The sequence below is a fragment of the Microbacterium songi genome (genome assembly GCF_042747925.1).
In the GTDB taxonomy this organism is placed as follows: Bacteria; Actinomycetota; Actinomycetes; order Actinomycetales; family Microbacteriaceae; genus Microbacterium.
In genome coordinates this window covers 221062-277468 of sequence record NZ_JBHZIE010000001.1, presented here as the reverse complement: position 1 = coordinate 277468, position 56407 = coordinate 221062, and the positions used below count along the sequence as shown (strand labels likewise).

General features: G+C 68.5%; 53 protein-coding genes and 1 tRNA gene (1 of these 54 cut by a window edge). 18 read left to right on the top strand and 36 right to left on the bottom strand.

All coding sequences use genetic code 11. The annotated features are described in order from the left end of the window. Positions 1-496: 496 nt before the first annotated feature. From ACFM35_RS01460 to ACFM35_RS01450, 3 genes are read left to right on the top strand one after another with little or no spacing between them, the layout of a single operon-like run. A complete protein-coding gene (locus ACFM35_RS01460) occupies positions 497-1210 on the top strand; it encodes a thioredoxin-like domain-containing protein (RefSeq protein WP_378837448.1) in 714 nt (237 codons plus the stop codon). A gap of 55 nt (positions 1211-1265) precedes the next feature. Further along, a complete protein-coding gene (locus tag ACFM35_RS01455; protein WP_378837446.1) occupies positions 1266-1934 on the top strand; it encodes a DUF305 domain-containing protein in 669 nt (222 codons plus the stop codon). A gap of 57 nt (positions 1935-1991) precedes the next feature. Then, a complete protein-coding gene (locus ACFM35_RS01450; RefSeq protein WP_378837444.1) occupies positions 1992-2474 on the top strand; it encodes a hypothetical protein in 483 nt (160 codons plus the stop codon). On the opposite strand, the gene ACFM35_RS01445 is transcribed toward ACFM35_RS01450, so the two are convergent. The 4 genes from ACFM35_RS01445 to ACFM35_RS01430 all read right to left on the bottom strand — a co-directional run bounded on the left by ACFM35_RS01445 (position 2390) and on the right by ACFM35_RS01430 (position 8865). Beyond that, positions 2390-4966, bottom strand: a complete 2577-nt coding sequence (locus ACFM35_RS01445; RefSeq protein ID WP_378837441.1) for an HAD-IC family P-type ATPase — start codon at positions 4964-4966, stop codon at positions 2390-2392. The two genes, ACFM35_RS01450 and ACFM35_RS01445, sit on opposite strands and share 85 nt — an antisense overlap. A gap of 91 nt (positions 4967-5057) precedes the next feature. Next, a complete protein-coding gene (locus tag ACFM35_RS01440) occupies positions 5058-6035 on the bottom strand; it encodes a carbohydrate ABC transporter permease (RefSeq protein ID WP_378837438.1) in 978 nt (325 codons plus the stop codon). Next, positions 6032-7378: a carbohydrate ABC transporter permease gene (locus ACFM35_RS01435; RefSeq protein WP_378837435.1), complete on the bottom strand. Its 1347-nt coding sequence runs from the start codon at positions 7376-7378 to the stop codon at positions 6032-6034. Before ACFM35_RS01435 ends, ACFM35_RS01440 begins: the two co-directional genes overlap by 4 nt. Positions 7379-7527: 149 nt before the next feature. Beyond that, positions 7528-8865 (bottom strand): ABC transporter substrate-binding protein, encoded by a 1338-nt coding sequence (locus ACFM35_RS01430; protein WP_378838607.1) that lies wholly within the window; start codon positions 8863-8865, stop codon positions 7528-7530. A gap of 290 nt (positions 8866-9155) precedes the next feature. On the opposite strand from ACFM35_RS01430, the gene ACFM35_RS01425 reads away from it, so the two are divergent. Continuing rightward, positions 9156-10190 carry a LacI family DNA-binding transcriptional regulator gene (locus ACFM35_RS01425; RefSeq protein ID WP_378837433.1) on the top strand — a complete coding sequence of 345 codons (1035 nt, stop codon included), beginning with the start codon at positions 9156-9158 and terminating at the stop codon, positions 10188-10190. Between the two features lie 78 nt (positions 10191-10268). Here the strand turns inward: ACFM35_RS01425 and rplL are convergent, their stop codons facing one another. From rplL to ACFM35_RS01410, 3 genes are all read right to left on the bottom strand, one after another. Further along, complete coding sequence (gene rplL, locus ACFM35_RS01420) at positions 10269-10655, bottom strand: 50S ribosomal protein L7/L12 (RefSeq protein ID WP_378837431.1); 387 nt, start codon at positions 10653-10655, stop codon at positions 10269-10271. A gap of 50 nt (positions 10656-10705) precedes the next feature. Next, positions 10706-11221, bottom strand: coding sequence for a 50S ribosomal protein L10 (gene rplJ, locus ACFM35_RS01415; protein ID WP_378837428.1), 516 nt, complete (start codon positions 11219-11221; stop codon positions 10706-10708). A gap of 360 nt (positions 11222-11581) precedes the next feature. Further along, the gene (locus tag ACFM35_RS01410) at positions 11582-12907 is read right to left on the bottom strand and encodes a LuxR C-terminal-related transcriptional regulator (protein WP_378837426.1); all 1326 of its coding nucleotides are present in this window, start codon (positions 12905-12907) and stop codon (positions 11582-11584) included. A gap of 146 nt (positions 12908-13053) precedes the next feature. On the opposite strand from ACFM35_RS01410, the gene fdhA reads away from it, so the two are divergent. The 6 genes from fdhA to ACFM35_RS01380 all read left to right on the top strand — a co-directional run bounded on the left by fdhA (position 13054) and on the right by ACFM35_RS01380 (position 19169). Then, entirely contained in the window at positions 13054-14271 is a 1218-nt protein-coding gene (fdhA, locus tag ACFM35_RS01405) for a formaldehyde dehydrogenase, glutathione-independent (protein WP_378837424.1), read from the top strand. 104 nt (positions 14272-14375) lie between these two features. Next, positions 14376-14777, top strand: a complete 402-nt coding sequence (locus ACFM35_RS01400; protein WP_378837421.1) for a GlcG/HbpS family heme-binding protein — start codon at positions 14376-14378, stop codon at positions 14775-14777. Between the two features lie 78 nt (positions 14778-14855). Then, positions 14856-15569: a YqaJ viral recombinase family protein gene (locus ACFM35_RS01395; RefSeq protein WP_378837419.1), complete on the top strand. Its 714-nt coding sequence runs from the start codon at positions 14856-14858 to the stop codon at positions 15567-15569. 238 nt (positions 15570-15807) lie between these two features. Next, positions 15808-17511 (top strand): MDR family MFS transporter, encoded by a 1704-nt coding sequence (locus ACFM35_RS01390; protein ID WP_378837416.1) that lies wholly within the window; start codon positions 15808-15810, stop codon positions 17509-17511. 11 nt (positions 17512-17522) lie between these two features. Continuing rightward, positions 17523-17981, top strand: coding sequence for a MarR family winged helix-turn-helix transcriptional regulator (locus ACFM35_RS01385; RefSeq protein ID WP_378837414.1), 459 nt, complete (start codon positions 17523-17525; stop codon positions 17979-17981). 156 nt (positions 17982-18137) lie between these two features. Beyond that, positions 18138-19169 carry an NADP-dependent oxidoreductase gene (locus ACFM35_RS01380; protein WP_378837412.1) on the top strand — a complete coding sequence of 344 codons (1032 nt, stop codon included), beginning with the start codon at positions 18138-18140 and terminating at the stop codon, positions 19167-19169. 25 nt (positions 19170-19194) lie between these two features. Here the strand turns inward: ACFM35_RS01380 and ACFM35_RS01375 are convergent, their stop codons facing one another. Further along, positions 19195-20088 (bottom strand): LysR family transcriptional regulator ArgP, encoded by an 894-nt coding sequence (locus ACFM35_RS01375; RefSeq protein WP_378837409.1) that lies wholly within the window; start codon positions 20086-20088, stop codon positions 19195-19197. 71 nt (positions 20089-20159) lie between these two features. On the opposite strand from ACFM35_RS01375, the gene ACFM35_RS01370 reads away from it, so the two are divergent. Next, the gene (locus ACFM35_RS01370; protein ID WP_378837407.1) at positions 20160-20816 is read left to right on the top strand and encodes a LysE/ArgO family amino acid transporter; all 657 of its coding nucleotides are present in this window, start codon (positions 20160-20162) and stop codon (positions 20814-20816) included. Positions 20817-20871: 55 nt separating this feature from the next. Beyond that, complete coding sequence (locus ACFM35_RS01365; RefSeq protein WP_378837404.1) at positions 20872-21147, top strand: acylphosphatase; 276 nt, start codon at positions 20872-20874, stop codon at positions 21145-21147. Positions 21148-21153: 6 nt separating this feature from the next. Here ACFM35_RS01365 and ACFM35_RS01360 read toward each other — a convergent pair whose 3' ends face one another. The 14 genes from ACFM35_RS01360 to ACFM35_RS01295 all read right to left on the bottom strand — a co-directional run bounded on the left by ACFM35_RS01360 (position 21154) and on the right by ACFM35_RS01295 (position 33697). Beyond that, positions 21154-21972, bottom strand: a complete 819-nt coding sequence (locus tag ACFM35_RS01360) for an amino acid ABC transporter ATP-binding protein (protein WP_378837402.1) — start codon at positions 21970-21972, stop codon at positions 21154-21156. After that, on the bottom strand, positions 21959-22624 hold the full coding sequence (locus ACFM35_RS01355) for an amino acid ABC transporter permease (protein ID WP_378837399.1): 666 nt from the start codon (positions 22622-22624) through the stop codon (positions 21959-21961). The genes ACFM35_RS01360 and ACFM35_RS01355 overlap by 14 nt, the downstream gene beginning before the upstream one ends. Positions 22625-22701: 77 nt before the next feature. Continuing rightward, on the bottom strand, positions 22702-23505 hold the full coding sequence (locus ACFM35_RS01350) for an amino acid ABC transporter substrate-binding protein (protein ID WP_378837393.1): 804 nt from the start codon (positions 23503-23505) through the stop codon (positions 22702-22704). A 211-nt stretch (positions 23506-23716) separates the two neighbouring features. Next, entirely contained in the window at positions 23717-24406 is a 690-nt protein-coding gene (rplA, locus tag ACFM35_RS01345; protein WP_378837391.1) for a 50S ribosomal protein L1, read from the bottom strand. 13 nt (positions 24407-24419) lie between these two features. Beyond that, positions 24420-24851 (bottom strand): 50S ribosomal protein L11, encoded by a 432-nt coding sequence (gene rplK, locus ACFM35_RS01340; RefSeq protein WP_378837388.1) that lies wholly within the window; start codon positions 24849-24851, stop codon positions 24420-24422. 128 nt (positions 24852-24979) lie between these two features. Continuing rightward, on the bottom strand, positions 24980-26164 hold the full coding sequence (gene nusG, locus ACFM35_RS01335) for a transcription termination/antitermination protein NusG (RefSeq protein WP_378837385.1): 1185 nt from the start codon (positions 26162-26164) through the stop codon (positions 24980-24982). Between the two features lie 62 nt (positions 26165-26226). After that, positions 26227-26502, bottom strand: coding sequence for a preprotein translocase subunit SecE (gene secE, locus ACFM35_RS01330; protein ID WP_378837382.1), 276 nt, complete (start codon positions 26500-26502; stop codon positions 26227-26229). Between the two features lie 45 nt (positions 26503-26547). Next, positions 26548-26620, bottom strand: a tRNA-Trp gene (locus tag ACFM35_RS01325). A gap of 189 nt (positions 26621-26809) precedes the next feature. After that, positions 26810-27775 (bottom strand): sugar kinase, encoded by a 966-nt coding sequence (locus ACFM35_RS01320; RefSeq protein ID WP_378837379.1) that lies wholly within the window; start codon positions 27773-27775, stop codon positions 26810-26812. Next, on the bottom strand, positions 27772-28437 hold the full coding sequence (locus ACFM35_RS01315; protein ID WP_378837376.1) for a bifunctional 4-hydroxy-2-oxoglutarate aldolase/2-dehydro-3-deoxy-phosphogluconate aldolase: 666 nt from the start codon (positions 28435-28437) through the stop codon (positions 27772-27774). The genes ACFM35_RS01320 and ACFM35_RS01315 overlap by 4 nt, the downstream gene beginning before the upstream one ends. Then, a complete protein-coding gene (gene manD, locus ACFM35_RS01310; RefSeq protein WP_378837374.1) occupies positions 28427-29668 on the bottom strand; it encodes a D-mannonate dehydratase ManD in 1242 nt (413 codons plus the stop codon). The genes ACFM35_RS01315 and manD overlap by 11 nt, the downstream gene beginning before the upstream one ends. Before the next feature lie 73 nt (positions 29669-29741). Continuing rightward, the gene (locus tag ACFM35_RS01305) at positions 29742-31142 is read right to left on the bottom strand and encodes an MFS transporter (protein WP_378837372.1); all 1401 of its coding nucleotides are present in this window, start codon (positions 31140-31142) and stop codon (positions 29742-29744) included. A gap of 51 nt (positions 31143-31193) precedes the next feature. After that, positions 31194-32195, bottom strand: a complete 1002-nt coding sequence (locus ACFM35_RS01300; RefSeq protein ID WP_378837369.1) for a zinc-binding dehydrogenase — start codon at positions 32193-32195, stop codon at positions 31194-31196. Beyond that, positions 32192-33697: a mannitol dehydrogenase family protein gene (locus ACFM35_RS01295; RefSeq protein WP_378837367.1), complete on the bottom strand. Its 1506-nt coding sequence runs from the start codon at positions 33695-33697 to the stop codon at positions 32192-32194. Before ACFM35_RS01295 ends, ACFM35_RS01300 begins: the two co-directional genes overlap by 4 nt. A gap of 150 nt (positions 33698-33847) precedes the next feature. Between ACFM35_RS01295 and ACFM35_RS01290 the strand changes: the two genes are divergently transcribed. Beyond that, positions 33848-34627 (top strand): IclR family transcriptional regulator, encoded by a 780-nt coding sequence (locus tag ACFM35_RS01290; RefSeq protein ID WP_378837364.1) that lies wholly within the window; start codon positions 33848-33850, stop codon positions 34625-34627. A 77-nt stretch (positions 34628-34704) separates the two neighbouring features. Here ACFM35_RS01290 and ACFM35_RS01285 read toward each other — a convergent pair whose 3' ends face one another. The 5 genes from ACFM35_RS01285 to gabT form a co-directional block, all read right to left on the bottom strand. Continuing rightward, positions 34705-36072 carry an NAD-dependent succinate-semialdehyde dehydrogenase gene (locus tag ACFM35_RS01285; RefSeq protein ID WP_378837362.1) on the bottom strand — a complete coding sequence of 456 codons (1368 nt, stop codon included), beginning with the start codon at positions 36070-36072 and terminating at the stop codon, positions 34705-34707. Positions 36073-36115: 43 nt separating this feature from the next. Next, entirely contained in the window at positions 36116-37684 is a 1569-nt protein-coding gene (locus ACFM35_RS01280; protein ID WP_378837359.1) for an APC family permease, read from the bottom strand. Beyond that, positions 37681-38571: a universal stress protein gene (locus ACFM35_RS01275; RefSeq protein WP_378837357.1), complete on the bottom strand. Its 891-nt coding sequence runs from the start codon at positions 38569-38571 to the stop codon at positions 37681-37683. Before ACFM35_RS01275 ends, ACFM35_RS01280 begins: the two co-directional genes overlap by 4 nt. Then, on the bottom strand, positions 38568-39935 hold the full coding sequence (locus tag ACFM35_RS01270) for a flavin monoamine oxidase family protein (RefSeq protein ID WP_378837354.1): 1368 nt from the start codon (positions 39933-39935) through the stop codon (positions 38568-38570). The genes ACFM35_RS01275 and ACFM35_RS01270 overlap by 4 nt, the downstream gene beginning before the upstream one ends. Before the next feature lie 61 nt (positions 39936-39996). After that, entirely contained in the window at positions 39997-41355 is a 1359-nt protein-coding gene (gene gabT / locus ACFM35_RS01265; RefSeq protein ID WP_378837352.1) for a 4-aminobutyrate--2-oxoglutarate transaminase, read from the bottom strand. A 93-nt stretch (positions 41356-41448) separates the two neighbouring features. On the opposite strand from gabT, the gene ACFM35_RS01260 reads away from it, so the two are divergent. Further along, entirely contained in the window at positions 41449-42966 is a 1518-nt protein-coding gene (locus ACFM35_RS01260) for a PucR family transcriptional regulator (RefSeq protein WP_378837350.1), read from the top strand. A gap of 49 nt (positions 42967-43015) precedes the next feature. On the opposite strand, the gene ACFM35_RS01255 is transcribed toward ACFM35_RS01260, so the two are convergent. Continuing rightward, positions 43016-44494, bottom strand: coding sequence for a helix-turn-helix domain-containing protein (locus tag ACFM35_RS01255; protein ID WP_378837348.1), 1479 nt, complete (start codon positions 44492-44494; stop codon positions 43016-43018). 140 nt (positions 44495-44634) lie between these two features. On the opposite strand from ACFM35_RS01255, the gene aceA reads away from it, so the two are divergent. The 4 genes from aceA to ACFM35_RS01235 all read left to right on the top strand — a co-directional run bounded on the left by aceA (position 44635) and on the right by ACFM35_RS01235 (position 50555). After that, positions 44635-45951 (top strand): isocitrate lyase, encoded by a 1317-nt coding sequence (aceA, locus tag ACFM35_RS01250; RefSeq protein WP_378837345.1) that lies wholly within the window; start codon positions 44635-44637, stop codon positions 45949-45951. Between the two features lie 37 nt (positions 45952-45988). Next, positions 45989-47671 (top strand): malate synthase A, encoded by a 1683-nt coding sequence (gene aceB, locus ACFM35_RS01245; RefSeq protein WP_378837343.1) that lies wholly within the window; start codon positions 45989-45991, stop codon positions 47669-47671. Between the two features lie 149 nt (positions 47672-47820). Beyond that, positions 47821-49302 (top strand): dihydrolipoyl dehydrogenase family protein, encoded by a 1482-nt coding sequence (locus ACFM35_RS01240; RefSeq protein ID WP_378837341.1) that lies wholly within the window; start codon positions 47821-47823, stop codon positions 49300-49302. A 29-nt stretch (positions 49303-49331) separates the two neighbouring features. Then, entirely contained in the window at positions 49332-50555 is a 1224-nt protein-coding gene (locus ACFM35_RS01235; RefSeq protein ID WP_378837338.1) for a pyridoxal phosphate-dependent aminotransferase, read from the top strand. Positions 50556-50616: 61 nt separating this feature from the next. Here the strand turns inward: ACFM35_RS01235 and ACFM35_RS01230 are convergent, their stop codons facing one another. The 8 genes from ACFM35_RS01230 to ACFM35_RS01195 form a co-directional block, all read right to left on the bottom strand. Further along, positions 50617-51753 (bottom strand): UDP-N-acetylmuramate dehydrogenase, encoded by a 1137-nt coding sequence (locus ACFM35_RS01230; RefSeq protein ID WP_378837336.1) that lies wholly within the window; start codon positions 51751-51753, stop codon positions 50617-50619. Positions 51754-51764: 11 nt separating this feature from the next. Next, positions 51765-52169 (bottom strand): MaoC/PaaZ C-terminal domain-containing protein, encoded by a 405-nt coding sequence (locus ACFM35_RS01225; protein WP_378837334.1) that lies wholly within the window; start codon positions 52167-52169, stop codon positions 51765-51767. Then, on the bottom strand, positions 52166-52615 hold the full coding sequence (locus ACFM35_RS01220) for an FAS1-like dehydratase domain-containing protein (protein WP_378837331.1): 450 nt from the start codon (positions 52613-52615) through the stop codon (positions 52166-52168). The genes ACFM35_RS01225 and ACFM35_RS01220 overlap by 4 nt, the downstream gene beginning before the upstream one ends. 44 nt (positions 52616-52659) lie before the next feature. After that, positions 52660-53478 carry a sulfite exporter TauE/SafE family protein gene (locus ACFM35_RS01215; RefSeq protein ID WP_378837328.1) on the bottom strand — a complete coding sequence of 273 codons (819 nt, stop codon included), beginning with the start codon at positions 53476-53478 and terminating at the stop codon, positions 52660-52662. Positions 53479-53506: 28 nt separating this feature from the next. Continuing rightward, complete coding sequence (locus ACFM35_RS01210; protein WP_378837326.1) at positions 53507-54313, bottom strand: DUF2510 domain-containing protein; 807 nt, start codon at positions 54311-54313, stop codon at positions 53507-53509. An 82-nt stretch (positions 54314-54395) separates the two neighbouring features. Then, positions 54396-55199 carry a DUF1206 domain-containing protein gene (locus tag ACFM35_RS01205; protein ID WP_378837323.1) on the bottom strand — a complete coding sequence of 268 codons (804 nt, stop codon included), beginning with the start codon at positions 55197-55199 and terminating at the stop codon, positions 54396-54398. A 31-nt stretch (positions 55200-55230) separates the two neighbouring features. Next, complete coding sequence (locus ACFM35_RS01200) at positions 55231-55977, bottom strand: phosphatase PAP2 family protein (protein WP_378837320.1); 747 nt, start codon at positions 55975-55977, stop codon at positions 55231-55233. 108 nt (positions 55978-56085) lie between these two features. Further along, on the bottom strand, positions 56086-56407 hold the 3' portion of the coding sequence (locus ACFM35_RS01195; RefSeq protein ID WP_378837318.1) for a hypothetical protein. Its footprint extends 14 nt past the window's final position; 322 of the gene's 336 nt are visible here — the last part of the coding sequence; its start codon lies beyond the right edge, outside the window; the stop codon is at positions 56086-56088.

Here is a 56407-nt window from a genome sequence, read left to right as displayed (position 1 = left end):
TGCGGATGGCTCCGGTGGGCGACTGCGGGTTCGGCAGACGGACGCCTGCGGTGGCGGTGTTCGCAGCCTCGCGTCCCTTCGCGGGAGCAGCGGAGGTCGACGGGATGACGGGAACGGATGCGGTATCGAGCACAGGAGACTTCACTTCGGTATGGGCACGGGAACGGCGGGACGCGACCGCCTGCGACCTGAACGGCGGTCGACGCGAGTTGCGGAGTGAGCGCGGGAGCGGGGCCGATCAGCTCAGGCGACACACGATGGTGAGAATCGAAGGAAGGTGGTATCGAATCGATTCGAAATCCCATGATAGCGGACGGGATCGTCGCGTGCTCACGCATACCGTCGGGGTCGGCCGCGGGTGGAACGAATCTTCGCCGTCACGGCGCACACCCAGACGGTTCCCAGCGCACGGCCCCATTCACGCGCATAGGCTGGAGGAACGCGCTTCATGCACCGCGCGCCGCCGGCCCGCAGGCCCCCAGCCGAGATCACACACATGACCCCGACACAGCCGCCGTCCAAACGGACGAGTGGAAATCCCGCAACACAGGCCGACATCAACCTGACGGTCAAGCAGCAGCGTGAGCAGAAACGCGAGCAGAAGCTCGCGGAGTACCAGAAGCAGCTCGCGAAGCGCAGGCGCAGCAAGCTCGCCTGGTGGATCGGGGGCGGCATGGCCGCCATCATCGTGATCGCCGTGGTCGTGGCATCCTTCGCCTTCGCACCGAAGCCCGCCGTCACCTACGGTGCGCTCGACAGCACCGGCGTCGACATCGAGGGGGTCGAGACGTTCGAGAACACCAGCGAGCACGTCGAGGGTGCGGTCGACTACGAGCAGTCCCCTCCCACCGGCGGCCCGCACAACGCCGTCTGGCTCAACTGCGGCATCTACACGGAGCAGGTGCCGAACGAGAACGCCGTGCACGCGCTCGAGCACGGCGCGGTCTGGGTGACCTACGACGCGTCTGCCGTGAGCGACGCCGACCTCGCGACGCTGCGCGGCGAGTTGCCGTCGAGCTACGTGGTGCTCTCGCCGTACGAGGGCCTTCCCTCGCCCATCGTCCTGAGCGCCTGGAACCACCAGCTGCAGTTGGATTCGGTGTCCGACGCGCGCGTCGGCGAGTTCTTCGAGGAGTACTGGCGCAGTCAGGACGCCCCGGAGCCTAACGCGGTGTGCACCGGCGGCGTGGACGGTCCCGGACGCCAGTGACACGCAACGACCGCGATCGCCGGGCGATCCGGTGACGGTCCCGTCGCCGCCCGACGTGTCCGAGGGCCCGACGCGCGCTCCGGGGCGGCTTCTCGCGATCATCGTCGCGTGTGTTCTGATCGCAGCGTTGGCCTTCGCCATCGGGCGATTCACCGCGTTCGGCGCATCCTCCGCTGCACCCGTTCCGAATGCCGCGGACGCGGGGTTCGCCCGCGACATGCAGGTGCATCACGCGCAGGCCGTCGAGATGGCGATGATCGAATACGGCCGGACGACTGACGCTGACCTGCGTTCGCTCGCGTACGACATCGCCACGGGGCAGTCGGCCCAGAAGGGCGAGATGTACGACTGGCTCGTGCAGTGGGGACTCCCGCAGTCGGGAGAGGCGCTGATGTCGTGGATGGCGGACGCGGGCGGCATGGCGGGTCACGACGGACACGCGACCACCGGTGCCGGCAGCGTCGAGGAGCTCGAGGCTGCGATGGGGATGGCGACGGATGCCGAGCTGGCCGCTCTTCGCGACGCGCAGGGGATCGATGCCGACTGCACCTTCCTGTCGCTGATGATCCGCCATCACGAGGGCGCGATCGCGATGGTCGACCGTGTGCGCGAGCTCGGATCGGTACCGCGGGTGATCGACGTCGCCACGAGCATGGCCGAAACCCAGACGGCGGAGGTCGACGCGATGCGTTCGTTCCAGGCGCGCCTCGCCTGCTCGGGTTGACGCCCTCCGGGGTGCCCCTCCTGCGGCGCACCGGAGCGCGGACGCTACAGTGGTCGCGTGACTGACGAACCGACGGGTGAGACGGTGGGGCGTCGTCCGGTCCTGGTCACCGTCGCCATCGTTTTCGCCTACGTCAGCGGGTTCGGGAACATCGCACTGGGGGTGCTGATCATCCTCAGCCGCTACCAGCAGCCGAACGACGGCGAAGTCGTCTTCGTGTCGTTGCTCGGAGCCGGTCTGACCCTGATCGGGCTGCTCACGATCGCGCTGGCGTCGGGGCTCGCGCGAGGAAGCAGGCTGGCGCGCACGGCCATCACCGTCTACTTCGGCATCCAACTCGTCCTGCACGCGCTCACGATCGTCGACGACGCCGCGCTCACGTGGTCGGCGGCGGCGCAGTTCCTCGCGGAGGTGTTCATCATCGCGGTGATCTGGACCCCGCCCGGGTCGCGCTTCTACCGCCTCGGCGCTTCCACCGACACCGCCGGGTCGACCGCCGTGGCGGCGGTCTCCCCGCTCGTGCCCCCGCGCGCGGACTGACGACGGCCGCCGCCAGAGGCGGTCATGGCCGCCGCCATCATCCTGCGGACGTATCGCCGGTGCACGAACCGGACCGCCTCGATCGCCCCGATCGTCAGCACCGTGACGACGACGACCAGCTGCGCGGCCTCCTCCCCCGGATCGACGAGCTGGAAGAACGTCGTTGCCGGCGGGATCGTGTAGACCGCGACGAGCGCGATGAACATCGCGCCGATGACCATGCCCTTGAATCGCGTGATCGGACGCGAGAGCACGGTCAGCACCCAGATGCCGACGATTGCGAGGATCATCGTCGCGCCTGTGCGCAGCTGGGGCTCCTCGACGCCGATCGACAGCGCTGCGCGCGTGTACAGGGTGAGGGCGATCGCGATGATGATCCCGGCGGGGATGGCGAAGCTCAGCGAACGCCGGAGGAAGCCGGGAACGTACCGTTGCGTGTTCGGCAGAAGCGCCAGGAAGAAGGCGGGGATGCCGATGGTCAGACCATCGGTGATGGAGAGCTGACGGGGCAGGAACGGGAACTCCATCACGAGCACGCCGAACAGGATCGCGAGTCCCGTGGCGTACGCCGTCTTGGTGAGGAAGAGCATCGAGACGCGCTCGATGTTGGCGATCACCTGCCGGCCCTCGGCGACGACGTCGGGAAGGTGCGAGAACTGGCCGTCCAGCAGCACCAGTCGCGCCACCGCCTTGGTGGCCGCGGCGCCGGAGTTCATCGCGATCCCCATGTCGGCGGTCTTGATCGCCAGCGCGTCGTTGACACCGTCGCCGGTCATCGCCACCACGTGCCCGCGGGCCTGCAGGGCCAGCACCATGGACTTCTTCTGGTCGGGTGTGACGCGGCCGAAGACGGTCTGCGTGTCGAGGATCTCGCCGAGCGCGGCCTGGTCGGCAGGAAGCCTGCGGGCGTCGTACCCCTCCTCGACATCCAGTCCCACCTCCCGGGCGATCGCCGCGACCGTGCGCGGATTGTCACCGGAGATGATGCGGATGCCGACTCCCTGCTGGCGGAAGTAGCTCAGCGTCTGCGCCGCGTCCGGCCTGACCTGCTCGCGGAAGGTGAGCACGGCGACGGGCTCGACCGCGGCGGGCAGTCTCTCGGCGTCGACATCGTCGACCGTGAGAGCGGAGGCGGAACGGCCGAGGACGAGGGTGCGTCGACCGGTCGAGGCGAGCCGCGTGACGACCGAGCCGAGGGGTGACGCCGTATCGGTCGCATCGTCGCCGAACACCATCTCGGGCGCCCCGAGCACCCACGTGCCGGCGGGGGCGGCGGAAGCCGCATCCTGCGAAGCATCGAAGGAGACCGCGCTCCACTTCCGCGCCGAGGAGAACGGCACGTACTCGGCCACCGCGAGGGCGCGCGCGACGGGGAACGGCTCGCGCAGACACTTCGCCGTCGCGTTGGCGTCCGGCGCGGAGCCGTACCAGGCGAGCACCTGCTCCCAGCCCCCGGCCGGGTGGGAGAGCGGATGCGACGCGTCGAAGGCGAGGTCGCCCGCGGTGAGCGTACCGGTCTTGTCGAGGCAGATCACGTCCACCCGGGCGAGACCCTCCACTGCGGGGAGCTCGTTCACGAGCACCTGTTTACTCGCGAGCTTCGCCGCTCCGACGGCGAAGGCGATCGAGGTCATGAGCACGAGGCCGAGCGGGATCATGGCCGTCAGCGACGCGATCGTGTTCACCACTGCCTGTGACCAGCTGCCGCTCTCCCACGCGGTCACGTAACCGCCGGCCACCATGATCTGCGCGTTGAACACGAGGAGGCCGATCGGACCGATTCCCCAGCCCACCCAGCTCAGCACCCGGTTGATCGACGTCCGCAGCTCGGAGTTGACCATAGAGAAGCGCTTGGCCTCGTTCGCGAACTTGTTTGCGTAGGAGTCCGCGCCCACCCGCACCACCTGGGCGTCACCCTCGCCCGCGACGACCACCGACCCCGACAACGCTTCGTCGTCGACCCGCTTGTCGACGGCGTCGGACTCACCCGTCAGCATGGACTCGTCGATCTGCAGGGCACGGGTCCGCACGATCCGGGCATCGGCCGGCACCTGATCGCCGGCCCGAAGGACGAGGATGTCGTCCTGCACCACCTCGCTCGGCAGGATGTCGGACTCCGACCCGGCACGGCGGACGCGCGCCTGAGGGGCGTTCAGGAGCGCGAGCCGATCGAGCGCACGCTTCGCCTGGAACTCCTGCACGCAGCCGATGATCGAATTCGCGAACGCCGCGAGCCCGAAGATGGCGTCCTGCCACCGCCCCAGCACGAGAAGGACGAAGAAGCACGCGAACACGATGCCGTTGAAGAGCGTGAACACGTTTGCGCGGACGATCGTCCAGACGCTGCGGCTCGAGTCGGCCTCGAACGCGTTCGTCCTGCCTGCCGAGACCCGCTCGGCGACGTCCGCCGCGGTCAGTCCCGTGTCGGGGTCGACGGGCGGGGCCTGCGGGGGAGACCCTGCCGTGGACCCGGGCGCTGTCGAGGCATCCATCCGTTCACCATAGCCAGACCCGCGGAAGCGACGACGGGCGCGTCGCATTTCTCGAGGAAATGCGACGCGCCCTTCGTCGATGGATGCCCGATCAGCCCTTCGTGGCCCCGGCGAGCAGACCCCGCACGAAGAAGCGCTGCAGCGCGAAGAACACGATCAGCGGCACGAGGATCGAGATGAAGGTACCCGCCGCCTGAAGGAACCACTGGTCTCCCCACGTGCCCGAGAGGGAGTTCAGCGATTGTGTCAACGGGAGAGATGTGGATGGCGCGAATATCGTCGCCACCAGCAGGTCGTTCCACACCCAGATGAACTCCAGCACGGCGAACGACGCGAGCGCCGGCGCCGCCAGCGGCAGGATCAGCCGGAAGAAGATCTGCCCGTGACCGGCCCCGTCCACCCGCGCCGCTTCGATGACCTCGTGAGGGATCTCCGCGATGAAGTTGTGCAGGAGGAAGATCGCCAGCGGCATTGCGAAGATCGTGTGCGCGATCCACACCGTGGCGAACGAGTGCTCGATGCCCCGCAGGTCGAAGCCGGGGAAGATCGTCACCTCGTTGATCGTCAGGCCCCGCGAGAACAGACTGAGCAACGGCACGAGGGCCATCTGCAACGGCACGATCTGCAGAGCGAACACGAAGACGAAGAAGAAGTTGCGTCCCTTGAAGTCGATCCACGCGAAGGCGTACGCGATGAGCGACGCGATCGCCAGCGCGAACATGACCACCGGGATCGTGATCGCCAGCGAGTTGAGGAACGACGCACCGAGCGTCAGCGCGGTTCCGCCCGACGTCAGCGCCAGCGAGTAGTTCTCCAGCGTGAAGTTCGGGTCGGTGAACACCGTCCACCAGCCGGTCGACTGCGTGTCGGCACCCGGGCGGAACGACGTCACGAACAGGCCGAACGTCGGGATCGTCCAGAAGAACGCGATCGCCACAGCGGCGATCGTCGCTCCTTTGGAAGTGAGGCGACGACGTGCCATCGCCTCGTGCTTGCGCGTCTCGCGTTCGACCTGACGGGCCGATCGCGGGTCGAGGTTGGGCTCGATCACCACGGTTCCGATGGTCATCGGATCTCCCTCTGCTTGCGGATCTGGTTGACGTTGAAGATGATCAACGGCAACACGAAGATGAACAGCACCACGGCCAGTGCGGCGGAGTGACCGTAGCTCTGGAATCGCTGCTGCTGGTTGACCATCTCGAAGGCGAGCACCGTGGTGTTCGCGCGACCGCCGGTCATGACGGCGACGACGTCGTAGACCTTCAGTGCACCGATGGCGATCGTGGTGACGACCACGATGAGGGACGAGCGGATGCCGGGGACGGTGACGTTGATGAACCGCTCCCACGCGTTCGTCCCGTCGAGCTGCGCCGCCTCCATCTGCTCCGCGGGCACCGCCTTGATGGCTGCCGACAGGATGACCATCGCGAGGCCCGTCTGGCTCCAGATGAACACCACCAGAAGGAGGAACGTGTTGATGAGGGGCTGCGCGTCGAGCCACGACACCGGCTGGCCGCCGAAGAACGTGACGATCGCGTTCAGGACGCCGACCTGGTCGCCCTGCCGGAAGTCGTAGACGAACTTCCAGATGATGCCGGCACCCACGAACGAGATCGCGAACGGCATGAAGATGAGCACTTTGAGGTACTTCTCGCCGCGCGCCTTGTCGATGAACACCGCGTACGCGAGGCCGACGACCGTCGCGATCGTGGGGGCCAGCAGCACCCAGATGATGGTGTTGATGACCGACCAGAAGCCTTCGGGGTTCGTGAAGGTCCAGATGTAGTTCTCGAGTCCGACGAACGTCTCTCCCGTCTTGTCGAAGAACGACTGCCAGACGGTGGAGATCGCGGGGTAGATCAGGCCGACCAGCAGCAGGATCGCCGCGGGGGCCGTGAAGAGCACCAGCTGGAACAGGTAGCCGGCGCCTTGGCGGGACCGGTAGTCGGCGTAGAAGAGGATCGCGCCGAGGAGGAGTGCGATGCCGATGACCCAGATGACGGCGTTCTGGTACGGCCGCAGCAGCATGAACGCGAGCGTCGGGATCGCGAAGCACGCGATCAGTCGGAGCCAGAAATACCCCTTGCCCGAACGGGGCGCGTACTCGATCAGCAGCAGGATGAGACCCACCACCGCACCGAAGACCACCAGGATGAGCGGGATCTGGATGATGGGATTCAGGCCGCCCAGCCAGATGAAGAAGCTGTTCAGCGAGAAGCCGAGCGTCGTCGGCCTGGTCTCGACCGGCGCGCGGGTGACCATGAACAGGAACAGGGCCACCACGAGGATGAGGCCGACGGCCACGACCAGCAGCGTGGTCCTGTTCCGGGGAGAGGGGGACTCTCCCGAGTGCGTATCTCCCGCGGGAGCGGGGATCGCCCCCGTCGTGGGGGCTTCTTTGGTGCCGGACATGTGGACCCTTCCGAGTACGGCGGTGGACTTGGATGCGGTGCAGACGTTGCGGCCGGAATCGGCCGGAGAAGAGGGAGAGCCTTCGGCGGGACCGCTCGCGATGCGAACGGTCCCGCCGAGGCTCAGGGGTGGCTAGGCGGCCGCGAAGGTCAGTTCGCGTACCCGGCCTGGATGTCGCTCAGCACCTGGTCGGTGGGCTTGCCGTCGATCCAGTTGACCATGCCCTTCCAGAACGATCCCGAACCGACCGTGGCCGGCATGAGGTCGGACGCGTCGAAGCGGAGCGTGGTGTTCGGGTCCTGCACGACCTTCATGGCCTCGACCAGGAACTCGCTCGAAGCAAGCGTCGGGTCGGCGCCCTTGTTGGCCGAGATGGAGCCGCCGAGCTTCACACGGGCGTCTGCCCACTCGGGCGTCGACATGTACTCGGCGACCTTCTGCACTGCCTCGGAGTCGGAGAACGTGGCGACGAACTCGCCGCCGCCCTCGACCGCGAGCTCGCCTTCCTTGATGCCCGGGAGGATGAACGCGTACACGTCACCGTCGGGGGCGATCGTCGGGGTCTCGCCCGCGGCGTTCTTCACCGTGAGGAAGTTGGCCGAGAGGAACGAGGCCTGGTGCGTCAGCGCGCACGTGCCGTCGGCGACCTTGGCCGCGACGTCCGCGAAGGCGGTCGAGTTGATGCTCTTGACGTCACCGAAGCCCGCGTTGACGTAGCTCGGGTTGAGGAGGATCTCCCCGACGGCGTCGAACGCGTCCTTGATGGGCGCGTCGGTGAACTTCACGTCACCGGCGACCCACTGGTCGTAGACGTCGGCGCCCGACTGACGCAGGACGAGGTCCTCGATCCAGTCGGTGCCCGGCCAGCCCGACGCGGCGTCGGACGAGAATCCGGCACACCACGGGGCGGTTCCCGTCGTCTCCTGGATCGTCTTGGTCAGAGCGAGCAGCTCGTCGTACGTCTTGGGGACCTCGACGCCCCACTCGGCGAACTGCGCCGGCGAGTACCAGACGTAGCCCTTGAGGTTCGCGAGCATCGGCGCCGCGTAGAACGTGTCGTCGAACGTGCCGTACGACTTCCACCCGGAGTCCCAGTACTCGTCGACGTTGGCGCTGACGGCGTCGGACCCGGGCTGAACCTCGCCGGTCTCGACGAGGGTCTTGAGCAGACCCGGCTGCGGGACGATCGCGATGTCGGGGGCGTCGCCACCGGTCACCTTCGTGACGATGTTGCCCTCGAAGCTCTTGTCACCGGTGTAGGCGACCTTGATGCCCGTGTCGGCCGTGAACTTCTCGAAGCTCTGGTTGAGGGCATCGGCCTCCGTGCCCGTGATACCGCCCGAGATGCGGACGGTCTCGCCCGCTCCACCGGATGCGGAGCCGGAGCCGCCGCTGTCGCCGCCCTCGGCGCAGCCTGCCAGCGTGAGCGTGGCGACGGTGGCGACACCGATCCCCCACACCAGACGTCGACGGCTGCTCGATCGCATTCCGTTCATATTGCTCCTCCTTGAGTCCTCGGCGCGAGTTGCGCGCGGAACCGTTCCCGACCCACCGGGAACCGATTCCACAGACACGTTAGGCGATGTATCCCAGGGAATGCAAGGCAACTTCATCACGACTCGATAACCCCCATGGGATCGCTCCCACGGGCATTACGGCTTCATATCGGTACGTGAAACCGGTTCCAGAAACGGAACAGGAGTCGCTATGTTCTGATATTGGTCACGCGCACCCCACCGCCGGCAGTGCGTCGCCGCCCCAAAGGAGGGAGCAGCCCATGAGCGGGATCACGGACGTCGCACGCTTGGCGGGCGTCTCGAAGGCCACCGCCAGCCGCGCGCTCACCGGCCGCGGATACGTCTCCGCCTCGACGCGATCCCGCGTCGAGGCCGCGGCCCAGTCGCTCAACTACGTCGCCTCCAGCAACGCGGCGAGCCTGGTCACCGGACGCACGCAGAACATCGGCGTGATCATGCCCTACCTGAACCGATGGTTCTTCGCTGAAGTGCTCGAGGGCATCCAGGATGCTCTGCTCGACGCGCGCCTCGATCTCACCCTGTACGACGCGAAGCCGGGGAGCTCAGGTCGCGCGTCGATCTTCGACGATTTCCTCGCCCGCAAGAGATTCGACGGTCTGATCGCCGTGGGCCTCGAGCCGGGCGATCGCGAGATCGAGCGGCTGCTGACGATCGGCCGGCCCATCGTCAGTGTGGTCGGCGACGGCGGGGCGACCAGCGCCATCTCGATCGACGACGACAACGCCGTCTCGCGCGCGACGGATCACCTCATCGCCCTCGGCCATCGCGACATCGCCTTCGTCGGAGGGGACGCCGACGGGCACTGGGCCAACGTCGACCGCCGTCGTTACGGCGGATACGTCTCGACGATGACGGCCGCCGGACTCGCGGATTCGATGGTGCACGCGCGCTCCCCCATCACGCTGCAGGGTGGGTACGCGGCATCCGTCGACCTGCTGAGCGACCCGCGGTCGCGCCCCACAGCTGTCCTGGCCGTCTGCGACGAGGTGGCGATCGGCACGATCATCGCGGCGCGGCGTCTGGCGATCCAGGTGCCCAGCGACCTCAGCGTCATCGGCATCGACGACCACGAATACGCGGACATGTTCGCGCTGACCACCCTGCAGCAACGGCCCCGTGAGCAGGGTGCGGCCGCTGTGCGACTGCTGCTGCAGACCCTCGCCGAACCCACCGCCGACCCGGTCGAGATCAAGATCGAGCCCCGACTGATCGTCCGCAACTCCACCGCCCCCCTCCGACCCCGCGTGACGGTGGCCACCTCGGGGAGCGAGTGAGCCTCGGTCGGAGGCGCCGAGAACGCACGAAGGCCCCGGATGCAGCATCCGGGGCCTTCGTTGACTCTTGCGAGTGGACTACTTGACCGTGACGGTCGCGCCGGCAGCCTCGAGTGCTTCCTTGCCCTTGTCGGCCGCCTCCTTGGAGACACCCTCCAGGACGGCCTTGGGTGCACCGTCGACGACGGCCTTGGCCTCGCCGAGGCCGAGCGAGGTGAGCTCGCGGACGACCTTGATGACCTGGATCTTCTTCTCGCCTGCGGCCTCGAGCACGACGTCGAACGCCGTCTGCTCCTCGACCTCTTCGGCGGGGGCGCCACCAGCGGCAGCGGGGCCGGCAACGGCGACCGGAGCAGCAGCGGTGACCTCGAAGGTCTCCTCGAACTTCTTCACGAACTCGCTGAGCTCGATGAGCGTGAGCTCCTTGAAGGCGTCGAGAAGCTCGTCAGTGGTGAGCTTTGCCATGATGTTTCTCCTTGTTGGTATTTCGAATCAACCGCAGTCGGGGCCGAGGCCTAGGCTGCGGACTCCTGCTTCTCACGCAGCGCCTCGACCGTGCGAACGGTCTTGGACAGCGGTGCGGTGAACAGATATGCGGCGCCGAACAGCGAGGCCTTCATCGCGCCGGCGAGCTTCGCCAGCAGGACTTCACGGCTTTCGAGGTCGGCGAGCTTGTTGACCTCATCCGCGGTCAGGGGGGCACCGTCGAAGTACCCGCCCTTGATCACGAGGTGAGGATTCGCCTTGGCGAAGGTACGCAGACCCTTCGCGACGGCGACAGGGTCACCGTGCACGAAAGCGATGGCCGAGGGGCCCGTGAGCTCCTCGTCCAGCGACGAGATCCCCGCGTTGTTCGCGGCGATCTTCGTCAGCGTGTTCTTCACCACGGCGTATTCCGCATCCTGACGAATGCTGTTGCGCAGCTCCTTGAGCTGAGCAACCGTCAGACCGCGGTACTCGGTCAGCAGAACGGCGGTCGAGTCCTCGAAGTTCTTCGTGAGCTCGGCGACCGATGCATCCTTCTGCGCCATGGCCACTCCTTGTGTGTAAGAGACGCTCCGCAATGACGGGGCGTCGGCCGCAGCATCCGCTCATCCGGTCCGAAGCGGGCAACAAAAAAGCTCCGGCGCAAGCGCACGGAGCTGGAACCCTGGAGTTCGTTCGTACACCTGCGCGGGCCCCTGCGATGCAGTGCTTCGATCCCGTGCGCTTGCGCGCACGTCGATGACCGGCGGTCTTTGGCTTCTCCCAGAGTACGGGATGCCGGTGCCCGAGCCAAATCGACGGGCACCCGCCTCTCCCTCCCCCGACGTGCGCGGCGCCTCCGGCGCCTTCGCCGAGAGCGCGACGTGGCGTCGGGTGCACGGACGGAGCGCGGCCGGCGCGCGAGCTCAGCGGCGCGACATGCCCGGTCGGTGGGCCAGCACGAAGGCGGTCGCCTCGGCGCGCGAGCGCACGCCCAGCTTGCGGAAGATCTTCGCCACGTGGAACTTCACCGTGTTCTCGCTGATGCCCAGCTGCGTGGCGATCTCGCGGTTGCGCTGCCCGGCGATCAGCAGCTCGAGCACCTCGGCCTCCCGCGGGCCGAGCTCCCAGGCAGGCGACTCCGCGGCGAGCGCGGTCGGCGGATCCAACGGCATCACGACCGACATCTCCGTCCCCCACCCGGGGGTCGCCTCGAAGGACAGCCGGCCGTTGAGCGCGACGACCCGCTGGCGTACGAGCAGCAGCTGCACGCTCTCCCCGGTGAGATCGCCCGGTCCGTCATCGCGCACGTTGATGAGCAGATTGGTGCCGTCGCAGTCCCACTGCACCCGCACCCGACTCACATCGTGCCGGTCGACCAGCGCGAGGATCGACCCCCGCACGACCGCCCGCGCACCGTGGGCGATCTCGCTGGGCAGGGCCCTGCCGTTCACCGGCGGCTCGACGAACTGCACGTCGATGTCGCGGTAGCGCACGAGCGGGCGGAGGTCGTCGCGCAGCCTCTCGAACGCGGTGGCCACGGGCTCCTCCGTGAAGGTGCGCACCCGGTCGCTCGCCGTCCGCAGATGCACGAGTCCCTCCGCCGCGATCCCGGTCGCGGTCCGGCGGGCCCCGCGGTCGTCCAGGCTCGTCGAACGGAGCGCCGCCAGAACGGTCTCCAAGGTCGTGGAGTACTCGTCGGCGAGCTCGGTCAACGCCTCCATCCGCACCCCCGAACTGGCCCGTGCCTGCTGCAGGTAGTCGGGGGATGCCGCGTCCGCCGTCTCCTGCAGGTGGAGCGCCACGACGTTCCACAGCGCGAGCACGACGTCGTCCGGTCCGTCATCGTGCGGGCGGGACAGCAGGAGCAGCACGCCGTTGGCCGACACGACCTGCAGCGACGGGACGGACCCCTCCCCCACCTCCACGGGAGCACGGCGAACCGACCCCGGCGCGAGTTCGCGGCGCAGCCGATCGAGCTCGATGAACGAGACGCCGTGCGCGAAGGTCGCGTCGCCGGCGCCCTGGCGCTGCCCGCCACCGGTGTCAGCGGCCAGCACGATCACTGCGGAGTGCGCGACGAGCGGCGCGACGAGGCTCGAGAACCTGCGGGCCGTCGATGTCGCGGGCCCGCCCATCACGTCCACGAGGCCGCGAAGCAGGGCGATCGGATCGACCGGCGCTGACGTGAGGGGGATGGATGCCGCGGCATCCGCGATCCGTTCGCCCGGAGCGATCCGCACTGATCCCATGCGATGAATGTACCGCGGCCCACCCGTTCGGGTGGGCCGAACGCCCCGGAGGGACGATGGCACCACTCGAAAGAATCGGTGAGGCTGGAGCGAGCGGATCACCCCGCGCGCGCTGGGCCCCCGCGGCCCACGCAGAGAGGACACTGATGTCTGGCAACAGAGCCGTGGCGTACAAGGGACCCGGCGTGGTCGAGGTCGTCGACACCCCCTATCCGGAGTTCGAGCTCAAGGACGGCCCGGGAGTCAACCCGGCGAACGTGGGTCGCAAAGTGCCGCACGGAGCGATCCTCCGGACCGTCAGCACGAACATCTGCGGATCGGATCAGCACATGGTGCGTGGCCGCACCACCGCTCCCGCCGGGCTCGTGCTCGGACACGAGATCACCGGTGAGGTCATCGAGGTGGGGCCCGACGTCGAGTTCGTCAAGGTCGGCGACATCGTGTCGGTGCCTTTCAACATCGCCTGCGGACGCTGTCGCAACTGCAAGGAGGGCAAGACCGGCATCTGCCTGAACGTCAACCCCGACCGCCCCGGCAGCGCCTACGGCTACGTCGACATGGGCGGCTGGGTCGGCGGTCAGGCCGAGTACGTGCTCGTGCCCTACGCGGACTGGAACCTGCTCGTCTTCCCCGACCGCGACCAGGCTCTCGAGAAGATCCTCGACCTGACGATGCTGTCCGACATCTTCCCCACGGGGTTCCACGGCGCCTACACCGCGGGTGTCGGTCCGGGCTCCACCGTGTACGTCGCCGGGGCCGGACCGGTCGGCCTCGCCGCGGCCGTCGGCGCGCAGCTGCTCGGCGCCGCCGTCGTCATCGTGGGCGACCTGAATGAGGACCGACTCGCGCAGGCCCGCTCGTTCGGGTGCGAGACGGTCGACGTCTCGCGGGGAGACCCGGCTGCGCAGATCGAACAGATCCTGGGCGTGCCCGAGGTCGACTGCGGCGTGGATGCCGTCGGCTTCGAAGCGCGCGGACACGGCGATGACGCGGGTCGCGAGGCTCCCGCCGCCGTCCTCAATTCGCTCATGTCGATCACGGCCGCGGGGGGCGCGCTCGGCATCCCCGGCCTGTACGTCACGGGTGACCCCGGCGGAATCGACGATGCGGCGAAGGTCGGCGCCCTCTCGATCAGCCTCGGCACGGGGTGGGCGAAGTCCCTCTCGTTCACCACCGGCCAGTGCCCGGTCATGAAGTACAACCGGCAGCTGATGATGGCGATCCTGCACGACAAGGTGCAGATCGCGAAGGCCGTGAACGCGACCCCCATCGGCCTGGACGATGCCCCGCAGGGCTACGCGGAATTCGACCAGGGAGCCGCCAAGAAGTACGTGCTGGATCCGAACGGCTACATCGCCGCCTGACGCGAATCTCACGCTCGACCAGATCTTCCATGAAGACACCGGGACCGGATGCCTCGACCCGAGGCATCCGTCCCGGAACACCCGCCCGATCGAAAGGAATACCCATGTCCACTGTCACTCTCGCCGATGCCCGTCGGGTCATCGACGCCGCCGAGAAGAAGGCCGTCGAGATCGGCCAGCCGATGAACATCGCCGTCGTCGACTCGGGCGGCAACCTCGTCGCCCACGTCCGTCAGGACGGGGCGTGGATCGGCAGCGTCAACATCTCGATCAACAAGGCGTGGACGTCGAAGGCCTTCGACATCTCGACGAAGGACCTCGGCGACAACTCGCAGCCGAACCAGCAGTTCTTCGGCATCCAGAACACCAACGGCGGCAAGGTCGCCATCTTCGCCGGCGGCATCCCCCTCTCCCGCGACGGCGTCGTCGTCGGCGCAGTGGGCGTCAGCGGAGGCTCGGGCGAGCAGGACCACTCCGTCGCCGAGGCCGGCGCCGCCGCCTTCTAGCCAGCGCGCCGGGTGCCGGTGCGTGCGTCCCGGGTGTCGCGGGCGTCACGCGTCGGCACCCGGGGTTAGCCTCGAACGGTGACCCCTGAACTCGCCGCACGCATCGTCGCGGATTCCCGCGATCGTGTCGCCTGGATCAGGGCCCGTTCGCGCGGGATCACGGCCACCGACGTCGCGTCGCTCACCTCGGAGCGCGCGATCGCCCGTGCCGCCGATGCGAAGCTCCTCGGCTCGGGATTCTCGGGCAACGCCTACACCGATCACGGTCGCCGTCGCGAGCCCGAGATCGCCGCGTGGGTGGCCGCGACCCACGGCATCTCCCCGTCATCCGCCCTGTTCCACGCGGTCGTAGAGAAGCGCCACCTCGCCACCCCCGACGGCGTCGCCGTCGACCCGTCGGGCCGCGTCATGCTGTGCGAGATCAAGACGACGAAGAAGGCGTGGCGGAGCATCCCGCGCGGCTACCTGCGCCAGATCTGGTGGCAGCAGCACGTGCTGGGCGCCGAACGCACACTCGTGGTGTGGGAGGAGCACGACGCCTTCGTGCCCGTCGGCGACGAGCCGCGCTGCGCCTGGGTCGACCGCGACGAACGCGAGATCAGCACGCTCGTAGGCCTCGCGACGTCTCTCATCGACGAGCTCTACCGGCGCACCACCGAACGGCGCTCGGCGCTGACGCCGACCGGTGATGGCATCGATGGGGTCGAGCGGATGCCGCGCACGACGCCCTCAGCGAGACCGACGGCAGCGCCCTCGCGCGAGATGTTCCGCTCGCTCGCTCTCGCCGACTGAGCCTCTTCCGCACGAGCTCCGATCGTCGCGCCGACATTCCGACTCGCTTCGCGCGTAGAGCGACCGGGAGTGAGTCACGCCGGCGTTCGGACGCGGTCCGCCTCCGCACCTGGAACGCCCGGCGAGGGAATAGTTGACACGGGTCAACGATTATCTATATAGTTGATGTCAGTCAACTACTGCGCCGTCGCTGCCGCATGCACCCGCACATACAGATTTCCAGAAAGCCGCCCACACCATGTCCTCCACTCCCGCCGTGGATGTCGTCGAGAAGCCAAAGATGACGCACCGCCAGGTGCTCGAAGCGCTCTCCGGCCTCCTGCTGGGCCTGTTCGTCTCGATGCTCGCATCGACCGTCGTGTCCACCTCGCTCCCCGTGATCATCCACGACCTCGAGGGCACCCAGACCGCCTACACGTGGGTGGTCACCGCCACGCTGCTGACCACCGCGATCTCGACGCCCGTCTGGGGCAAGCTCGCCGACCTCTTCAATCGCAAGCTGCTCATCCAGATAGCGATCGCGATCTTCGTACTCGCGACCGCCGCCGCCGGTTTCTCCACCAGCCCCGACATGCTCATCGGCTTCCGCGCCGTGCAGGGTATCGGCGCCGGCGGTCTGGCCGCTCTCAGCCAGGTGATCATGGCCGACATCATCAGCCCGCGGGAACGCGGTCGGTACATGGGTCTGTTCGGGGCCGTCATGGCCGTCGCCACGATCGGCGGGCCTCTGCTGGGCGGCGTCATCACCGACTCGCTCGGATGGCGATGGAACTTCTTCGTCGCGCTCCCGTTCGCCGTGCTCGCTCTGATCATCCTGCAGAAGACGCTGCACACCGTGCCGCGCACCCGGAGCAAGACGAGCATCGACTATCTCGGCATCGTGCTGCTCTCGGCCGCCGTCTCGAGCCTCCTCATCTGGGTCTCGCTCGCCGGCGACAGCTTCGAGTGGTGGAGCATGCAGACCGTCCTGATGGTGGGCGGCGCGATCCTCGGCCTCGTGCTGTTCGTGATCGTGGAGCTGCGCTCGAAGGAGCCGCTGATCCCCCTCACCATGTTCCGCAACCCGACCTTCACGCTGTCGGTCATCGCGTCCATCGCCACCGGTATCGCGATGTTCGGCGCCTCCGTCTTCCTCAGCCAGTACATGCAGCTGGCGCGGGGCGCCACCCCCACCGAGGCCGGCCTCATGACGATCCCGATGATCGGCGGGCTGCTGATCGCGTCGATCGGCGTCGGCGCCATGATCACGCGCTTCGGGAAGTGGAAGCCGTTCCTGGTCGTCGGCGGGGTCTTCCTGATCGCCGGATCGTTCCTGCTGTCGACCATCCACTACGACACCAACTTCGCGCTCGTCTCGCTCTACATGTTCCTTCTGGGGGCGGGAGTCGGGATGACGATGCAGAACCTCGTGCTGATCGTGCAGAACACGACGGAGCCCACGCAGATCGGGGTCGCGAGCTCGGGAGTCACGTTCTTCCGCAGCCTCGGCGGAACGATCGGCGTCTCCGTGATGGGAGCCGCCCTCGCGTCGCAGGTGACCTCGCTGGTCGCCGAGCGCAAGGACGAGCTGGGTGCCGCCATCGCGGCTCTCGGCGAGAAGGGTGCGGCCATCGCGCAACAGCTGCAGGCCGGGACGGTGCCCCAGGTGTCGACCATGCCCGAAGCCGTCCGAGTGATCTTCGAGGACATCTACGCCCAGGGCATCTCCCACTCGTTCCTCATCGCGGTGCCGTTCGCGATCATCAGCCTGATCGCGATCGTGTTCCTCCCGAACAAGCCGCTCACGACCATGACGACCAGCGAGCGTATGGCGGCCGGCGAAGCCGACCTCGCCACCGTGTCGGTCCCCGAGGGCATGCAGGTGCTGACGGCTACGGGCAGTGTGCAGACGACCGGCGCCGACGGACGTGGCCCCGGCGGAGCATCCGCTCGCCGCGGTTAGAATCGGCCACGATGATCGACAACGACACTCGAGAGGCGCGCACCGAAGCGGTGCGCGCCCTCGAGGCCGAGTTCAGCGAGCTCATCAATCGCTTCCGACGCGTCATCACCGAGAATGCGAATCGCGTCAGTCCGGGCATGCTCCCCGGCGCGTACAAGGTCTTCACGACGATCGTGCGTCAGGAGAGCGTGACGCAGTCATCGCTCGCGGACCTGCTCACCGCCGACAAGGGCCAGATCTCACGGACCGTCCGCGAACTCGAGCACCTCGGTCTGATCAGCCGGACTGCGGATCCGGCGGACGGCCGCTCCAGCCTGCTCTCTCCCACTCCCCTCGGCCTCGAGCGTCTCGAAGCGGCTCGCAAGCCCCAGGAGAACACCCTGCTGACCGCGCTCGCGGACTGGCCGGTCGACGACATCCACAACCTCGCACGCCTGTTGCACGCCCTCACGGCCGGCGTCACCCCCTGATGTCGCAGGGAAGCTCCGACCGGCGCCGCGGTGCCGACCCGCAGGCTTAGTGACCCGTTAGCACCCGCGTAACACGGTCGAGACAATGACCGGGTTGACTGAGCCTTCCAAGGCGCCGGCGCTGCCGACGACGACAGGACGTGGAGGGAGCGACCGATGAGATTCCGGCCGCTGCGACCAGCTTCCGCCATCACGGCGGATCCGATCGAGGTTCCCGAACCTCCCGAGAGAATGCGCGCAGCGGTCATCGACGCCCCGGGCGGTCCGGACGCCCTCCACCTGGGTGAGCTCCCTGTCCCGACGCCGGTGCTGAGCGAGCTTCTCGTCAGGGTGGTGGCGGCAGGTATCAATCAGATCGATGCCAAGACGAGAGCGGGCGCGGGGTTGTCCGGTTCGCTGAAGGACTTCCCCGTCGCGCTCGGGTTCGATTTCAGCGGAATCGTCGTGAAGGCGCCGTATGAGTCGCACCCGCTGCAGCCGGGCAGCGAGGTGTTCGGCATGGTTCCGTTCCCACGCTCGGGCGGCAGCTACGCCGAGTACGCCGTCGTTCCATCGCTGTCCGTGGCCAGGAAGCCGTCGACGCTCTCGCACGTCGAAGCGGCGGGCGTGCCGTTGGCCGCCCTCACCGCGTGGGGGCTCGTGGTCGAGACGGCACGCGCGCACGAAGGGCAGCGGATGCTGATCCACGCCGGCAGCGGAGGCGTCGGGCATTTCGCCGTGCAGATCGCCGACTACTTCGGCGCGCACGTGACGGCGACCACGTCGTCGCACAACACCGCGTGGATGCGCGAGCTCGGAGCATCCACGGTCATCGACTACGCCACCACCCGGTTCGAGGACGTCGTGTCGCAGATGGATGTCGTCATCGATCTCGTCGGCAACGCCCACGAGCAGACGAGCACGCGCTCGCTCTCTGTCCTGCGTCCGGGCGGGCTCCACATCGTGGTGCCGACCGGCGCCTCCCCCGGCTACGCCGAGGCGGCCGAAGCCGCCGGGGTGCGCGCGACCGGCTACAAGGTGGTCCCCGACGGCAGCGCGCTCGCGACCATCGGGCGCCTGCTGGATTCCGGGTCAGTACAGGTGTACGTCGACAAGGTCTTCGACCTCGCCGACGCCGCTGCCGCACATGCCGAGCTCGAACTCGGACACGCGCGCGGGAAGATCGTGCTGCGCCTCAGCGACGACTGACGCGTGACGGCGTCTGCTCGTCGCGTCACAGCGGATCGAGGACGCGCCGTCCTTCGTCGATGATGGTGTCGGCCACCGCCTGAAGGAGGGGCGAGCGCAGGTTCCACTGCTGCCAGTGCAGAGGAACCTCGATACCCGCCCCGTCGAGCCGGACCAGCGTGCCGGTGGCGAGCCCCTCATCGGCGTGCAAGCGAGGCAGAAGCCCCCACCCAAGTCCCAGCCCGACCGCCGTCGCGAAGTCGTGCGAGGCCGGGACGTAGTGCCGCGGCGCCCTCGCTCCATCCACTCCCCGTTCGCGCAGCCAGCGCGTCTGCAGGTCGTCGCGTCGGTCGTAATCGACCACGGGCGCGCTGGTGAGCGCGTCGACGGTCGCACCCCCGGCGAACCATTCGGCCGCGAACGACGGTGTGGCGACCGGTTCGTATGCCATGACACCGAGCACGCTCACCCGGCACCCGGCGACCGGGGTGGCCCGCGAGGTGACCGCGCCCATCACGGTTCCGCCCTCCAGCAGCGCCGCCGTGAAGTCCTGATCGTCTCGATGAAGATCGAACACGACCGGCATCTCGAGCGAGAGACGCGCGAGGGGCGGGAGGAACCACGTGGCCAGCGAGTCGGCGTTCACCGCGAGCGGCACCGTCATCCTGACCGTCGTGTCGTCCGTGTCGCCGAGTGCGGCGAGCGCGTCGTGCTCCAGAAGGGCCGCCTCCCGGGCGAGGCGGACGACGGCGACGCCGGCGTCGGTGGCGCGCGCGGGCTTGGCCCTCACCAGCAGCACTCGGCCGAGCGACTCCTCGAGCGTCTTGATCCGCTGGCTGACCGCGGACGGCGTCACGTGCAATCGCCGGGCCGCGGCATCCAGCGAACCCTCGTCGATGACGGCGGCAAGGGTTTCCGCGAGGTCCAGAGCAATGCGCACCTAAGCAATGCTAATGCTCCTGAAGAATGATGAGCTGGACTGAAGAAGCTGGTCGTTCTACCGTCGACGTCATGATGACCAGCGCGATCGCCGGATTCGGCCTCGGCCTTTCGCTCATCGTCGCGATCGGCGCTCAGAACCTCTTCGTGCTGCGGCAGGGCATCCGGCGGCAGCACGTCCTCGCCGTGGCGGTGATCTGCGCGGCGTCCGACGCGGCACTCATCATGCTGGGAGTCTCGGGAATCGGCCTCGTCCTGCAGTCCGTTCCCTGGCTCATCGATGTCGTGCGGTGGGCGGGGGCGCTGTTCCTCGCGACGTACGCGGTTCTGGCTGCCCGGCGCGCCCTGCGACCCTCGGGCGCTGCACTCCACGCCGGCTCCGGCGCGGAAGAAGGCGTTGCCACGACACGCGCTGGCCCGACCACTGCCGGCACCCGCGTCGCACTCGCACCGGTCGTCCTGACGTGCCTGGCCCTGACCTGGCTGAATCCGCACGTCTACCTCGACACGGTCTTCCTGCTCGGGTCGATCGCCAGTACGCACGGTGAGACCCGCTGGCTGTTCGCCGCGGGGGCGATGCTCGCCAGCTTCTGCTGGTTCTTCGGTCTCGCCTACGGCGCCCGCCATCTCGGCCGCTGGCTGTCGACCCCGACCGCGTGGCGCGTGCTCGACGGCGCGATCGCCGTCGTCATGCTCGTGATCGCGATCTCGCTCGTGCTCCCCCACTGAGCGTGGGGCCCGGCACCGGCTCGACCTCTGGCCGTCGGCGGGGCACGATGGAACCATGAGACGCGTGCATGTGATCGTTCGGGGCGATGTGCAGGGCGTCGGCTACCGTTACACCGCACGCATGATCGCCGAGGGTATCCCGGTCACCGGTTGGGTGCGCAATCTGCGTGACGGCACGGTCGAGGCCGAAATCGAGGGAAGCGCATCCCAGGTCGATGACATGCTCGCCTGGATGGCGCAGGGGCCACCCGGCTCTCGTGTGGACGACGCACGGGTGACGGATGCCGCGCCCACCGGCGACCGCGGTTTCGACGTGCGCGCCGACGCCTGAGAAGCCTCAGCCCTCGAACGGCCGCAGGATGCGGTCGAGGAACCGCCGCGTGCGCTCGTGCGTCGGATTGCCCAGCAGCGTCTTCGGCGCGCCGCGCTCCAGGATGACGCCCTCGTCGAAGAAGAGCACCTCGTCGGCGACCTCGCGGGCGAAGGCGAGCTCGTGGGTGACGATGACCATCGTCCACCCCTCATCGGCCAACTCCTTCAGGACGACCAGCACTTCGCCCACGAGCTCGGGGTCCAGCGCGCTCGTCGGCTCGTCGAAGAGCAGCAGGTCGGGCTCGAGGGCCAGCGCTCGAACGATGCCCACGCGCTGCTGCTGACCGCCGGAGAGCTCGAACGGGTACGCGTCGCTCTTCTCGCTCAGACCCACGCGTGCGAGCAGATCCTCCGCCCGCGCGACGGCGACCGCCTTCGGCACGCCGTGCGACCGGACAGGTCCTTCGATCACGTTCTGGATCACGGTGAGGTGGGGGAAGAGGTTGTTGTGCTGGAACACCATCGCCGAGCGATCGCGCAACGCGAACCTCTGCGCCTTCGTCGGCGGCGTCGAGAAAACGATCGGCGGGGCATCCGCGAACTCGATGACCCCGTCGTCGGGGGTCTCCAGCCCGTTCAACGTGCGCAGCACCGTCGTCTTGCCTGATCCACTCGGACCGATGAGGCAGACGACCTGGCCGGACTGCACATCGAAGTCGACCCCGTTCAGCACGCGGTTGGCGCCGAAGCTCTTGGTGAGTCCGCGCACCCTCAGGAGGGGGCCGGAGGTGGTCTTCGTAGGTGGGACGAGGGCATCGTCGTCGACGGGGTCAATGGGCGACATAGCGATCCAGCCTTCTCTCGAGGGCGCTCTGGGCGAAGGAGAGCACGAGGCAGAACAACCAGTAGATGAGAGCCGCTTCGAGGTAGATGATCATGAACTCGTACGTGAACGCGGCGATGACCTGCGCCTGGCGGAAGAGTTCGGTGACCAGGATGAGAGAAGCGAGCGACGTGTCCTTGACGAGCGAGATGAACGTGTTCGACAGCGGCGGCACCGAGACCCGAGCGGCCTGCGGAAGGATGATGCGGGTCAGCGCCCGGGTGTGCGAATGGCCCACCGTGTACGCGGCTTCCCACTGTCCCTTCGGCACAGAGAGGATCGCCGCACGGATGACCTCCGCCGCGTACCCGCCGACGTTCAGCGAGAAGGCGAAGATCGCCGCCGGCCAGGGGTCGACGACGATGCCGAGCGAGGGCAGCCCGTAGAAGATGACGAAGAGCTGCACCAGCAACGGGGTGCCGCGGATGACGGAGATGTAGAAGCGCGCCACCGCCGACACCAGCCGATTGGCGGAGATGCGCATGAGTGCCACGGCGAGCGCGAGCACCAGCCCGATCGCGAAAGACGCCAGCGCCAGCGGAATCGTTCCGCGGAGCCCGGCCCACAGCAGCGGCCAGAAGGAGTCGACGATCAGAGTCCAGGTCTCGTTCACGTCACTCCCCCCCGCCTGCCGCTCTCATGTCCGCCACTGTGCTGATCGTGCCCGTCTCTGATCGTGCCCGTGGTGATCTACGAGGTGACGTCGGCGCCGAAGTACTTGTCGCTGATCTCGGCGAGCGTGCCGTCGGCGCGCAACTCATCGAGGGCTCCGTCCACCGCGTCGACGAGGGCCTGCTTGTCCTTCGTGAACGCGAAGGCGCTGTTGGCCGGGTCGTCGGTCTCGGCCGCGATCTTCAGACCTGTCGGGCCGTCCGTCTTCTCGTAATCGAGGAACGTCAGCTTGTCGTTGACGGTGGCATCCACCCGACCCTGCTTCAGCAGCGCAACCGCCTGAGCCCAGCCTTCGACGGGCTCGACGGTGGCCCCGCTGGCCTGCGCGAGCTCGTACCAGTTGCTGGTCAGCGACTGCGCGGTCGTCTTGCCTGCGAGGTCGGCGAAGCTCGAGACGGAGTCGTCGTCGTCGGTGACCACGATCACGCCCGGTGAGACGGTGTACGGCGTGCTGAAGAGGTACTTCTCCTCGCGCTCCGCGTTGATCGAGACCTGGTTGCCGATCACGTCGAAGCGGCCCGCCTCCAGGCCGGCGAAGATCGCGTCCCACTGGGTCTCCTGGAAGGAGACTTCGAGTCCGAGCTTGTCGGCCACGGCTTCGGCGATCTCGACATCGAAGCCGACGAGCTCGCCGCTCGCGTCGTGGAAGCTGAACGGTCGGTACGTGCCTTCGGTCGCCACGGTGAGAGTGCCCGCCGTGGTGAGGCCGAACTCGTCGCCGGCGGCAGACGATTCCGGGGACGGGCCCGCGCTGCAGGCAGACAGCGCGAGGGCGGTCGTGGCTGCGAGGACGACGGCGGAGAGGACGGTGCGGCGTGACATTTGGCTGTGATGCTCCAGTGATTGGGCCCGGTTGTGCGGCCGGGCATGACGAACAAGTACAACACGTGCGGCGGTGCGAACCATTTCTGATGACGGCGTATTGCCAGGTGCAGACCCGAATGGTAGACGCCCGGATCACGTCCTTCGAGACACATCTGCGCATGCAAAAGGGGCCCCGCCGATCGGCGGAGCCCCTTCGTGTGGTTCAGGCTCAGAGCGCGTTGACGTCCAGCGGGATGCCGGGGCCGAACGTGGTCGACACCGCACCCTTCTGGATGTAGCGGCCCTTGGCGCTGGACGGCTTCAGACGCACGATCTCTTCGAGCGCGGCGGCGAAGTTCTCGTCGAGCTGCTCGGCCGAGAACGACGCCTTGCCCACGACGAAGTGCACGTTGGCGTGCTTGTCGACGCGGAACTCGATCTTTCCGCCCTTGATCTCCTCGACGGCCTTGGCCGGGTTGGGGGTGACGGTGCCCGTCTTCGGGTTCGGCATCAGGCCGCGGGGACCCAGCACCTTTCCGAGACGACCGACCTGGCCCATGAGCTCCGGGGTCGAGACGGCGGCGTCGAACGACGTGTAGCCCTCGGCGACCTTCTGGATGAGCTCGGCGCCACCGACCTCGTCGGCGCCTGCGGCGATCGCGGCCTCAGCGGCCGGACCCGTCGCGAAGACGATGACGCGGGCGGTCTTGCCGGTGCCGTGGGGCAGCATGACGGTGCCGCGCACCATCTGGTCTGCCTTGCGGGGGTCGACGGCGAGTTTCAGCGCGACCTCGACGGTCGAGTCGAACTTCGCCGAGCCCGTCTCGCGTGCGAGCGCGACGGCCTCGGTGGGCGAGTAGAACTTGTCAGCCGCGATCTTCGCGGCGGCGGCCTGGTAGGCCTTGGACTTGGTAGCCATTTTTCCTATCCCCTCAGTCCTCGACCGTGATGCCCATGGAGCGGGCGGTGCCGGCGATGATCTTCGAGGCGGCCTCGATGTCGTTCGCGTTCAGGTCGGGCTGCTTCGTCTCGGCGATCTCGCGCACCTGAGCCTTGGTCAGCTTCGCGACCTTGGTGGTGTGCGGCGTCGGCGAGCCCTTGGCCACGCCTGCGGCCTTCTTGATGAGCTCAGCGGCCGGCGGCGTCTTCAGGATGAACGTGAAGCTGCGGTCCTCGTAGACGGTGATCTCGACGGGGATGACGTTGCCGCGCTGGGCCTCGGTCGCCGCGTTGTACGCCTTGCAGAACTCCATGATGTTCACGCCGTGCTGACCGAGCGCGGGCCCGATCGGCGGTGCCGGGTTTGCGGCGCCTGCCTTGATCTGTAGTTTGATCAGGCCGGTCACCCTTTTCTTCGGTGCCATTTCCTTTTCCTTTCATCGAGCGGCACTTGCGCAGCCTCGATGATCGAGGTGCGAAGCATCCGTCTCTCCCGCGCGTCCGGCATCTCCGGGCCGCGGTTCTTCCGGAGCATCGCTCCGGGAAGTCTCTGTTACTGCTTGTTCACCTGGTCGAACGAGAGCTCGACCGGGGTCTCGCGCTCGAAGAGCGAGACGAGCACGGTGAGCTTGCCGCTCTCCGGCTTGATCTCGCTGATCGTACCGGGCAGGCCCGCGAACGAGCCCTCCTTGATCGTGATGGTCTCGCCGACCTCGAAGTCCACCTCGGTGATGACGCTGCGCGCCACAGCCTGGCCGCCCTTGCCGGAGCCTGCCTTGGTCGGCGCAGCCTCTTTGATCTCGACGAGCGACTTCAACATGTTGAAGGCCTCCTCGAAACGGAGCGGCGTCGGGTTGTGGGCGTTGCCCACGAAGCCCGTGACACCGGGGGTGTGACGCACGACCGACCAGGTGTCTTCGTTGAGCTCCATGCGCACGAGCACGTAGCCGGGGATCCGGACGCGCGTGACCATCTTGCGCTGACCGTTCTTGATCTCGACGACGTCCTCCATCGGGACCTCGATCTGGTAGATGTCTTCCTCGACCTCGAGCGTCGACTTGCGCTGCTCGATGTTGGCCTTCACCTTGCGCTCGAAGCCGGCGTAGGAGTGGATGACGTACCACTTGCCGGGAAGTGAACGCAGTTCGGTGCGGAATGTCTCGTAGGGGTCGGCGTCCTCGTCGACCGCGTCCTCGTCGGCGGTGCCGTCCGCGATCGCGTCGTCCGCCTCAGCGAGCTCGGGGCTCTCGAGGTCGACGGGGGCCGGAGCGGCGTCCGCGGGGTCGACGGACGCCTCGACGTCGTCGACGACGGATGCCGCGGCATCCACCTCCGCGACGAACTCGGAGTCGAGCACGGGAGCGTCTTCGTCGCCGTTCACGTCCGGGCCGTCGTACGGCGTGATGTCGTCGGCGTGTGCGGCGACGTACTCCGCCTCTTCCTCTGCGAGCGAGTCGGTGAGGACCTCGGCAGCGGCTTCGACCTCTGCGGCCTCGTCGATGTTCAGGGCGTCGTTCACGATCGCGTCGGCCTCCGGGTCGTCGATGTCGATGTCGTCCAGGTCGGAGTCATCCACTTCGTCACCGTCCTCGTCCACGACGTGGAGGGCCAGATGCTCGGCGGGCTCGACGGAGTGCTCCTCGGCGGCGAGGACGTTGCCCTCCTGGGCCTCGTCGTCCTCCGAGGACTGCTCTGCGGCGGTCGCCCAGTCGGCGTCGTCCGTATATCTTTCAGACACTTGATCTCTTCCGTTTCGAAGGCGCGGGATGGCTCGTGCCGAGCCGGTCGTCCACGCCGGGGTCAGGAGGTGGCGCCTGCCGGCGTCCCGAATACGACGGTCGTGAGCCAGACGAAGAGCACGTCCAGTCCGTACACGATCGCCATCATCACGATGACGAACCCGAGCACCACGGCCGTGAACTTCAGCAGCTCCTGCCGCGTCGGCGTGACGACTTTGCGGAGCTCCGCGAAGACCTGACGGATGAACAGGGCGATGCGCGCGAAGATGTTGAGCTTCTTCTCGCGCGGGGCGTCACTCTTGGAGACGACCTCGCCGTTCGGTTCGTCCTGAACCATCGAACCCACCTGACTACCTTCCATGTGTCAGCTTCCGCTGACGCGCAGGGCGGACAGGAATCGAACCTGCAACCTGCGGTGTTGGAGACCGCTGCTCTGCCAATTGAGCTACCGCCCTAGAGGTCGGTTGACCCCGGACACCCGCACACTTCCGCCTCGACCTTGGTGTTCGAGACCCGCCCGAAAGGCGGGCACGGCGAAAGAATGCAGACTTCTACTGCACGTTCCAGTGTACGGCATGGGCTCTGCGGTGGCGAACTGCGGGCGGGCCTCACGGCCGCCCGCAGTCTGCGGCACGGGTCGTCCCTCAGCGCGACACCGGATCGAGCGCGGGGTTGCAGAACCGCTCGACCTCCGCCGATCGCGGACTGGATTCCCAGTCTCCAGGACTCATGCACAGTAGCGCGCCGCAGGCGTTGGCTCGACGCAGACGCTCCGCGATGGACAGCCCCTGCAGGTGCCCGCTGAGGTATCCGGCCACGAAGGCATCGCCTGCACCCACCGTGTCCACGACGTCGACGATGAAGCCGGCGGCCTCGGTGACGCCATCTGGAGTGAAGACGGCGGCCCCGTCAGCCCCCCTCTTGAGGATGACCTCGCGACGGCCACCGCGCACCAGGTGCTGAGCGGCATCCGCCGGATCGAGGCCGGGGACGATGAGATTGAGCTCCTCAGGCCCGCCGAAGACAAGGTCCGCACGCTCGGCGAAAGAGCGGAGGATCGGGCCGGCGACCTCGCACGGCGCGAGCGCCGAGCGGTAGTTGATGTCGAAGCTCACGAGCACCCCCGCGGAGTGCGCGCGCTCGATCGCTTCCGAGATGCACTCCCGCGCATCCTCTGAGACGAGGGCGGAGATGCCCGAGACGTGCAGCACGTCTGCTTCCTCCACCCAGCCCGGCGGCAGGTCCCCGGGCGCAAGCCGCGAACCGGCGGAGCCGGCGCGGTAGTAGTAGACCGCCGTCGATGCGCTCGTCGGACGCTCTTTGATCATGAGACCCGTGGGCGCGGTGGAGTCCACCACCACGCGCACGTCGAGACCCTCCGCGCGCAGTTCGCGCACGACCCGCTCGCCGAGCGGGTCGTCGCCGACACGGCCCAGCCACGAGGCGTCGATCCCCAGTCGTTGCAGCCCGATGGCGACGTTGCTCTCCGCGCCCCCGATGCCGAGAGTGAGGTCGTGGGCGTGGCGAAGCGAGCCGATCTCCCGTGTGCGCATCAGGGCCATCGTCTCGCCGACCGCGACCACGCGCGGGGGGCCCAAGATCGGCCTCATGCCCGTCCCACGTTCGCACAGACCTCGACGAATCGTGCCGCCCTGTCGCGCAGCGCGCGAAGGTCTCCCCCGCGGAAAGCATCGCCCAGCAGGGGTCCGCCGACGCTCACCGCGGCGGCGCCGGCGGCGAGCCAATCGGCCGCGCCCTCGAGATCCACGCCTCCCGAGGGGATCACCTCGATGCCGGGGAACGGTCCGCGGAGGTCTTTGAGGTAACTCGCCCCGACCTGTCCCGCGGGAAAGATCTTCACGGCGGAGGCGCCGGCGCGCCAGGAGGCGAACAGCTCCGTGGGCGTGAGGCCACCCGGCACGATCGGCACGCCGGCCTCGGCGGAGCGCTGGACGAGGGCGGCACAGGTGATGGGCGTCACGAGGTAGTCGGCACCGGCGTCGATCGCCGCGTCCAATTCAGCCGCGCTCGTCACCGTCCCGACCCCGAGATCGGCGTCGTCACCGAACGTCGACCGCAGGGCGGGGAGCCGTTCGATGGTTCCGGGGGTGGTGAGGGTGAGCTCCAGGCTGCGGACGCCGGCGTCGACGAGCGTCTCGAGGACGCGGTCGTATGCGTCGGCGTTCTCCGCACGGACCACCACGATCAGCCTCGCCTCGGCTGTGCGGGCGGAGAGGGGACGCCGCCCGACGGCGATCTGCTCACCAGTCATGGACGGTTCCATCCTGCAGTCGGTTCACGGGAAGGTACGCCTTCGTGTATTCGAACGCCGATGCCGCGTCCTCGTCGAGCTCGACCCCCAGGCCCGGAGTCTCACCGGGGTGCAGGAAGCCGCGGTCGAAGCGGAAGGAGGTCTGGAACACGTCGAGGGTGGTCGTGTTGTGAGGCATGTACTCCTGGATCCCGAAGTTGTGGATCGCCAGGTCGAGGTGGAGAGCTGCGGCCATGCCGACGGGAGAGATGTCGGTCGGTCCGTGGATGCCCGACTTGATGCCGTACACGGCGGCGAAGTCGAGCAGCTTCTTCATTGCGGTGATGCCTCCGGTGTGCGTGACCGCGGAGCGCACGTAGTCGATGAGTCGCTCCGTGATCAGCGTCTGATAGTCGTACACCGAGTTGAACACCTCACCGATCGCGAGCGGCGTCGTGGAGTGCTGACGGACCAGTCGCAGGGCGGTCTGATCCTCGCCCGGGGTGCAGTCCTCGAGCCAGAAGAGGTCGTACGGCTCGATGTCCTTCGCGAAACGGGCGGCCTCGATGGGTGACATGCGGTGGTGTCCGTCGTGCAGCAGGCGCACGTCGGTGCCGAAATCCTCGCGGATCTGGGAGAAGACTCCCGGCATGTGCGACAGATAGGCGCGGGTGTCCCAGACCTCCTCCACGGGCGCCGTGGCGGAGCTGCCGTCCGCCGCGCGATGAGCGGGCTCATAGTCGTAGCGGACTCCGGGCTTGCTGGTCGCGACGCCGTAGATCTGCCCGAGTCCCGGCACGCCCGTCTGTACACGGACAGCGGTGAACCCCGCCTCGATGTAGGACGCGATCGCGTCCTTCAGCGCGGGATAGTCGGGGCCGGACGCGTGACCGTACACGCGGACGCCGTCGCGACTGGCACCTCCCAGCAGCTGGTAGAGCGGCATCCCCGCCTTCTTGGCCTTGATGTCCCACAGCGCCATGTCGACCGCGGCGATGGCGGCCATGGTCACCGGCCCGCGCCGCCAGTAGGGTCCGCGATACAGGTACTGCCAGGTGTCCTCGATGCGATCCTCATCACGACCGATGAGCGTCGAAGCGACGTGGTCGGCGAGGTACGAGGCGACAGCCAGCTCCCTGCCGTTGAGAGTGGCGTCGCCCCAGCCGACGATGCCATCGGAGGTCGTGATCTTGAGGGTCACGAAGTTGCGACCCGGGCTGGTGATGATGACGTCGGCGCGTTCGATGGTCATGTCGTCTCCTCGTTCTCGGGTGCGGCCGCATTCCGTGCGACCGCACCCCGATGGTGTCTGCGGCGGGTACGGCTCACATGGCGGCGCGCGGATCGGTGAGATCGCGCCCCGTCCACTCGGGTGCCCAGATGGCGGCGATCAGAGCCGAGACGGTGAAGATCCCCATCAGCACCATGACCGGAACGATGCTCCCGGTGGTGGCGGCGACCCATGCGGCGACGACGACCGGGCCGATGCCCGTCGCGATGATGGCGGCGATCTCCCTGACCATGGCGGTGAGCGTGTAGCGGTTGCGCGCGCCGAAGATCTCGGGGATCGAGATGTTCTCCATCGACGCCAGGCCCAGAACGGAGATGTTGTGGATGAGCGCGTAGCCGACGAAGACCCAGACGACCTCAGCGGTGTTGATCATGAGGAGCGTGGGGATGATCAGCAGGAGCGACAAGGACGTCATCACGATGTACATGCGGCGACGGCCGAACCTGTCACCGAGGAATCCCACGAGCGGGATCGTCAGGAAGCCGATGAGCGAGGAGACGATGACGACCTCGGGTCCGACCTGCTTCGACATCGCGAGCGTGATGGTGATGAACGAGATGAGATAGGTCTGCACCATGCCGGAGTTTCCGGCCTGGCCGAAGCGGAGGAAGAACGCGACGATGACGGCCTTGATCGGCTTGCGCTGCAACGACTCGAGCGTGCGGATGTCGTTGGTCTTGGTGGCGAGGTCCTTCACCTCGTCGCGGGAGAGTGCTCGGCCGTCGACGACGTCGGTGCGCTCCTCGAAGACCGGGCTCTCCTTGAGGTTGAACCGCACCCACAGGGCGAACAGCATGATCACGGCGCTGCCGATGAACGGAATGCGCCAGCCCCACGCGATGACGTCGCTCTCGAGCATCACGGCGAGCAGGATCGCCCAGATGGCCGACGCGAACAGCGTGCCGCAGTTCGTGCCGAGGGCGACGAGGGAGGCGATGATGCCACGACGGTTGGTCGGCGCGTATTCGGACAGCATGACGCCGGCGCCCGAGATCTCCGCACCCGCACCGAAACCCTGCGCCAGACGAAGAATGACCAGAAGGATGGGCGCCAGGATGCCGACCTGCTCGTAGGTCGGCAAGAACCCGATGAGGGTGGTCGCCGCGCCCATCAGCAGGATCGTGTAGAAGAGGACCTTGCGCCGCCCCACCTTGTCACCGATGCGTGCGAAGACGAACGCGCCCACCGGGCGCGCCACGTAGCCGACGCCGTAGGTCGCCATCGCCAGGACGACCGCCATGGCCGGGTCCCCGCCGCCGAAGAACAACTGGCTGAACACGAGGGCGGCAGCCAGGGAGTACAGCTGGAAGTCCATGAATTCGAGAGCGGTGCCGAGCCAGCCGGAGACGGCGGCTCGGACGAGATCTCCCGTCGTGCGCGTGGCAACGGGCGGGGGTGCAGCTGCGTCCACGCCGGGGACGTTGGATGTGCTCATTCGGATACTCCTTTGTAGAGGGATGAGGGTCGTGCAAGAACGTTCTGGGTGTCAGAAGCTGAGGAGGACCTTCGCGGAGGCGGAGGAATCGCGGGCGAGGGTGAAAGCCCGAACGGCGTCGGCCGCGGGGATCACGTGCGAGATGACCGCATCGAGGGCGTCGGATTCGGCGAGCATCGCGATGGCGTCGTCGATCTCCGTGGAGAAGCGGAAGGCGCCGCGGAGGGTCAGTTCCTTCGCCAGCACGGGCGCGAGGTTCACGGCCAGATCCGCGTTCGGGAGCATGCCGACCTGGACGACGGTGCCGGCGCGCCGTGCGGCTCGCACGGCCTGAGTCAGCGACACCGGCACCCCCGAGCATTCGAAGATGACGTCGTAGGACTCGTCGGCGACGGCATCGCGCCCGACGAGGACGAGCTCGGAAGCGCCCAGACCCTGTGCACGTCGGAGCGGCTCCTCACGCACGTCGCTCGCCGCGACCGTCGCCGCGCCGGCTCGCATCGCGGCGGCGACGACCAGCAGGCCGATGGGCCCTGCCCCGATGACCAGGACGCGCTTGCCGCGGACATCCGTCAATCCGACAGCGTGGAGCGCAACCGCGAGAGGCTCCGCGAGCGCCGCGCGCTCGAGGGGGAGGCTGTCGGGCAGCAGCCGGACCATGCCGTCATCGACGAGGAGGTACTCCGCCGCCCCGCCTTGGCGATGCGGGTCGGCCGCGGCGCTCCCCAGGTAGTCGCCCCCGGGGCGAAGATGGGGACGGTCCTCCAGCCCTTCGACCGCGGCACCGTAGCGGGCCGGATGCACCGTGACCCGCGTGCCGGCGGCCAGCCGCCCCGACGGATCGAGGTCCACGATGGCCGAGAGCTCATGCCCCGGCGTCAACGGCTCGCGGATCGTGTACTCGCCGTTCGCTCCGTGGAAGTAGTAGTGCAGGTCGGAACCACAGATCCCGACGTGCGTCACACGCAGCCGCACCTCGCCGCTCGACGGTTCCGGTACCGCTGTGTCTTCCCAGCGGATGTCTTCCTTCGCGTGTATCGCAAGCGTCTTCATCGGACTTCCTCTCGGACGGTCGAACCGGATGTGCTCGACCGCAGCGCATCGGACGCCGCGGCGCGGACGCCGTGACGGACGATGACGTCGACGAGTTCGGCGACGCGATCGACGAACGCGGCGTGCGCGGTCAAAGAGTCCGGCAGGAAGCCGGCGTTCAGAACAGCGATGGCGTGGGCGCGGGGCCCTTGTGCTCCCCGGGTCGCCTCGACCATCCGATGGCGGGCGGCGTCCTGCATCTCGTCGGCGATGGGCCCGGGCGTGAACCCTGCGGGCGGCGCGATGGCGCAGATCCACGCGGCGGTCGTGAGCGCGAGCTGGTGGGGTACGCGGCCTGACCTCAGCGCATGTTCCGCCGGTGCGGGGATCCGCTGGAGGAGTTTCGTCGATCCGTCCGAGCCGACGCGCGCGGTGCGATCGCCGAGCGCGGAGTTGGCCCAGCGGTGAGTGAGCGACTCCACGTAGGCGTCCACATCGAGACCCTGCGGCAGCGCGATGCTGGGCAGATAGTCCGTGCGGATGCCCGCCAGGACGGCGTCACGGATGAACGGCTGTCTCCAGGCATCCGGGATCGTCGATTGGCCATCCAGTCCACCGAGGTAGGCGATCAGTGAATGAGACCCATTGAGGAGCCGGAGCTTCACGACCTCGTAGCGTTCGACCTCGTCGCTCATGATCGCGCCGGCACGGTCCCATGCCGGGCGTCCTCCGGCGAATTCGTCTTCGAGGACCCACATCGAGAAGTCCTCGGCGCGGACGGGACACGCATCGATCACACCCAGGAGGGCGGCGACCTCGTCCGTCGTCGCCGGGGTGGTGGCAGGCACGATCCGGTCGACCATGGCGTTGGGGAACGCGACGCGGCTCTCGACGTAGGAGAGGACGTCCGCATCTGCACCGCTGGCCTCGAGGAATTCGGTGACGACGGCGCGGGTCGCGTGCCCGGCCGACTGGAGGTTGTCGCACGACAGGACCGTGAAGGGCTCCCCGTGTTCTGCGCGCCGGGCGAGACCGAGTGCCATGAGCCCCACCGCCGAGACAGGATGCTGCGGATCGGCGAGATCGGCGGTGATCGCGGGCTCGTCGAGATCGAGACGTCCGGTTCGTGACGAGCGCGAGTAACCGGTCTCGGAGATCGTGAGCGTCAGGATGCGGTGCTGGGGTCGCACGAGTGCCGCGATGAATGCGGACCGATCGTCGGCCAGCACTGCAGCGCTCCGATGCACGTCCACGACACCTGCCTGCGCGCCGTTCTCCGACAGTTGCAGGATCGAGTACCGGTGGTCCTGGGCCGTGAGCGGGTCGACGACCCGCCGCGAGGCGTTCGCGAACCCCGCGATGCCCCAGTCTCCGAACTCGGCGGCCAGTGCCTGAGCGGTGTAGACCGCCGCGTGCGCACGATGGAAGTTGCCGAGACCGAGGTGGACGATTCCCGTTTCGAGGGGAGCCGACGCACCGATGAGGGCTGCCGGAGGCGTGGTCTCCCGGGTGAGTGGTCGCATCGTTGCGCTCCGATTCGAAGGTTTCGTGGCCGGCGTTCCGTATTACGAACCGGCTGTCTTGTAATACGGACCAAGGTAGCAGAGGGTGGAGAAGCTGTAAAGGCGAGCGGGGCACTCCCCCGCCGTACACTGAAATCGATCGGAGGGTTCATGGACGAGACACGTGGCGCCGCGTCACCCGTGGGCAGCGTCGACAAAGCCCTGACCTTGATCGAGGTGCTGGCGGACGCCGGGCCGGACGGTGCGGCTCTGCGCGACCTCGTCGCGGCGACCGGCTTGAACAAGGCGTCCGTCCACCGCCTGCTGCAGGCGCTCATGCACCGCGGGTTCGCCGAACAGGACGTCGCCCAGCGATACCGCCTCGGCAACCGACCGGCCTTGCTGGTCGATCGTTTCCTCAGCGAGGAGAACCTTCCTGCGTTGTTCCGCCCGATCCTCCTGAGCGTCTCGCATCGGGTGCAGGAACTCGTCCACCTCGGCACACTCGAAACGCCGAATGTGCTCTATCTCGACAAGGTCGAACCCGATCGCACGATCCGTGTGTGGTCCCGCATCGGTCGGCAGTCTCCTGCTCTGACGACGGCCCTCGGTCGGGCCATGATTGCCGCGGAGGGGACGCCGGACGATTCGCTGAACGTGTATGAAGCCGCCGCCGACCCTGCGGTGGGTCGACGCTTCCGGCTCGCCGTCGAAGCCGCCCGCGAGAACGGCTACGCGATGGAGCAGGAGGAGAACGAGCCGGGCATCAGCTGTGTCGCTGTCGCCCTCGTGCGACCTGCGGGACGCCCGGTCGCCGTGAGCATCACCGGCCCGACATCGCGGATGTCACCCGATCGTCTCGCCGAGCTCGGGGCGCTCCTACGCGACGAACTGACCGCGGGCGCCCCGCACGGCCTGACCGTCGCACGGCACCGCACCGCCCTCGTGTGACGGCCCGGAGGCCACCCTTCTCCTCGCTCCGTTCCCCCGACGGCCGGCGTCAGCCACCGGCCGGCGAGAGCGCTTCGTCACGGACCGACGCGGACGAGCTTCTTGTTGACGAACTCGTCGGCGGCCAGCAGACCCATCTCGCGACCCGTGCCGCTGCGCTTGACTCCACCGAACGGCAGCTCGGGCGAGTCGGCCAGCACCAGATTGACGTAGACCATCCCGGCGTCGATCTTGTCGGCGACGCGCTCGGCCTGCGCCTCGTCGGTCGTGAACACATACGAACCGAGACCGAACGGGGTGTCGTTGGCCACGGCCACCGCCTCGTCCTCGTCCGCTACGCGGTAGACCACACCGACCGGGCCGAAGAACTCCTCGCGGTAGGCGTCCATCTCGGGGGTGACGTCGGTGAGAACGGTCCCGGGGTAGTACGCGCCGTCGCGGGTTCCGCCGGCGGCGAGCGTCGCGCCCTGCGCGACCGCCCTGTCCACCTGGTCGGCCAGCCGTTCCGCGGCGACGAGGGAGGAGAGCGGGCCCAGCACGGTGTCCTCCGCCAGGGGATCCCCCACCTTGGCTCCCGACATGGCCGCGACGAACTTCTCGAGGAAGGGCTCGTAGAGCGCGTCGGCGACGATGAAGCGCTTCGCGGCGTTGCACGACTGTCCGGTGTTGTCCAGCCGCGCTTCGACGGCCGCGGCCACCGCACCATCGAGGTCGTCGGTGGAGAGGAGGATGAAGGGGTCCGAACCGCCCAGCTCCAGCACGACCTTCTTGAGGTTGCGACCGGCGATCTCGGCGACCGCGGCACCGGCGCGCTCGGATCCCGTCACGGACACGCCGTGCACGCGGGGGTCGGCGATGACCTCGGCGGCCTGATCGTTCGTGATGTAGAGGTTCGTGTACGCGCCCTCGGGGAAACCCGCGTCCCGGTAGATCTTCTCGATCGCAGCGGAGGACTCGGGGCACTGCGGGGCGTGCTTGAGCAGGATGGGGTTGCCGATCAGCAGGTTCGGTGCCGCGAAGCGGGCGACCTGGTAGTACGGGAAGTTCCACGGCATGATGCCCAGCAGCGTCCCCAGGGCCGAGCGACGGATGACCGCGGTGCCCTCACCCAGGATGTCGATGGGCTGATCCGACATGATCCTCTCGGCGTTGTCGGCGTAGAACTCCGTGATGTCGGCGGCGAAGTCGACTTCGCCGAGCGCGGCGGCCAGCGGCTTCCCCATCTCGCGGACGATGGTTCCGGCCAGTTCGTCACGGCGTTCGCGATGCAGTTCGGCCGCGCGCCGGATGAGAGCGGCGCGCTCGGTGACGCTCGACGACCGAGCCCAGCCTCGAGCCGCAGCATCCGCCGTCGCCAGCGCTTCCTCGAGCTGCTCGGCCGTCGCCGTGGGATAGGTGGCCAGGGTCTCGCCCGTCGCCGGGTTGATGACCGCGTAGTCGGACATGTGCCGAACCTTTCGTTTTGTGCTGTCTCGGAGGTGGGGGTGGTCAGCGTCGGCGTGCGCGGCTCGAACGGCGCAGGCTCTCGGGAGCATCGACGGACAGCGTCTGGCCGCGGAAGAACGCGGGGCGCTTGATCGACTGCCAGATCATGATGCCGATGCCGACGACGATGATCGTGACGCCGAGGATGAACACCAGTCCCACGCCGCCGATCTCGGATCCGCTGCCGTACTCGGGGTTCATGCTGTCGATGAGCGTGGTGACGAACAGCACGCCCAGGATGACACCCCCGACGAGCGGGAACAGGAACGTGAAGAACACATTGCGCACGGAATCGAACCACTGGTGGCGGAAGTACCACACGCAGGCGAAGGCGGTGAGGCCGTAGTAGAAGCAGATCATGATGCCGAGCGTGAGGATCGTGTCCGACAGGACATTGGTGCTCACGACGCGCATGATCGCGTAGAAGCCCGCCGCGACGACGGCGGAGACGATCGTGGCGAAGCCGGGGGTGAAGTACTTCGGGCTCACCTTGGCGAACCGCTCGGGGAGCGCGCCGTAGTGCCCCATGGCGAGCAGGGTGCGCGCCGGCCCCACGAAGGTCGACTGCAGCGACGATGCTGAACTGGTGAGCACCGCGAGCGAGACGAGCGCGGCCAGGGGGCCGAGGATCGGACCGGCGAGAGCGAAGAACGCGTTGTCCTGGATGTCGGGGTTGCCCAGGCCGTACTCGCCGTCTCCGATTCCCGCGAACATGATCATCGAGACGGCCAGCAGCAGGTAGAGCGCGACGATCGTGATGACGGTGATGGTCGCGGCGCGGCCGGGCGTCTTCTCGGGGTCCTTCGTCTCCTCGTTCATCGTGAGGGTGACGTCCCATCCCCAGAAGATGAAGATCGAGAGGGAGAGCCCCGCGGCGAAGGCGCTGAAGGACGACACCTCGAACGGGTTGAACCACGACCAGTCGAAGGGTGTCGCGTCGAAGGCGTTGCCGTTGTTCACCTGCACGATGGCGACGATGGCGAACAGCAGGAGCACGACCACCTGGAAGCTGACCAGGAAGTACTGCAGCTTCTGCGTCGTCTGCATGTCGCGGTACGAGACCACGGTGGCGCCGAGCACGAACAGCAGACAGACGGCGATGTTGATCCAGATCACCGACGCGAGATCGGCGATGCCGGCGTTGCCGGTGAGCTGCGAGATCAGGAGGAAGAGGAAGTCGACGGCGATGCCGGCGAGGTTGGACAGCACGATCACGGTCGCCGCGATCAGCCCCCACCCGGCCATCCACCCGATCCACGGACCGAAGGCACGGGCAGCCCATGTGAAGGAGGTGCCGGAGTCCGGCATCCGGTTGTTGAGCTCCCGATAGCCGAAGGCGACGAGCAGCATCGGGATGAAGCCGACGAGGATGATCGCGGGCACCTGTACGCCCACGGCCCCCACGGTGGGTCCGATCGCGGCGGTGAACGTATACGCCGGGGCGATGCAGGAGATGCCGATGACGACCGCGCCGATGAGGCCGACGGTGCCCGCCGACAGGCCCTTGCTGCTGATGCCCCCGGTCTCTGCGGTGGTGGTCGTCGCTGTGGCGTCAGCGTCGGGTGCGCTCATCGCACGGCTCCTTCGTCGGTGGTGCGCGTGCGGGGGACGACGATCATCGGGACGGGCAGTTCGTGCAGCATCTTCGCCGCGGTCGAGCCGAGGAACAGGCGTCGAGGCTGGGCGAGACGGCTCGAGCCGACGACGGCGATCTCGCCCGGCTCCCAGCTCAGATGGGCGACGGCATCCTCGATGCTGTCGCCGCGGGCGACGACCGCCTCGGCGTCGAGGCCGTGGGGCAGCTCGGCGCGTGCCTGGGTGACGACCGCGTCGGCGTGGGCCTCACCGGCGATGCGGATCACTCCGGTGTCGACGGTCGCCGGCAGATCGACCGTGACGAGCGAGAGCAGGCGCAGTTCGGCCGATGCCGCGGTCGCGAGCGAGATCGCCTCACTGAGCAGCGCGTCGGCCCCGGGGCGGGTTCCCACGGCCGCCGTGATGCGGGTGACTCCGGACGAAGGATCGATCCGTCGCGTGCCTTCCGGCGCGAGCACGACGGGCACGTCGGAGGAGTGCAGCAGTTCCGTCGCGACCGTTCCGAGACGGTGCCGTCCGCGCAGCCCACCGTTGGCTGCTCCGATGACGATGTGCGTCGCGTCGTGCTCGTCGGCGATCACGAGCAGGCCCTCGGCGAACGAGTCCGCGTAGCGGACATGCTCCTCGTGCCGGACCGACTCCGGAAGCGAGGCCGCGGCCTCTTCGAGCCAGGTGCCCGCCTGGGCACGCAGGTAGCGGTCGTAACTCGCGTCGGGTGGCGTGATCACGCTGCGCTCGTCGCCCGGGAGGACGACGACGATGTCGAGCGAGGCACCGGATGCCGCGGCCAGGCGCGCACCGAGCGCCACGGCATCCGCCCCCGTGTCCGTCGCGGTGTAGCCCACGACGATGCGGTGACTCACGCGCGATCCTCGGCCAGGATGTTCGCCGCCGCCAGACGGCCCATGCGGATCGCACCGTCGACGTGCTGGTAGCCGGCACCCGCCAGATCACTGCACGCGAACTGGATCGGTCCGACCGGCGTGCGGAGGTCGTTTCCGTAGCGCGACAGCCCGCCGAGGTCGAAGCTCGCGGCGTAGGCCCCACGAGTCCACTCCTCGGTGCCCCAGTCGCTCTCGTAGTAGACGATCGGGTCGAGCGCCTCGGGACCGTAGTAGTGCGAGAGCGACTCGAGGATGCGCTGCTTTCGCTCGTCGGGTGAGAGGAGGAAGACGTCGTCGGCGTGCTGGTCGGAGACGAAACCCACCAGGGTGCCGTGCGGGTCGTCGTGGTTGGTGTTGTCGTAGGCCTCGTGCGACAGCTCGTACGGGCTGAACGCGGTGCCGGACAGGCCCTTGTCGCGCCAGAAGGGTGTCTCGTACACCGCATGCACCTTGATCACGAAGCCCATGGACAGGTGCTGATGCAGCTGATGCTGCCGGCGCGGCAGGGGCGGGACGAACGAGATGCGGTTGTACAGCACGGGCGCGACGGCGAGGATCGCATAGCGGGCGCGCACCGTGATGCCGTCGGCGATCGCGGTGACTCCCCCTCCGGCGGCGTCGCCGTACTCGAGGGTGCGCACCGGCTGGCCGAGGAACACGTCCTCTCCGAGTCGCTCGGCCAGCAGCAGCGGAACCTGCTGGAGACCGCCGACGACGCGCTTGTCGAGGATGAAGTCGGCGTCGACGAGATTGCTGAAGCTGCCGGCGCTCGCCGACATCAGCAGCGCCTGCAGGGTGGAGAACGCGTGCGGGGGTTTGGTGAGCATGGCGCCGGCGATGAACAGCGCGAGGTTGTCGACGGCCTCCTTGTCGTCGGTCTGGTCGTACAGCCATCGCTCGAACGAGATCTTGTCGAGCGCCTCGGCGTCGGGGTGCTCCCACGGGCGGTCGGGGTCCATCTGCGCGACCATCGCATCGAGCTTCTCGATGAGGTCGACCATGACCTTCTCCGTGGCCGGCGGCACCGGGAAGATCTCGCCGGTGAAGCGCGTCAGCTCGCCCTGCGCATTGATGTAGACGCTGTCGCCTTCGCGGTAGCGGGAGTACGTCTCCAGCCCCAGGTCGGCGACCGTCTCGATGAGTGCCTCCTGGTCGGGCGAGACCCACTGCCCGCCGAGCTCGAGCATCGCGCCGTCGATCTCATCGGTCCAGAGTCGCCCGCCGACGCGGTCGCGGGCCTCGAGCACCGCGACGGAGAGCCCGGCCTTCTTCAACTCGTTCGCCGCGGTGAGGCCGGCGGCACCCGCTCCGATGATGACGACGTCTCGGGTGATCTCGGTCATGCTGACTTCCTTGTCTTTCGGGTGCAGGAGGGAGTGCGGACCGGTGTGGCCGGGCGCAGGGTCATCGAGAGGCGAGCACGGATGCCACGATATCGAGTCCCTCGTGCAGCAGCGCATCGGAGATGGACAGCGGCGGCAGGAACCGGATCACGTTGCCGTACGTGCCGCACGTCAGGACGATCACACCCTCGGCGATGCATGCCTTCGCGATCGCGCCGGTGAGCGCGGCATCCGGTTCGTTCGTCTCCGGATCGACGAACTCGGCGGCGATCATCGCCCCCCGGCCGCGGATGTCGCCGATGCGCGGGTCGGACGACTGCAGCGCGCGGAGGCGATCGAGGAGCAGTGTCTCGAGCTCGGCGGCGCGCTCGATCAGACCATCGTTCTCGAAGGCGTCGATCGCGGCGACGGCCGCGGCGCAGGCGATCGGGTTTCCGCCGTACGTGCCGCCGAGGCCACCGCCGTGGGTGGCGTCCATCATCTCGGCGCGACCGGTGACCGCGGCGAGCGGCAGACCGCCGGCGATGCCCTTCGCGGTGGTGATGAGGTCGGGCACGATGCCGAAGTGCTCACTCGCGAACATCGCCCCGGTGCGGGCGAAGCCCGACTGCACCTCGTCGGCGATGAACACGACGTCGTTGGCGCGGCACCACTCGACGATGGCCGGCAGGAACCCTTCGGCGGGGACGATGAAGCCGCCCTCCCCCTGGATGGGCTCGATGATGACGGCGGCCAGATTGTCGGCGCCCACCTGCTTCTCGATGAGCGAGATCGCCTTCTTCGCGGCATCCGCCCCCGACAGCCCGTCGCGGAACGGATACGACATCGGCGCGCGGTAGACCTCGCTCGCGAAGGGACCGAACCCGCTCTTGTAGGGCATGGACTTCGCGGTGAGCGCCATCGTCAGGTTGGTGCGGCCGTGATAGGCGTGGTCGAACGCGACGACGGCCTGCTTGCCGGTGTACTTGCGGGCGATCTTGACCGCGTTCTCGACGGCCTCGGCCCCTGAGTTGAACAGCGCGCTCTTCTTGGCGTGGTCGCCCGGGGTGACGCGGTTGAGGGCTTCGGCGACGTCGACGTACGACTCGTACGGAGAGATCATGAAGCACGTGTGCGTGAACTGCGCGACCTGTGCCTGCACGGCCGCCACGACCGCGGGGTGGGCGTTGCCGAGCGAGGTCACGGCGATCCCCGACCCGAGGTCGATGAGCGAGTTGCCGTCGGCGTCGACGATGACACCGCCGCCCGCCGCGACGGCGTGGATCGGCACCGTGTGGCCGACGCCCGCCGAGACGGCGGCCGCCTTGCGGTCCAGGAGTTCCTGGGAACGCGGACCGGGGATGCTGGTGACCAGACGCCGTTCCTGGGGAAGGCCGGGTCCGCCGAGCGGAGTGGTCGCAGGTGCGTCGGTGAGGGTCATGCGGCGAGCGTAGGGCGGCGCGCGCGGGCCCCACACTGTGCGCGGTGTACATTCTGGACGAACCCCGTGTACGCGAAGGACAGGAGCAAGCACATGGCGGCACCCACCGAGACCCCGACTCTGCGTGCGCTGCTGCACCGCGCCGACCTGCAGCTGCGTCTCGAGGGGACGGAGCACGAGCTCGACGAGGGCGCGCTCGATCTGCCGGTGCGATGGGTGCACAGCTCGGACCTCACCGACCCCACGCCGTTCCTGTCGGAGGGCCTCGCGCTGCTGACGACCGGCACCCAGTTCGACTCGGAGGACGCGTACGGTCCGTACGTCGCCCGCCTTCGCGCGCGGGGGGTGCGCGGGCTCGGGTTCGGGACCGAGGTGGCGCGCGACGGCATCCCGGCCGGGCTCGCGGCCGCGTGCCGTGCGCAGCGGATCCCCCTCTTCGAGGTGCCGTACCGCACCCCGTTCATCGCGGTAGCCCGCGCGAACGCCGAGGCGACGGCCGCGCAGGCGTACGCGCGCCGCAGCTGGTCGCTCGCCGCCCAGCGGGCACTGTCTCTCGCGGCGCTCCGCAGCGACGGTCTCGGCGCGACGCTCGCCGAGCTGGCCCGTCAGCTCGGGTGCTGGGTGGGGCTCTACGACGGGGCCGGCACCCTCACCCGCGAGCACCCGACGACACTTCCCGACGCGGTGCGGAACGAGCTCGCGCAGGAGGTGGGCATCGTGCTCCGGCGCGGCGCGCGCGCCGGGTCGTCACTCCGCATCGTCGACACCCCGTTCCAGCTGCAGACACTCGGCCGCGGCGGCCACCTGCGGGGTGTGCTCGCCGTCGGCGCCGGCGACCTCGACCAGGATGCGCGCGGCGTCCTGGTCGCTGTGGTCGCGATGGTGGAGCTCGCCTTCGCTCAGGGCGAGCGGCTCGAGAACGGCCGATCCCGCCTGCGCACGGCCATCCTCGAGGCGCTCGTCGCCGGCGACTCGGCACTCGCCGGGCGGCTCTCGCGGGCCGTCTGGGGGCCTCTCCCCGCGGAACCGTTCGTGCTGGGCTTCGCCCGGCCCGACACCGACGCGATCGACGAGCATCTCGAGCAGCAGGCCGCCGACGGTCGCATCTTCTACGCGCGCGGCGACGAGGGAATCGTCATGATCGTGCCGGAGGCCGACACCACGTCGCTGTCGGCGGTGGCGATGCGGTTCTCGATGCGCGTCGGCGCCTCGGCGCCCGCCGGGTACGACGACACCTCGAAAGCACTGTCACAGGCTCGCGAAGCCCTGGCGTTCGGTCTGCGGTCGTCGCGCGACGGCGTCACCGGCTTCGCCGACGTGGCGGCATCCGGAGTATTGACGAGCCTGCGCTCCGATGCCGCGCGCCTGCGTGCCGACGCCGTCCTGGAGCCGCTCGACGCCTACGACACGGCGCACTCCACGCCGTTGCGGGAGACGCTGCGGGTGTGGCTCGAGCAGGACGCGCGCTTCGATGCGGCGGCCACCGCCCTCGGTGTGCACCGCCACACGGTGCGTGCGCGGATCGCCCAGGTCTCGCGGCTGCTCGACGTCGACCTCGCGGGGTTCCCGGCGCGCGCGGAGGTGTGGGCGGCGCTCCAGCTCGCAGACTGATCGGTTCCCTGCGGGCACATCCGTCCCCCTCATCGCGGGGCGCAGCCGCTCAGCTCGGCGCGTGGGCCTCGAGGAATTCGTACACGTCGGTGGTGTCGACGCCGGGGAATGATCCGGTCGGCAGCGTGGCGAGCAGCGTCCGCGGAGTGCGCACCCCCGGCCAGGCGTTGTCGCGCCATGCACCCTCGAGTTCGGCGGGCGCCCGACGACAGCACACTTCGACGGAGTGCTTCGAGACACCCCGATTGGCCGTGTCGCGGCCGATGAACCACTTCGTGTCATCGAAACGCACCCCCACGCTCACCGAGTGCGCCCCTTCACTGGATGCCTCGACGCGAGCCGTGCACCAGTACGTGCCGTTGCCGGTGTCGGTGTACTGGTAGTAGGGGTTGAACTTGTCGGGCACGTCGAACACGACGCGGCTGGTCCACCTCCGGCAGCACAGCTGGCCCTCACTGGACCCGAGGCGATCGGTGGGGAAGTTCACGTCGTCGTTCTCGTAGGACTTCGTGATGGTGCCCGACTCGTGCACCTTGAGGAAATGCACGGGGATGTCCAGGTGACGTGTCGCGAGGTTGCAGAACCGGTGCGCAGCGGTCTCGTACGAGACCGAGTACGCGTCGCGGAGGTCCTCGATGGAGATCGCCCGGCGTGACTTCGCTTCCTGGAGGGCCGCCACGGCGTGCTCCTCGGGGATGAGCAATGCCCCCGTGAGGTAGTTGGTCTCGACGCGCTGCCGCAGGAACTCCGCGTAGCTGGAGGGTTCGACGTGCCCGAGCACGCGGCTCGACAGCGCCTGCAGCACCGCCGTGCGCGGGTCGCCCTTCGCGGTCAGCGTGCGGGACAGATAGAGACGGCCGTTCTTCAGATCGGCGACGCTGCGCGTGGTCTGCGGCAGGTCGGGCACGTAGTGCAGCGAGAAGCCGAGATGCGCCGCGATGTCGGATGCCGTGCGCTGGGTGAGCGGACCGCCCGGATGATCGACCCGCGCCAGAAGGTCGCGGGCGTGCTGCTCGAGGTCGGGGAAATAGTTGTTCTGCGTGCGCATGAGGCGCCGCAGGGCGACGTTCGCTCGGCGCGCCTCCTCCGGGGTGGCCGCCCTTTCGTCGCGCAGGCGGTCGATCTCGGACTGCAGCGCGAGCATCGCCTTGAGCGCGTCCGTCGGCACCGTCTTGCCGATCCGGAAGGGAGCGATCCCGAGCGCCTGGAAAGTCTGCCCGCGCATGGCGCGCTCCAAACCGATCTCGAGCGTCGCGCGCTCATCGAGCGGTTCCGACTCCCACAGCGCCTCCAGTCCGCTTCCGAGTGCGCGGGCGATCGCGCGAAGGAGCGACAGCTTCGCCTCCCGGCGCCCGTTCTCGATCATCGAGAGCTGACTGGGCACCCGATCGACGGCCGTCGCGAGATCTTCGAGGGTCATGCCGCGCTCCGTGCGCAATTGCCGGATGCGGCGGCCGATCAAGAGGGGATCCACCTCTTCATCGTCCACGGCGTGATGTGCGAGGTCCACGGGCGGTGTCGGGCTCATCGTCGGATTCTGTCACAGAATCAGAATTCCCTCGATTATTCACACATGTTTTCGTCGTCCTCCCCGCGCTCTTTCACTCACAGTGGAATCACGACCACCCGCCGCGGGCTTCGGCCCCGGCATCCGATTGAGGAGACGACATGACGATCCACGCCACCCCCGGCCGGCCGCCCCTCCGCGCGGGCGATCAGACGCAGACCGCCACGGAGATCCGGGAGGTCTGGAACACCGATCCCCGATGGGACGGCATCGAGCGGACGTACTCCGCCGAAGACGTCGTGCGCCTGCGCGGATCGGTCCGCGAGGAATCGACGCTGGCCCGACGCGGCGCCGAGAATCTCTGGAACCTGCTGCACACGGAGGAGTACGTCCGTGCCCTGGGCGCCTACACCGGCGGCCAGGCCGTTCAGCAGGTGCGCGCAGGGCTGAAGGCGATCTACCTGAGCGGGTGGCAGGTGGCCGCGGACGGCAACCTCGCCGGCCAGACCTACCCGGACCAGAGCCTGTACCCGGCCAACTCGGTCCCCGCGGTCGTTCGGCGGATCAACAATGCGCTGATCCGTCAGGACCAGATCGAGTACGCCGAGGGCGAGCTCACCCAGGACTGGATCGCGCCGATCGTGGCGGACGCCGAAGCCGGCTTCGGCGGGCCGCTGAACGCCTACGAACTGGCGCAGTCCCTGATCCAGGCGGGCGCCGCGGGCATCCACTGGGAGGATCAGCTGGCGTCGGAGAAGAAGTGCGGCCATCTCGGCGGAAAGGTGCTGGTGCCGACCCAGCAGCACATCCGCACGCTCAACGCCTCGCGCCTCGCCGCCGATGTCGCCGGTGTGCCGACCGTGATCATCGCCCGCACCGACGCACTGGCCGCGGGCCTGCTCACCACCGACGTCGACGAGCGCGACCAGGAGTTCCTGACGGGAGACCGCACCCCGGAGGGCTTCTACCGGGTGCGCCCGGGCCTGGAATCGGTCATCAGTCGCGGCCTCGCCTTCGCGCCGTACGCCGACCTGCTCTGGGTCGAGACGGGCGAGCCCGACATCGAGCTGGCCCGCGCGTTCGCGACCGCGATCCACGCGAAGTTCCCCGGCAAGCTGCTCGCCTACAACTGCTCGCCGTCGTTCAACTGGAAGCGTCACCTCGACGATGCGCAGATCGCCTCGTTCCAGCAGGACCTCGCCGATCTGGGTTACAAGTTCCAGTTCATCACGCTCGCGGGATTCCATGCCGTGAACCACTCCATGTTCGATCTCGCCAAGGGGTACGCCGAACGCGCCATGAGCGCCTACGTCGACCTGCAGGAACGGGAGTTCGCCGCCGAGGCGGACGGCTACACCGCCACCAAGCACCAGCGCGAAGCCGGCACCGGTTACTTCGACGCCGTCTCGAGCGCCCTCAACCCCGAGAGCGCGACGCTCGCCCTCGCGGGCTCCACAGAGTCCGCGCAATTCCACTGAGACACAGGACCCGCCCCTTCCCACAGAAAGTCAGGCCATGACCCCCACCGCTACGGGCCTCGCGCCCACCACCTCCGCCACCCCGACCCCGACCCCGACCCCGACCCCCGCGATCGAGATCCGAGGACGGCTGGGCGAGCGCTACGACGAGATCCTCACCCCCGAGGCGCTCGCCTTCCTCGCGGAACTGCACCAGCGCTTCGGCCGCCGCCGCCACGACCGCCTTGCCGATCGCCTCCGTCGCCGATTCGAGATCGGAAACGGGCACGACCCGCGCTTCCGCGACGACACGGCGCACATCCGCGAAGACACGCAGTGGCGCGTCGCCGGGGCCGGCCCCGGCCTGGAGGATCGGCGCGTCGAGATCACGGGTCCGACCGACCCCAAGATGACCATCAACGCGCTCAACTCGGGCGCGAAGGTGTGGCTCGCCGACCAGGAGGACGCCACGAGCCCCACCTGGAAGAACGTGATCGAGGGGCAGCTGTCGCTGCGGGACGCGATCCGCGGCGAGCTGTCGTACACCGGGCCCGCGACCGAGACGGGTCCGGGCAGACGGTACGAGGTCACCGCCGAGCGCACACCCACCATCGTGATGAGACCGCGCGGCTGGCACCTCCCCGAGCAGCACATGCAGTTCACGGACCACGCCGGTCGGACGATGTCGGCGTCGGGCTCGCTGGTCGACTTCGGGCTCTACTTCTTCCACAACGCGCAGCGCCTGATCGACGACGGTGCGGGACCGTACTTCTACCTCGCCAAGCTCGAATCCAGCGAAGAAGCCAAACTGTGGGATGACGTCTTCACCTTCAGCGAGGACTACGCGGGGATCCCGCACGGCACGGTGCGGGCGACGGTGCTGATCGAGACCCTGCCCGCGGCGTTCGAGATGGAGGAGATCCTCTACGAGCTGCGCGATCACTGCTCGGGGCTGAATGCCGGCCGGTGGGACTACATCTTCTCGATGATCAAGAACTACCGCGGCCGCGGTGCGAGGTTCGTGCTGCCCGACCGCAGCCAGGTCACGATGACGGTGCCGTTCATGCGGGCCTACACCGAACTGCTCGTCAAGACCTGCCACCGGCGCGGGGCCTTCGCGATCGGCGGAATGAGCGCGTTCATCCCGAACCGCCGCGACCCCGACGTGACCAGGCAGGCGTTCGAGAAGGTGGCCGCCGACAAGAAGCGCGAGGCGGGCGACGGCTTCGACGGCACCTGGGTCGCGCACCCCGATCTGATCCCGACGGCGCTGGCCGAGTTCGACGCGGTGCTCGGCGACCGCCCGAACCAGATCGGTCGTCGGCGTGACGACGTGACGGTCACCGCAGCCCAGCTGCTCGATGTGCACATCGGCCGCCCCGTGACCGAAGAAGGGGTCCACGGCAACGTGTCGGTCGCGATCCGCTACATCGAAGCGTGGCTGCGCGGACTCGGGGCGGTCGCCCTCGACAATCTGATGGAGGATGCCGCGACCGCGGAGATCAGCCGGTCGCAGGTGTGGCAGTGGATCCATCAGGATCAGGTCACCGAGGCCGGCACCCGCATCACCCGGGAGTATGTCCAGTCGCTCGTCGAGACGGTTCTCGGCGAAGTGACACGCACGCCGGGCGATCGGTTCGACGATGCCGCGGAGATCTTCGCTGAGGTGGCGTTGCGGGACGACTTCCCGGCCTTCCTCACCACGAGCGCCTACAGCCGATTCCTCGTCGAGATCGACTGAGGCACGCGTCGATCGGACGACGCGGATGCCGCGGGCAGCCCGTGCCCGCGGCATCCGCCGTTGCATCCTTCCGGCCCCCGAAGGCGCTCCTGGTGCGACACTGGAGGCGCCGTGGGGGTCCGCCCGGCGGCATTGACGAAGGTGCGCCCATGACCTCCCCCGCTGCTGCCGCCCCCTCCGACGCGCCGGATGCGGCGATCGACGTCGACCGGTTCGACATCGCGGTCATCGGTGCAGGGCCTGCCGGTACCGCGGCCGCACTGCGCGCCGCCGAGCTCGGCGCGCGCGTCGTCGTGCTGGAGGCCTCCGACCGCCTCGGAGGCACGTGCGTCAACACGGGATGCGTCCCCACCCGCGTGCTCGCCAAGACCGCACGGCTCATGCGCGATGTGCGGGCGGCCGCGGCGTACGGCATCACGACCGGCCCGGCATCTCTGGACTGGCCCACGACCGTCGCACGGGTTCGCGAGCGGGTCGACCGCGTGCGCGAGGTGAAGAACGAAGGTCCGCGACTCGAGGAGGCCGGCGTCGTCGTCGTGCACGAGGGGCGAGCGCGATTCGTCGACCCGCACACCCTGCGGCTCGATTCTGGTCGGCTGATCTCTGCGACGAGCATCCTCGTCTGCGTCGGCGGCCACTCGCGTCGCCTGCCCATCCCCGGAGCCGAGCTCGCCACCGTGCCCGAGCATGTGCTCGATCTCGCCGAGCGACCCGCCCGCCTCGCGGTGATCGGCGCGGGCAACACGGGCGTGCAGCTCGCGACGGTGTTCGACTCGTTCGGCTCGGAGGTCGTGCTGCTCGATCTCGCTCCGCGCATCCTGATGCCGTCCGACGCAGACGTCGCCGCCGCGGTGACAACGTCGTTCCGCCGTCAGGGCATCGAGGTCGACACGGGAATCGACGGCGTCTCCGCGCTGGCCCGACGGGACGACGGGGCGATCGCACTCACCTGGACGCAGGGCGGCCAGGAGCGCACCGAACCGTTCGATGCGGTCGTGATGGCAACGGGCTGGCCCGCCGACGTCGGGGACCTCGGGCTCGAGAACGCGGGTGTCGAGGTGACCCGCTCGAGCATCCCCGTCGATCAGTACTTCCGTTCGTCCGTTCCGCACATCTTCGCGGTGGGTGATGCCAACGGCCGCGACATGCTCGTGCAGGCCGCACAGTTCGAGGGCGAGGCGGCGGCCGAGAACGCCGTCCTCGACGCCAACCGCCGCACCCCGCACCACCTGCTGCCGGCGGGTGGCTTCACCGACCCCGACTACGCCGGTGTGGGCCTCACCGAGGAGCAGGCGCGCGACCGCGATCCGCGCTGCATCGTGGCCACGGTGCGCTACGCCGACCTGGAGCGCGCCGTGATCGACGATCGTGCGGTCGGCTTCCTCAAGCTGATCTCCGACAACCGGCGCGAGCTGATCCTCGGCGCCCACGCGGTGGGCGAGAACGCCGTCGAGGTCATCCAGTCGGTCACCACGGCGATGGCCGCCGGCATCGACGTCGCGACCCTCGCGGGCGTGCGCTTCGCCTACCCGACCTACAGTGCGATCATCGGCGGTGCGGCGCGCGCCCTCCTGCGGTCGCCGCACGGCGCACGCGCCGAGACCGCCTCGATCGACGACTCCACCGGGTGAACGCTTCGACGCCCCGGTACGCTCGGACCGTGACCGAAAACGCGCCGTCCACCCGCACACCCCTCCTTCTTTCGCGCAAGCTCAGCGCCATCGCCGAGTCCGCGACGCTCAAGGTCGACGCGAAGGCCAAGGCGCTGCAGGCCGCCGGTCGTCCGGTCATCAGCTACGCGGCGGGCGAGCCCGATTTCGCCACACCGCAGTTCATCGTGGATGCTGCGGCCGAGGCGCTTCACAACCCCGCCAACTACCGCTACACCCCCGCGGTGGGGCTGCCGGTGCTGCGCGATGCGATCGCCGCGAAGACCCTCCGCGACTCCGGCCTGGAGGTCGACCCGTCGCAGGTCATCGTGACGAACGGCGGCAAGCAGGCCGTCTATCAGGCGTTCCAGGCGGTGGTGAACCCCGGCGACGAGGTGCTGCTCCCCGCTCCGTACTGGACGACCTACCCCGAGGCGATCGCGCTCGCCGACGGAGTGCCGGTGGAGGTCTTCGCCGGCGCCGACCAGAACTACCTCGTCACCGTCGAGCAGCTCGAAGCCGCACGCACGGAACGCACGACCGTCCTGGTGTTCGTGTCGCCGTCCAACCCGACCGGTTCGGTCTATTCGCCCGAGCAGACCGCGGCGATCGGGCAGTGGGCGCTCGAGCACGGCATCTGGGTCATCACAGACGAGATCTACCAGAACCTGGTCTACGACGGCGTGCGTGCCGTCTCCATCGTCGAGGCCGTCCCCGACCTGGCCGCGCAGACGATCCTCGTCAACGGTGTCGCCAAGACGTATGCGATGACGGGCTGGCGGGTGGGCTGGATGGTCGGGCCGAAGAACGCGATCAAGGTCGCCGCGAACCTGCAGTCCCACCTCTCGAGCAACGTCAACAACATCGCGCAGCGGGCGGCGCTCGCCGCTCTCACCGGTCCGCAGACCGAGGCCGAGGACTTCCGCGCCGCATTCGATCGGCGCCGGAAGCTCATCGTCGAGGAGCTCTCGAAGATCGAGGGCGTGAACGTCCCCACGCCGCTCGGCGCGTTCTACGTCTACCCGGACGTCTCGGGCCTCCTCGGTCGGGAGTGGGCGGGCGTCACGCCGACCACGTCGCTCGAGCTCGCCGACCTGATCCTCGAGAAGGCCGAAGTCGCGGCCGTGCCGGGCGAGGCGTTCGGTCCGAGCGGGTACCTGCGCTTCTCCTACGCCCTGGGCGACGACCAGCTGGTGGAGGGGATCCGCCGGCTGCAGGAGTTCTTCCAGAGCTGAGACGGGCGGGCGGAGCGACCCGGCTTCCGGCAGATGCCCGGCTGCCGGCGCGGGCTCAGGATCAGAGCTCGACGCCGACCAGGACGGGTTCGGGCTGGAGCAGCAGACCGAACTCGGACTGCACCCGCCATTGGATGAACCTCGCGAGCTCGGCGATCTCCTCGGCGGAGGCGCGACCCCGGTTCGTCAGGGCGAGGGCATGCTTGCCCGACACCGCCGCGCGGGAGCGGGGCAGATGGAAGCCTTTGCCGACGCCGGAGTTCTCGATGAGCCAGGCGGCGCTGACCTTGACCAGCGACGACGCGTGCACCGGAGGCGGGACCACGCCGTTCCATCCCTCCAGCGGAATGACGGTGACCTGTTCGATCGCGGGCGACAACGGCCAGCGCGGGCAGGCGTCGGGAAGCGTCCGCGCGATGGATTCCGACACGATCGCGTTCTGGAAGAACGAGCCCGCGCTCCACGTGTCGGGGTCGCCGTCGTCGAGCACCATGCCTTTGCGGGCGCGGGTGGCGAGCACGTGGTCCCGGATCCAGCCGAGAGAGACGGATGCCGCGGGCGCGAGGCCCAGCGCGGTGCGCAGCTGCTCGCCCCTGACCGGGCCTTCCGCCGAGCCCACATCGGCGAGCTCGAGCGTGATCGACAGGATCACGGCGGAGCGGGTGGGTTCCGACCCGTAGTGCTGCTTCAGAACCGACGTGCGGAAGCCCAATGCGAGTTCTGCCGCCAGCACCGTGGAGACCTCCCCGGTGGACTCGTCGACCAGCTCGACCTCCACCAGGGTCTCGGCGATCTCCTGCCCGTAGGCACCGATGTTCTGGATGGGGGCGGCGCCCGCCGTGCCCGGGATGCCCGACATGGCGGCGATGCCGGCGAGTCCCTCGGTGACGGCGTAGTCGACGAGCGCATCCCACGAGTGACCCGCCTGCACCCGCAGACGCGCGAAGCCGGCACGCGGCGAGGGAAGGCGTTCGATGCCCTCCGTGAGCACGCGCACGACGGTGCCGTCGAACGGATCGTCACCCGCGAAGAGGTTCGATCCGCCACCCACGACGAGCCACGGCTCGCCGGCCGCCCAGAGGTCGCGGAGCGCGTCGACGAGGTCGTCGGTCGTCTCGGCATCGACCATCCGGGCGGGCACGCCGCCGGTGCGCAGCGTGGTCAGCTGCGAGAGCGGAACGGGGGTGACGTCGGGCATGGGCAGCCGCGCTAGGACAGGCGGACGCGAACCTGCGCCTTGCCCAGCACCGTGGTCTCGGCGGACGTGACGGTCAGGTCGATGCGTGCGGTCTCGTCGTCGACCTGGCCCACCTTCGCGACGATGTGCAGGTCGGCACCCGTGACGGGGTCGACCACGACGGGGCGGGTGAAGCGCACGCCGTATTCGAGGAGGCGGCCGGAGTCTGCGAGCCATGGCACGAGCGTCTCGACCGACAACCCCATCGTGAGCATCCCGTGCGCGAGGACACCCGCGAGCCCGACCTCGGCGGCGACGTCGTCGCGGTAGTGGATCGGGTTGAAATCGCCCGAGGCCCCGGCGTATCGGACGAGCGATTCGCGAGTGAGATGCACGTCGCGCTCGGCGACCACCTCGCCGACCGTGAGCAGGCTCATGCGTCGCCCTCCCCCACCAGGAGCACCGATGTGGCGGTCACGACGTGGGCACCCGTGGCGTCCGTGATCTCGGCGTCGCTCGTGACCAACGCGTTGCCCCCGAGGGTGCGCAGCCCCGACACCGTCAGCGTGCCGGTGAGCTCGTCGCCGGCGACGATGGGGCGGCTGTAGCGGAAGCGCTGCTCGGCATGCAGGACGCGAGCCAGCACGATGCCGGAATCGGGCTCGGCGAGCAGCTGCTGGAGCGTGAGGTCCTGGATGACCATCGCGAACGTCGGCGGCGCGACGACGTCGGCGTAGCCGAGGGCTCGCGCGGCCTCGGGGTCGACGTGCTGGGGGTCTTCGGCGAAGACAGCGCGGGCGAACTCGCGGACCTTCTCGCGGCCGACCAGATAGGGAGCCGTCGGCGGGAAGACACGACCGACGAGCTGGGGATTCACGGGCACCCCATGATTCTACGGGCGCACCGGTGCTCGATGAGCGGCGGGCATCACGCGCGTGCGGCCGAGCGCTGCGCCTTGATCGCCCGCAGCGCCATCTGCACCGAGATGAAGACGAGGAACGCTGCGAACAGCATGTTGCCCACGAACGGGTCGACAAGTGTCGCGATCCAGGCCCCCACCGCGGTCGTCGTGCACGCTGCTCCCCCGACGAGAGCCGCCGCGAGCAGGTCGACGTTGCCGCGGCGCAGATTGCCGATCGTCCCCGAGACGGCCGTGGGGATCATCATGAGCAACGACGTGCCTTTCGCGATGAGATCGCTGACGCCGAACAGGAGGATGAGCGCAGGCACCACGACGATGCCGCCGCCGACACCGAGCAGACCCGCGAGGACACCCGTGATGAGGCCGAGCACGACGAGGCCGATGATCGACAGTGCAGTGAGCTCCAGGACGGACTCGCGGGATGGGATCACCAGGAACAGGCTGACGATGACCACGACGAGGAACGCGACGAAACTCCAGCGCAAGGCGATGAGCGAGAGCTTGGGCAGCAGCCACGTGCCGATCTGCGCGCCGATCACCGCACCCGCGGCGAGGATGAGGGCGGGGATCCATGCCACGGAGCCGTGCACCGCGTAGGAGATGACCCCTACCGAGGCCGTGGGCACGATGGCCGCGAGTGAGGTCCCGGCGGCCAGTCGCTGGTCGAACCTGAGGACGAAGACGAGCAGCGGCACGATGACGGTGCCACCCCCCACTCCGAAGAGGCCCGACATGAGCCCTGCGAGCAGCCCCACGCCGATGCAGACCAGCACGAATCGCGTCGTCCGCGGCGGACGAGCGGATGCTTCTGCCGACGCGCTCATGACCTGACCACCTTTCTTACGGGCCGGCTCATTGACTGTCGTCCGCGCCGTCGATGACCCAGCCCCCGTCGCTCTGCACGAGCGTGTAGATGTAGGTCTCCGTGTACACCGTCGAGTCGTTCGTCGGCTCGCCGTTCTCGTCGAAGGGAGCGGTGTACGTCTCGGTGGTCGACACGAGAATCGTGTCGCTGCCGTCGACGTCCACGCCGTCGACGGTGATCTCGTAGTCGTCGGTCTGCTCGGTGAAGGCTGCCGAGGCGCTCGTGAAGGCATCGCAATCGACGATGTCGACGGATTCGCGGAAGTCCGCCGTCGTGGCCGCGGTGTATTTGGCGCAATCGGCGGTGTCCCACGCCTGGTCGTACTGCTGCACGACCGCGACGGCCGCACCCTCGGCATCCGTCCCGGTCGACGCGCCGCCCGCGCTGCCCGAGAAGAAGTGGAGCAGGAGGGGGATGAGCACGATCCCCAGGAGGATGATGCCGATCACCACGACGCCGAGCACGACCCAGAGGATCCAGAGCTTCGACTTCTTCGGGTCGGTCGACCCGGTGAAGACGCCGCCCCCGGGAGCGCCGGCGAAGCCGGGGTATGCGCCGTAGGGGTAGCCGTTCGGATCCAGCGGAGCCGCTCCCGGTGCGCCGGGCGCCTGCTGCAGCTCCCAGGGGAGCTCGCCCGGATCCGGCGACACGGTCGGCTGTGCCTGTTCGATCGGAGCATGAGCGGATGCCGCGGCGTCGGGCGCCGGCGTCTGCACGTGCTCGGTCCACTGTGCGCCGTCCCACCAGCGCTGAGCGCCGTGGCCGTCGTCGTACCAACCCGCCGGTGTCGTCATGACCGTCTGCCTCACGTCGGCTGTCCAGGCGACGATCGTCGCCTGGACAACCCTAGCGCCGGACCACCGAGGCCCCTGTCGATCACATCCGGGCGTAGCGCGCGCGGGCGAAGCAGAAGATTCCGTAAAGGACGAGTCCCGCGCCCACGAGCCAGAGGATCGCCGCGCCGAACGGCAGGGCGGCGAGCGAGTCCAGCGCCGCATCGAGGCCGCCTGCCGCCTGCGGATCGTGCGTGACCGCTGCCACCACGAAGAGCACGCCCGTGACCGCGACGGCGACCCCCTTCGCGACATAGCCGACGATGCCGAACGCGACGATGCCCTTCTTCGTCGTCCCCCCGGGCAGCGCGAGGTGCTTCGTGAATGCGCGCGTGCAGCCGCGCACGATGAACGCGATGCCGATGCCCGCGACGATCAACCCCACCAGGCTGAGCGCGAACACGCCTCCGGCGCTCGCCAGAAGCTGCGCGCTGAGCGTCTGAGACGACTGCGACGAGTCCGATCGGCCGCCGAGGGCGTAGACGATCGCGGTCACGGCGATCGCGATGTAGGCGACGGCGGTGCCCAGGAACTTCACGCGGTGCGCCCACTTCTTCTTCGCATCGGGATCGCGTTCGAGAAGGGCCTCGGCGATCTGCCAGATCGTCAGAGCGAACAGCCCGACGGCGATCACCCAGAGCAGAGCGACGCCCCAGGGCGTCTGCTGGATGCGTGCCATCGCCCCGCCCTGATCCGCCTCGGTGCTTCCCGCGCTCGCCACGCTCGAGATCGCGATCAGCCCGATGACCACGTGCACGATACCGAGCACGATGTAGCCGGCACGCGCGAGCGTTTCGAGGGCGGTGGAGTTCTGGGCCGCCTGTGCGGCGTTCTTCGGGGAGGACACACGGGGATCGTACCCCGCCGTCGACGGGCGATCAGCGCGCGGAGAACCGGTCGTCGTCGCGCGCTCCGCTGCCCGCGGCAGCCGCGGTCGGTTCGGCGGCGAGCGCCCGCACGGCTCTGCGGTCCCGCACCGCCTCCATCGCGCACCAGACGAGCGTGGCGACGGCGATCCCCTCGAGGAGCCCCGCTGTGACGTCGCTGAGCCAGTGGGCCTGCAGATACGTGCGGCTCCACATCATGAACACGACCCACATCACCCCGATGACCCAGATGTACCAGCGGCGCAGGATCAGGCCCAGGATCACGGCAACCGTGGTCGCCACCGCCGTGTGACCGGACGGAAACGACGTCGCGACCTTCTCCGCCAGTGAATCCGCCGGGCGCACGCGCGCGATGACCGCGGCCAACGGCGCGCCGATCGCGACGACCACGACCATCGCGGCGGCGAGGGTCGCGGCATCCCACGGTCTTCTCCGCCAGAGGAAGAGCCCGATGAGGATCAGGCCGATCACGATCATCCCCGCGGTGCCGCCGACGATACCGGGTACCCAGGCGACGACCACGCCCGCCTGGGTGAGGGTCGACAGCATGTTCTCGTGCCACCAGACGTCGACGACCAGGGGGTTGTGGCTCGCCAGCCCCACGACGATGCGCAGGACGACGAACCCTACCGCCGCGGCGACTCCGACGGTCAGCGCGATCGGTCGGCGTGCGTCGGGCACGGGCGTTCCGGTGTCGGACAGATCGACGGATGCCGGACCACCGGGCTGCGAATGCATCAGGCGATCGTCGCAGATACGGCGGGCCGGGAGAAGTCGGCGCGCGGGGCCGCCGTCGACGGAAGACCGGTCGCGTGACAGGCGCACGCCTCACGCCGGTGAGGAGCGTCAGTAATCGCGGAGCCCGTCAGCGTCATCGAAGTCGTTCGCGGACATCGCCGTGTCGCCGTGCGCCTGCAGGGCGTCTTCGCGAGCCAACAGGTCGGCGGTGACCGCCGCGTCCGCCACTTCGGGGTGGAGGTCTGACAGGCCCACGGCATCCAGGTTGGCCATCCATCCCACGGCGAGCTGCACGTTGCTGATCTTGCCGTTGGACTCGCGGAACGGGATGTCCACCAGATCGATCTTCCGCTGGCGGGCGAGAGCCAGCGAGTAGCTCATCACCGCGTCGGCGAGGAGGTCCCCGGTCGCGTACGTTCCCACGCGGGTC

What these genes read in the sequence shown, in the direction of transcription:
- ACFM35_RS01225 (WP_378837334.1), bottom strand. Translation starts at nt 52,169, where the DNA reads ATGAGCCTGCTCACGGTCGGCGAGGTGGTCGCCGAGCGCGACGTGCAT.
- ACFM35_RS01295 (WP_378837367.1), bottom strand. Translation starts at nt 33,697, where the DNA reads ATGCGACCACTCACCCGGGAGACCACGCCTCCGGCAGCCCTCATCGGT.
- ACFM35_RS01440 (WP_378837438.1), bottom strand. Translation starts at nt 6,035, where the DNA reads ATGACCATCGGAACCGTGGTGATCGAGCCCAACCTCGACCCGCGATCG.
- ACFM35_RS01460 (WP_378837448.1), top strand. Translation starts at nt 497, where the DNA reads ATGACCCCGACACAGCCGCCGTCCAAACGGACGAGTGGAAATCCCGCA.
- manD (WP_378837374.1), bottom strand. Translation starts at nt 29,668, where the DNA reads ATGACCATCGAACGCGCCGACGTCATCATCACCAGCCCGGGTCGCAAC.
- ACFM35_RS01305 (WP_378837372.1), bottom strand. Translation starts at nt 31,142, where the DNA reads ATGAGCACATCCAACGTCCCCGGCGTGGACGCAGCTGCACCCCCGCCC.
- ACFM35_RS01385 (WP_378837414.1), top strand. Translation starts at nt 17,523, where the DNA reads ATGATCGACAACGACACTCGAGAGGCGCGCACCGAAGCGGTGCGCGCC.
- ACFM35_RS01200 (WP_378837320.1), bottom strand. Translation starts at nt 55,977, where the DNA reads ATGCATTCGCAGCCCGGTGGTCCGGCATCCGTCGATCTGTCCGACACC.
- ACFM35_RS01215 (WP_378837328.1), bottom strand. Translation starts at nt 53,478, where the DNA reads ATGAGCGCGTCGGCAGAAGCATCCGCTCGTCCGCCGCGGACGACGCGA.
- ACFM35_RS01290 (WP_378837364.1), top strand. Translation starts at nt 33,848, where the DNA reads ATGGACGAGACACGTGGCGCCGCGTCACCCGTGGGCAGCGTCGACAAA.
- rplL (WP_378837431.1), bottom strand. Translation starts at nt 10,655, where the DNA reads ATGGCAAAGCTCACCACTGACGAGCTTCTCGACGCCTTCAAGGAGCTC.
- ACFM35_RS01320 (WP_378837379.1), bottom strand. Translation starts at nt 27,775, where the DNA reads ATGAGGCCGATCTTGGGCCCCCCGCGCGTGGTCGCGGTCGGCGAGACG.
- aceB (WP_378837343.1), top strand. Translation starts at nt 45,989, where the DNA reads ATGACCCCCACCGCTACGGGCCTCGCGCCCACCACCTCCGCCACCCCG.
- rplK (WP_378837388.1), bottom strand. Translation starts at nt 24,851, where the DNA reads ATGGCACCGAAGAAAAGGGTGACCGGCCTGATCAAACTACAGATCAAG.
- ACFM35_RS01270 (WP_378837354.1), bottom strand. Translation starts at nt 39,935, where the DNA reads ATGACCGAGATCACCCGAGACGTCGTCATCATCGGAGCGGGTGCCGCC.
- ACFM35_RS01255 (WP_378837348.1), bottom strand. Translation starts at nt 44,494, where the DNA reads ATGAGCCCGACACCGCCCGTGGACCTCGCACATCACGCCGTGGACGAT.
- ACFM35_RS01370 (WP_378837407.1), top strand. Translation starts at nt 20,160, where the DNA reads ATGATGACCAGCGCGATCGCCGGATTCGGCCTCGGCCTTTCGCTCATC.
- ACFM35_RS01315 (WP_378837376.1), bottom strand. Translation starts at nt 28,437, where the DNA reads ATGACTGGTGAGCAGATCGCCGTCGGGCGGCGTCCCCTCTCCGCCCGC.
- ACFM35_RS01435 (WP_378837435.1), bottom strand. Translation starts at nt 7,378, where the DNA reads ATGTCCGGCACCAAAGAAGCCCCCACGACGGGGGCGATCCCCGCTCCC.
- ACFM35_RS01285 (WP_378837362.1), bottom strand. Translation starts at nt 36,072, where the DNA reads ATGTCCGACTACGCGGTCATCAACCCGGCGACGGGCGAGACCCTGGCC.
- ACFM35_RS01425 (WP_378837433.1), top strand. Translation starts at nt 9,156, where the DNA reads ATGAGCGGGATCACGGACGTCGCACGCTTGGCGGGCGTCTCGAAGGCC.
- secE (WP_378837382.1), bottom strand. Translation starts at nt 26,502, where the DNA reads ATGGTTCAGGACGAACCGAACGGCGAGGTCGTCTCCAAGAGTGACGCC.
- gabT (WP_378837352.1), bottom strand. Translation starts at nt 41,355, where the DNA reads ATGACCCTCACCGACGCACCTGCGACCACTCCGCTCGGCGGACCCGGC.
- rplA (WP_378837391.1), bottom strand. Translation starts at nt 24,406, where the DNA reads ATGGCTACCAAGTCCAAGGCCTACCAGGCCGCCGCCGCGAAGATCGCG.
- fdhA (WP_378837424.1), top strand. Translation starts at nt 13,054, where the DNA reads ATGTCTGGCAACAGAGCCGTGGCGTACAAGGGACCCGGCGTGGTCGAG.
- ACFM35_RS01260 (WP_378837350.1), top strand. Translation starts at nt 41,449, where the DNA reads ATGGCGGCACCCACCGAGACCCCGACTCTGCGTGCGCTGCTGCACCGC.
- ACFM35_RS01390 (WP_378837416.1), top strand. Translation starts at nt 15,808, where the DNA reads ATGTCCTCCACTCCCGCCGTGGATGTCGTCGAGAAGCCAAAGATGACG.
- ACFM35_RS01400 (WP_378837421.1), top strand. Translation starts at nt 14,376, where the DNA reads ATGTCCACTGTCACTCTCGCCGATGCCCGTCGGGTCATCGACGCCGCC.
- ACFM35_RS01430 (WP_378838607.1), bottom strand. Translation starts at nt 8,865, where the DNA reads ATGCGATCGAGCAGCCGTCGACGTCTGGTGTGGGGGATCGGTGTCGCC.
- ACFM35_RS01445 (WP_378837441.1), bottom strand. Translation starts at nt 4,966, where the DNA reads ATGGATGCCTCGACAGCGCCCGGGTCCACGGCAGGGTCTCCCCCGCAG.
- ACFM35_RS01210 (WP_378837326.1), bottom strand. Translation starts at nt 54,313, where the DNA reads ATGACGACACCGGCGGGTTGGTACGACGACGGCCACGGCGCTCAGCGC.
- ACFM35_RS01350 (WP_378837393.1), bottom strand. Translation starts at nt 23,505, where the DNA reads ATGTCACGCCGCACCGTCCTCTCCGCCGTCGTCCTCGCAGCCACGACC.
- ACFM35_RS01360 (WP_378837402.1), bottom strand. Translation starts at nt 21,972, where the DNA reads ATGTCGCCCATTGACCCCGTCGACGACGATGCCCTCGTCCCACCTACG.
- ACFM35_RS01410 (WP_378837426.1), bottom strand. Translation starts at nt 12,907, where the DNA reads ATGGGATCAGTGCGGATCGCTCCGGGCGAACGGATCGCGGATGCCGCG.
- ACFM35_RS01380 (WP_378837412.1), top strand. Translation starts at nt 18,138, where the DNA reads ATGAGATTCCGGCCGCTGCGACCAGCTTCCGCCATCACGGCGGATCCG.
- aceA (WP_378837345.1), top strand. Translation starts at nt 44,635, where the DNA reads ATGACGATCCACGCCACCCCCGGCCGGCCGCCCCTCCGCGCGGGCGAT.
- ACFM35_RS01240 (WP_378837341.1), top strand. Translation starts at nt 47,821, where the DNA reads ATGACCTCCCCCGCTGCTGCCGCCCCCTCCGACGCGCCGGATGCGGCG.
- ACFM35_RS01230 (WP_378837336.1), bottom strand. Translation starts at nt 51,753, where the DNA reads ATGCCCGACGTCACCCCCGTTCCGCTCTCGCAGCTGACCACGCTGCGC.
- rplJ (WP_378837428.1), bottom strand. Translation starts at nt 11,221, where the DNA reads ATGGCGCAGAAGGATGCATCGGTCGCCGAGCTCACGAAGAACTTCGAG.
- ACFM35_RS01365 (WP_378837404.1), top strand. Translation starts at nt 20,872, where the DNA reads ATGAGACGCGTGCATGTGATCGTTCGGGGCGATGTGCAGGGCGTCGGC.
- ACFM35_RS01280 (WP_378837359.1), bottom strand. Translation starts at nt 37,684, where the DNA reads ATGAGCGCACCCGACGCTGACGCCACAGCGACGACCACCACCGCAGAG.
- ACFM35_RS01300 (WP_378837369.1), bottom strand. Translation starts at nt 32,195, where the DNA reads ATGAAGACGCTTGCGATACACGCGAAGGAAGACATCCGCTGGGAAGAC.